The sequence below is a fragment of the Amycolatopsis ultiminotia genome (assembly GCF_039536925.1).
GTDB classification, from domain to species: Bacteria; Actinomycetota; Actinomycetes; order Mycobacteriales; family Pseudonocardiaceae; genus Amycolatopsis; species Amycolatopsis ultiminotia.
This window is the reverse complement of record NZ_BAAAZN010000012.1, coordinates 112,618-169,701: the sequence shown is the minus strand read 5'-3', so window position 1 is coordinate 169,701 and position 57,084 is coordinate 112,618. Positions and strand designations below refer to the sequence as shown.

51 protein-coding genes, 1 tRNA gene and 2 pseudogenes (2 of these 54 cut by a window edge) are annotated in these 57,084 nt (G+C 70.7%); 26 read left to right on the top strand and 28 right to left on the bottom strand.

Translation table 11 applies throughout. The features are described 5' to 3' along the window. Positions 1-557: the 3' portion of a hypothetical protein gene (locus tag ABD793_RS26275; RefSeq protein ID WP_344864582.1), read on the top strand. 46 nt of this gene lie to the left of the window's left edge; only the last 557 of its 603 coding nucleotides appear in the window; its start codon lies off the left edge, out of view; it ends in the stop codon at positions 555-557. Continuing rightward, positions 554-757 carry a DUF6186 family protein gene (locus tag ABD793_RS26270; protein WP_344864580.1) on the top strand — a complete coding sequence of 68 codons (204 nt, stop codon included), beginning with the start codon at positions 554-556 and terminating at the stop codon, positions 755-757. The genes ABD793_RS26275 and ABD793_RS26270 overlap by 4 nt, the downstream gene beginning before the upstream one ends. A 54-nt stretch (positions 758-811) precedes the next feature. Here the strand turns inward: ABD793_RS26270 and ABD793_RS26265 are convergent, their stop codons facing one another. The 5 genes from ABD793_RS26265 to ABD793_RS26245 form a co-directional block, all read right to left on the bottom strand. Then, positions 812-1,588: an SDR family oxidoreductase gene (locus ABD793_RS26265; RefSeq protein WP_344864578.1), complete on the bottom strand. Its 777-nt coding sequence runs from the start codon at positions 1,586-1,588 to the stop codon at positions 812-814. Positions 1,589-1,626: 38 nt separating this feature from the next. After that, on the bottom strand, positions 1,627-1,980 hold the full coding sequence (locus ABD793_RS26260) for a hypothetical protein (protein WP_344864576.1): 354 nt from the start codon (positions 1,978-1,980) through the stop codon (positions 1,627-1,629). Positions 1,981-2,044: 64 nt separating this feature from the next. Further along, a complete protein-coding gene (gene ligD / locus ABD793_RS26255; protein ID WP_344864574.1) occupies positions 2,045-2,986 on the bottom strand; it encodes a non-homologous end-joining DNA ligase in 942 nt (313 codons plus the stop codon). A gap of 39 nt (positions 2,987-3,025) precedes the next feature. After that, complete coding sequence (locus tag ABD793_RS26250; protein WP_344864572.1) at positions 3,026-4,597, bottom strand: glycosyltransferase family protein; 1,572 nt, start codon at positions 4,595-4,597, stop codon at positions 3,026-3,028. Between the two features lie 220 nt (positions 4,598-4,817). After that, positions 4,818-6,866 carry an MDR family MFS transporter gene (locus ABD793_RS26245; RefSeq protein WP_344864570.1) on the bottom strand — a complete coding sequence of 683 codons (2,049 nt, stop codon included), beginning with the start codon at positions 6,864-6,866 and terminating at the stop codon, positions 4,818-4,820. Between the two features lie 137 nt (positions 6,867-7,003). On the opposite strand from ABD793_RS26245, the gene ABD793_RS26240 reads away from it, so the two are divergent. From ABD793_RS26240 to ABD793_RS26225, 3 genes and pseudogenes are all read left to right on the top strand, one after another. Further along, positions 7,004-7,294, top strand: coding sequence for a hypothetical protein (locus ABD793_RS26240; protein ID WP_344864568.1), 291 nt, complete (start codon positions 7,004-7,006; stop codon positions 7,292-7,294). A gap of 105 nt (positions 7,295-7,399) precedes the next feature. After that, positions 7,400-7,935: pseudogene (locus ABD793_RS26230) on the top strand (pyridoxal-phosphate dependent enzyme); the annotation flags it as partial. Positions 7,936-8,240: 305 nt separating this feature from the next. Then, positions 8,241-9,629 (top strand): amino acid permease, encoded by a 1,389-nt coding sequence (locus ABD793_RS26225; RefSeq protein WP_344864566.1) that lies wholly within the window; start codon positions 8,241-8,243, stop codon positions 9,627-9,629. A gap of 296 nt (positions 9,630-9,925) precedes the next feature. On the opposite strand, the gene ABD793_RS26220 is transcribed toward ABD793_RS26225, so the two are convergent. Further along, entirely contained in the window at positions 9,926-12,208 is a 2,283-nt protein-coding gene (locus ABD793_RS26220; protein WP_344864832.1) for a glycoside hydrolase family 15 protein, read from the bottom strand. A gap of 319 nt (positions 12,209-12,527) precedes the next feature. Between ABD793_RS26220 and ABD793_RS26215 the strand changes: the two genes are divergently transcribed. Both ABD793_RS26215 and ABD793_RS26210 read left to right on the top strand, forming a co-directional pair. Continuing rightward, positions 12,528-12,980 carry a single-stranded DNA-binding protein gene (locus tag ABD793_RS26215; protein ID WP_344864564.1) on the top strand — a complete coding sequence of 151 codons (453 nt, stop codon included), beginning with the start codon at positions 12,528-12,530 and terminating at the stop codon, positions 12,978-12,980. A gap of 1,256 nt (positions 12,981-14,236) precedes the next feature. After that, on the top strand, positions 14,237-14,866 hold the full coding sequence (locus ABD793_RS26210; protein ID WP_344864563.1) for a hypothetical protein: 630 nt from the start codon (positions 14,237-14,239) through the stop codon (positions 14,864-14,866). Between the two features lie 22 nt (positions 14,867-14,888). On the opposite strand, the gene ABD793_RS26205 is transcribed toward ABD793_RS26210, so the two are convergent. Together ABD793_RS26205 and cmtR are read right to left on the bottom strand one after the other, a co-directional pair. Next, complete coding sequence (locus ABD793_RS26205) at positions 14,889-15,527, bottom strand: cation efflux transmembrane domain-containing protein (RefSeq protein WP_344864562.1); 639 nt, start codon at positions 15,525-15,527, stop codon at positions 14,889-14,891. Next, entirely contained in the window at positions 15,524-15,859 is a 336-nt protein-coding gene (cmtR, locus tag ABD793_RS26200) for a Cd(II)/Pb(II)-sensing metalloregulatory transcriptional regulator CmtR (protein ID WP_344864561.1), read from the bottom strand. Before cmtR ends, ABD793_RS26205 begins: the two co-directional genes overlap by 4 nt. 1,525 nt (positions 15,860-17,384) lie before the next feature. On the opposite strand from cmtR, the gene ABD793_RS26195 reads away from it, so the two are divergent. The 12 genes from ABD793_RS26195 to ABD793_RS26140 all read left to right on the top strand — a co-directional run bounded on the left by ABD793_RS26195 (position 17,385) and on the right by ABD793_RS26140 (position 27,911). Continuing rightward, on the top strand, positions 17,385-17,843 hold the full coding sequence (locus tag ABD793_RS26195; protein WP_344864560.1) for a Na+/H+ antiporter subunit E: 459 nt from the start codon (positions 17,385-17,387) through the stop codon (positions 17,841-17,843). Then, complete coding sequence (locus tag ABD793_RS26190) at positions 17,840-18,091, top strand: monovalent cation/H+ antiporter complex subunit F (RefSeq protein ID WP_344864559.1); 252 nt, start codon at positions 17,840-17,842, stop codon at positions 18,089-18,091. Before ABD793_RS26195 ends, ABD793_RS26190 begins: the two co-directional genes overlap by 4 nt. Continuing rightward, complete coding sequence (locus ABD793_RS26185) at positions 18,088-18,387, top strand: cation:proton antiporter (protein ID WP_344864558.1); 300 nt, start codon at positions 18,088-18,090, stop codon at positions 18,385-18,387. The genes ABD793_RS26190 and ABD793_RS26185 overlap by 4 nt, the downstream gene beginning before the upstream one ends. After that, positions 18,384-18,620 (top strand): Na(+)/H(+) antiporter subunit B, encoded by a 237-nt coding sequence (locus ABD793_RS26180; protein WP_344864556.1) that lies wholly within the window; start codon positions 18,384-18,386, stop codon positions 18,618-18,620. The genes ABD793_RS26185 and ABD793_RS26180 overlap by 4 nt, the downstream gene beginning before the upstream one ends. Then, positions 18,617-19,333, top strand: coding sequence for a hydrogen gas-evolving membrane-bound hydrogenase subunit E (gene mbhE, locus ABD793_RS26175; protein WP_344864554.1), 717 nt, complete (start codon positions 18,617-18,619; stop codon positions 19,331-19,333). The genes ABD793_RS26180 and mbhE overlap by 4 nt, the downstream gene beginning before the upstream one ends. Further along, positions 19,330-19,680 carry a sodium:proton antiporter gene (locus ABD793_RS26170; protein ID WP_344864552.1) on the top strand — a complete coding sequence of 117 codons (351 nt, stop codon included), beginning with the start codon at positions 19,330-19,332 and terminating at the stop codon, positions 19,678-19,680. The genes mbhE and ABD793_RS26170 overlap by 4 nt, the downstream gene beginning before the upstream one ends. Then, positions 19,677-21,434: a complex I subunit 5 family protein gene (locus tag ABD793_RS26165; protein WP_344864550.1), complete on the top strand. Its 1,758-nt coding sequence runs from the start codon at positions 19,677-19,679 to the stop codon at positions 21,432-21,434. Before ABD793_RS26170 ends, ABD793_RS26165 begins: the two co-directional genes overlap by 4 nt. 65 nt (positions 21,435-21,499) lie before the next feature. After that, positions 21,500-22,690, top strand: coding sequence for a zinc-dependent alcohol dehydrogenase (locus tag ABD793_RS26160; RefSeq protein ID WP_344864548.1), 1,191 nt, complete (start codon positions 21,500-21,502; stop codon positions 22,688-22,690). Beyond that, entirely contained in the window at positions 22,687-23,955 is a 1,269-nt protein-coding gene (locus ABD793_RS26155) for a cytochrome P450 (protein ID WP_344864546.1), read from the top strand. Before ABD793_RS26160 ends, ABD793_RS26155 begins: the two co-directional genes overlap by 4 nt. 163 nt (positions 23,956-24,118) lie before the next feature. Next, positions 24,119-24,499, top strand: coding sequence for an STAS domain-containing protein (locus ABD793_RS26150; RefSeq protein WP_344864544.1), 381 nt, complete (start codon positions 24,119-24,121; stop codon positions 24,497-24,499). 50 nt (positions 24,500-24,549) lie between these two features. Beyond that, complete coding sequence (locus tag ABD793_RS26145) at positions 24,550-26,850, top strand: phosphoketolase family protein (protein ID WP_344864542.1); 2,301 nt, start codon at positions 24,550-24,552, stop codon at positions 26,848-26,850. Continuing rightward, complete coding sequence (locus tag ABD793_RS26140; protein WP_344864540.1) at positions 26,847-27,911, top strand: acetate/propionate family kinase; 1,065 nt, start codon at positions 26,847-26,849, stop codon at positions 27,909-27,911. Before ABD793_RS26145 ends, ABD793_RS26140 begins: the two co-directional genes overlap by 4 nt. A 5-nt stretch (positions 27,912-27,916) precedes the next feature. Here ABD793_RS26140 and nrfD read toward each other — a convergent pair whose 3' ends face one another. From nrfD to ABD793_RS26110, 6 genes are all read right to left on the bottom strand, one after another. Next, entirely contained in the window at positions 27,917-28,813 is an 897-nt protein-coding gene (gene nrfD / locus ABD793_RS26135; protein ID WP_344864538.1) for an NrfD/PsrC family molybdoenzyme membrane anchor subunit, read from the bottom strand. 20 nt (positions 28,814-28,833) lie between these two features. Further along, positions 28,834-29,655 (bottom strand): 4Fe-4S dicluster domain-containing protein, encoded by an 822-nt coding sequence (locus tag ABD793_RS26130; RefSeq protein WP_344864536.1) that lies wholly within the window; start codon positions 29,653-29,655, stop codon positions 28,834-28,836. After that, positions 29,648-32,866 (bottom strand): formate dehydrogenase, encoded by a 3,219-nt coding sequence (fdh, locus tag ABD793_RS26125; protein ID WP_344864534.1) that lies wholly within the window; start codon positions 32,864-32,866, stop codon positions 29,648-29,650. Before fdh ends, ABD793_RS26130 begins: the two co-directional genes overlap by 8 nt. Positions 32,867-32,903: 37 nt before the next feature. After that, on the bottom strand, positions 32,904-34,622 hold the full coding sequence (gene selB, locus ABD793_RS26120) for a selenocysteine-specific translation elongation factor (protein WP_344864532.1): 1,719 nt from the start codon (positions 34,620-34,622) through the stop codon (positions 32,904-32,906). Beyond that, a complete protein-coding gene (gene selA, locus ABD793_RS26115; protein WP_344864530.1) occupies positions 34,613-35,902 on the bottom strand; it encodes an L-seryl-tRNA(Sec) selenium transferase in 1,290 nt (429 codons plus the stop codon). The genes selB and selA overlap by 10 nt, the downstream gene beginning before the upstream one ends. Positions 35,903-35,914: 12 nt before the next feature. Continuing rightward, positions 35,915-36,009 (bottom strand) — tRNA-Sec (locus tag ABD793_RS26110). A gap of 62 nt (positions 36,010-36,071) precedes the next feature. On the opposite strand from ABD793_RS26110, the gene selD reads away from it, so the two are divergent. After that, entirely contained in the window at positions 36,072-37,064 is a 993-nt protein-coding gene (selD, locus tag ABD793_RS26105; RefSeq protein WP_344864528.1) for a selenide, water dikinase SelD, read from the top strand. A 286-nt stretch (positions 37,065-37,350) separates the two neighbouring features. On the opposite strand, the gene betA is transcribed toward selD, so the two are convergent. Continuing rightward, entirely contained in the window at positions 37,351-39,009 is a 1,659-nt protein-coding gene (gene betA, locus ABD793_RS26100; protein ID WP_344864526.1) for a choline dehydrogenase, read from the bottom strand. A gap of 266 nt (positions 39,010-39,275) precedes the next feature. Between betA and ABD793_RS26095 the strand changes: the two genes are divergently transcribed. Next, complete coding sequence (locus tag ABD793_RS26095) at positions 39,276-39,857, top strand: TetR/AcrR family transcriptional regulator (RefSeq protein WP_344864524.1); 582 nt, start codon at positions 39,276-39,278, stop codon at positions 39,855-39,857. A gap of 356 nt (positions 39,858-40,213) precedes the next feature. Here ABD793_RS26095 and ABD793_RS26090 read toward each other — a convergent pair whose 3' ends face one another. From ABD793_RS26090 to ABD793_RS26080, 3 genes are all read right to left on the bottom strand, one after another. After that, entirely contained in the window at positions 40,214-41,356 is a 1,143-nt protein-coding gene (locus ABD793_RS26090; RefSeq protein WP_344864522.1) for an aromatic ring-hydroxylating oxygenase subunit alpha, read from the bottom strand. Between the two features lie 78 nt (positions 41,357-41,434). Continuing rightward, on the bottom strand, positions 41,435-42,613 hold the full coding sequence (locus tag ABD793_RS26085) for an NAD(P)/FAD-dependent oxidoreductase (RefSeq protein ID WP_344864520.1): 1,179 nt from the start codon (positions 42,611-42,613) through the stop codon (positions 41,435-41,437). After that, complete coding sequence (locus ABD793_RS26080) at positions 42,610-42,960, bottom strand: bifunctional 3-phenylpropionate/cinnamic acid dioxygenase ferredoxin subunit (RefSeq protein ID WP_344864518.1); 351 nt, start codon at positions 42,958-42,960, stop codon at positions 42,610-42,612. The genes ABD793_RS26085 and ABD793_RS26080 overlap by 4 nt, the downstream gene beginning before the upstream one ends. Before the next feature lie 120 nt (positions 42,961-43,080). Here ABD793_RS26080 and ABD793_RS26075 point away from each other — a divergent pair, with 120 nt between their 5' ends. Then, on the top strand, positions 43,081-43,884 hold the full coding sequence (locus tag ABD793_RS26075) for an IclR family transcriptional regulator (protein WP_344864516.1): 804 nt from the start codon (positions 43,081-43,083) through the stop codon (positions 43,882-43,884). A gap of 137 nt (positions 43,885-44,021) precedes the next feature. Continuing rightward, positions 44,022-45,467, top strand: coding sequence for an MFS transporter (locus ABD793_RS26070; protein ID WP_344864514.1), 1,446 nt, complete (start codon positions 44,022-44,024; stop codon positions 45,465-45,467). A 22-nt stretch (positions 45,468-45,489) separates the two neighbouring features. Here the strand turns inward: ABD793_RS26070 and ABD793_RS26065 are convergent, their stop codons facing one another. Beyond that, positions 45,490-45,927, bottom strand: a complete 438-nt coding sequence (locus ABD793_RS26065; protein WP_344864512.1) for a pyridoxamine 5'-phosphate oxidase family protein — start codon at positions 45,925-45,927, stop codon at positions 45,490-45,492. 82 nt (positions 45,928-46,009) lie between these two features. Between ABD793_RS26065 and ABD793_RS26060 the strand changes: the two genes are divergently transcribed. Then, positions 46,010-46,993 carry an AraC family transcriptional regulator gene (locus ABD793_RS26060; RefSeq protein ID WP_344864510.1) on the top strand — a complete coding sequence of 328 codons (984 nt, stop codon included), beginning with the start codon at positions 46,010-46,012 and terminating at the stop codon, positions 46,991-46,993. A gap of 10 nt (positions 46,994-47,003) precedes the next feature. Here ABD793_RS26060 and ABD793_RS26055 read toward each other — a convergent pair whose 3' ends face one another. Continuing rightward, positions 47,004-47,636: an MBL fold metallo-hydrolase gene (locus ABD793_RS26055; RefSeq protein ID WP_344864508.1), complete on the bottom strand. Its 633-nt coding sequence runs from the start codon at positions 47,634-47,636 to the stop codon at positions 47,004-47,006. Continuing rightward, positions 47,633-48,718, bottom strand: a complete 1,086-nt coding sequence (locus ABD793_RS26050; protein ID WP_344864506.1) for an S-(hydroxymethyl)mycothiol dehydrogenase — start codon at positions 48,716-48,718, stop codon at positions 47,633-47,635. Before ABD793_RS26050 ends, ABD793_RS26055 begins: the two co-directional genes overlap by 4 nt. Positions 48,719-48,892: 174 nt before the next feature. Here ABD793_RS26050 and ABD793_RS26045 point away from each other — a divergent pair, with 174 nt between their 5' ends. Continuing rightward, the gene (locus ABD793_RS26045; protein WP_344864504.1) at positions 48,893-50,137 is read left to right on the top strand and encodes a helix-turn-helix transcriptional regulator; all 1,245 of its coding nucleotides are present in this window, start codon (positions 48,893-48,895) and stop codon (positions 50,135-50,137) included. On the opposite strand, the gene pabB is transcribed toward ABD793_RS26045, so the two are convergent. From pabB to ABD793_RS26030, 3 genes and pseudogenes are all read right to left on the bottom strand, one after another. Then, positions 50,127-51,287 (bottom strand): aminodeoxychorismate synthase component I, encoded by a 1,161-nt coding sequence (gene pabB, locus ABD793_RS26040; protein WP_344864502.1) that lies wholly within the window; start codon positions 51,285-51,287, stop codon positions 50,127-50,129. The two genes, ABD793_RS26045 and pabB, sit on opposite strands and share 11 nt — an antisense overlap. Then, positions 51,284-51,663: pseudogene (locus ABD793_RS26035) on the bottom strand (formyltransferase family protein). The gene pabB and the pseudogene ABD793_RS26035 overlap by 4 nt, the downstream one beginning before the upstream one ends. A gap of 58 nt (positions 51,664-51,721) precedes the next feature. Beyond that, positions 51,722-53,095 (bottom strand): L-serine ammonia-lyase, encoded by a 1,374-nt coding sequence (locus ABD793_RS26030; protein ID WP_344864500.1) that lies wholly within the window; start codon positions 53,093-53,095, stop codon positions 51,722-51,724. Between the two features lie 120 nt (positions 53,096-53,215). Here ABD793_RS26030 and ABD793_RS26025 point away from each other — a divergent pair, with 120 nt between their 5' ends. After that, the gene (locus tag ABD793_RS26025; RefSeq protein WP_344864498.1) at positions 53,216-53,881 is read left to right on the top strand and encodes a GntR family transcriptional regulator; all 666 of its coding nucleotides are present in this window, start codon (positions 53,216-53,218) and stop codon (positions 53,879-53,881) included. Here the strand turns inward: ABD793_RS26025 and folP are convergent. The 4 genes in view from folP to ABD793_RS26005 are tightly spaced (at most 25 nt apart) and all read right to left on the bottom strand, a layout consistent with a single transcriptional unit that may run on beyond the window. Continuing rightward, the gene (gene folP, locus ABD793_RS26020; RefSeq protein WP_344864496.1) at positions 53,839-54,729 is read right to left on the bottom strand and encodes a dihydropteroate synthase; all 891 of its coding nucleotides are present in this window, start codon (positions 54,727-54,729) and stop codon (positions 53,839-53,841) included. The genes ABD793_RS26025 and folP overlap by 43 nt on opposite strands. Next, positions 54,726-55,577: a bifunctional 5,10-methylenetetrahydrofolate dehydrogenase/5,10-methenyltetrahydrofolate cyclohydrolase gene (locus tag ABD793_RS26015; protein WP_344864493.1), complete on the bottom strand. Its 852-nt coding sequence runs from the start codon at positions 55,575-55,577 to the stop codon at positions 54,726-54,728. The genes folP and ABD793_RS26015 overlap by 4 nt, the downstream gene beginning before the upstream one ends. Continuing rightward, positions 55,574-56,194: a cyclodeaminase/cyclohydrolase family protein gene (locus ABD793_RS26010; protein WP_344864491.1), complete on the bottom strand. Its 621-nt coding sequence runs from the start codon at positions 56,192-56,194 to the stop codon at positions 55,574-55,576. The genes ABD793_RS26015 and ABD793_RS26010 overlap by 4 nt, the downstream gene beginning before the upstream one ends. Before the next feature lie 25 nt (positions 56,195-56,219). Next, positions 56,220-57,084 carry the end of a GcvT family protein gene (locus ABD793_RS26005; RefSeq protein ID WP_344864489.1) on the bottom strand. The gene runs 1,604 nt beyond the window's last position, so 865 of the gene's 2,469 nt are visible here — the last part of the coding sequence; the start codon falls outside the window, past its right edge — the gene reads right to left on this strand; its stop codon occupies positions 56,220-56,222.

Here is a 57,084-nt window from a genome sequence, read left to right as displayed (position 1 = left end):
GCCGGCTCGCCGTCGATCTGCCGGTGGCCGGGCTGGTGATCGCCGCATTCGCGCACGGCATCCGCGGCGCCCCGGCGGACGCGGTGATCTTCTTCGCCGCGGCCGTGCTGCTGCTGGTCACCGAACGGCACGGGCACGCGCCGGACGATCCGCTCGGCGCACCCGCCCGGCTGCCCGCGCTGCCGCTCATCGCCGTGGTCGTCCTGGTCGCGCTCGTGTTCGGCAGGCAGACCGTGCCGATGCTGCTCACCGTGTCCGCGATCGGGATCGGCGCACTGGCCGTGGAATGGCGTGAGCCTTCCCTGCCGCCGGCCCGGCGCGGCCCGGCCCGCGGGTGGGTGTGGGTCGCGCTCGCCCTCGCGTGGTGTGTCTGGGAACTGGTCGCGTTCATCTACGAGCAGGCGGCCGGCGGGCTGTCGATGACCCATCCGACGATGAGCGACCTGGTCGACCCGATGCTCGGCAACCGCGTGGTCCAGGCGCTCGCACTCGCCGTCTGGATGGCCGCGGGGCTGGCGATGCTGCGTGCGGCCGCGGCGGCGAGGAGGTCGGCGTGAGCAGCCGGCTGATCACCGAAATCGGGTTCGGCGTGATCGTGTTCTCCGCGGTGGCCCTGTGGGTGGCCAGCCACCTGGCCCCGCGGAAGGTGCCACCGCTGCCCCGGGTGCTGTCGGTGCTGATGCGCAAGCGGTCCACCCGGATCGCGCTCGTGCTCGCCTGGTGGTGGGTCGGCTGGCACTTCTTCGTGCAGAGCTGATCCGGGATGCCCGCGGCCGCGCCGTCCTCGACTGCGCACCCGGCCGGCACCGGTTCAGCGGTACCGCAGCGCTCCCGCGTCGCCTCGTTCGGCCAGGTACTGCTCGAACGTGATCACGCCGTCCGCGTGCTCGACCGCGAGGTTGCCGCCGTCGGCGTACGCGCGGTAGGTCCGGCCGGGCAGCCAGACCGGGACCACCCGTTTCGTCCGTCCGGACGCCGCGAGCACCGCCCGCACGAGATCCGCCGCCGAATGCACTTCCGGTCCGCCGAGATCGGCCACCCGTCCTTGCGGTTCGCCCACCGCCAGCTCGGCCAGCCGCGCTGCCACGTCCCGCACGTCCACCGGCTGGAACCGCCAGCGTGGCACCGGCACCACCGGCAACCGCGCCACCGCGGCCAGCCCCGCCCGCACGAGTGCGTGGAACTGGGTGGCCCGCAGGATGGTGCACGGCAGCCCCGAACCGGCCAGCACCTGCTCGGCTTCGAGCTTCGCCCGGTAGTACCCGAGCGGTACCCGGTCCACCCCGGCGATCGAAACGTAGATCACGTGCGGTGCCTGCCCGCCCCAGCGCGCGGCCTCGACGAGCTGCCGCAGCACCTCGACCTCGTGCCGGAAATCCGTGGCGCAGTGCACGATCACGTCGACGCCGGCGACCGCCACGTCAAGGCCGCGGCCGCTGCGCAGGTCCCCGACCGTCCACTGCGCACCCGCGCCGGACCGTGGACGGCGGCTCAGCGCCCGCACCTGTTCCCCGGCCGCCACCAGCCGTTGCACCACCACCCGCCCGAGCTGACCGGTCCCGCCGGTCACCAGAATCCGTTCCGGCACGTCGTCCTCCCGTCTTCAGCGCCATCCTGGCACGCGGGTCACCGAGACGGGTACCAGCGGACGGTCGGCTCGTTCGCCGCCGCGCCGCGGCGCGGAAGGTCCCGCCGCAGCAGCACGGACAGCCGGCCGTGCGCGGTGATCAGCTCCGAGGTCGTCTCGTCGGAGCGGCCCGCCCGCGCGTGCGCGAATGCCTGCCGCAACGCCGCCAGCGTGGCCGGCTCCGCGGTGGCGAGCAACCCGGCCGCGCGATCCGTGGTCTCGGCGAGGCCGGCGAGCATCGAGGCCGCCTCCGGCGAATCCGGCGCGACGGTCAACACCGGCGACAGCACCCGCAACTGGTGGTGCAGCCGGTAGAGCACCGCCAGCGGATCAGCACCGGGCTCGCCGTTCACTCCTGGTTCCTCCTGTCGCAGAGTCGCCGGGGAGACGCGCACACGGCCCGGTCATGACGCCGGTTCAGCTCTTCTCGTCTTCCAGGCCGTCGCGATCGGCCCATTCCAGCAGCGGCTCCAGCGAGTAGGCGATGTCGTCGATGCCGGCGTGCAGGTCGCCGAGTTCGGCGAACCGCGCGGGCACCGTCGCGATGGTGCACTCCCGTGGCTCGACGTCGTCGATCTCGTCCCAGCGGATCGGGGTGGACACGGTGCCCTCCGGCACCCCACGCACCGAGTACGCGCTCGCAATGGTGTGGTCCCTGGCGTTCTGGTTGTAGTCCACGAACAGCTTCGCCGGGTCCCGGTCCTTGCGCCACCACGTGGTCGTCACCTCGTCCGGGGCGCGCCGCTCCACCTCGCGGGCGAAGGCGAGTGCCGCACGGCGCACGTCGGCGAACCCCCACCGCGGTTCGATCCGCACGTAGATGTGCAGCCCGCTGCCGCCCGAGGTCTTGGGCCAGCCGCGGACGCCCAGCTCGTCGAGCACCTCGTGCGCCAGGTGCGCCACCCTGCGCACGGTCGAGAACGGACAGTCCGGCATCGGGTCGAGGTCGATCCGCCATTCGTCCGGCCGCTCGGTGTCCGCCCGGCGCGAGTTCCACGGATGAAATTCCACAGTGGACATCTGGACCGCCCACGCGACGTGCGCCGGTTCGGTGACGCACAGCTCGTCGGCGTAACGGTGGTAGCGCGGAAAGTGCACCCGCACCGTCTCCAGCCACGGCGGTGCACCGTTCGGCACCCGCTTCTGGTGCACCTTCTCCCCCGCCACGCCGGACGGGAACCGGTGCAGCATGCACGGCCGCTCCCGCAGCGCCCGCACGATCCCGTCACCGACCGAGAGGTAGTAGCGGACGAGATCCAGCTTCGTCTCGCCACGGACGGGGAAGTACACCCGGTCCGGATTCGAGACGCGCACCGTCCGGCCCCCGACCTCCAGTTCGACCGCCGCGTCCTTCGCCATGCGAGTGACGGTAGCCGCAAACCGCACGGCGCGCGGTGCTCAGCCCTCCGGCGCCAGGGTGAAGTGCCCGACGCCCTTGGCCGCCGAGGTCACCGTCCACGAGTCCGGTCCGGACGCCGGCCCCTTGCCGTAGAGCAGCCGGTAGTCCACCCGCCGCTTCGGCTGGGTCCGGTCGAACCACTGGTAGTTCACCCGCAGCGCGAGTGCCTCGGCCGCGGACGCCCCGGCGATCCGCCGCTGCACGATCGGCGCGACCTGGCTGCGGTCGGAGAACACGTCGAGAATCTGGCAGTCGCAGTAGTAGGCGAGCGTGCCGATCTCCCCTGGGCCCGCCACGGACTTGCCCTGCAACCGGGCGCCGAGCTCCCGGCCCACCCTCGCGTAGTCGGTCGAGCTCGCCCAGTTGCCGAAGACGACCGGCGACGGCCAGGGCACGCCCTGCGCGACGTCCACCGCCACGTTCCCGGCCGCGACCACTGTGGCCAGGCCGAGCGCGACCAGCGGCGCGCGCCGGCGCAACACCGGCCGCTGCCCCGACTCGGCGAGCCACACCGCGGCCATCAGCACGGCGAACATCGCGGTGCTGACCACCGGCGTCACGTAGTACCAGTGGTAGGGACCGACACCGAGCGTCGAGTACACGACGTAGTACAGCACGCCGCCCGCACCGAGCCCGACCACCGGCGCGAGCGGCGGGAAGCCCTCCCACCGGCGCGCGAAGCGGACGCCGAGCCACGCCACCAGGAACACCACGCCGACGAGTGCGGAGACGAACGTGACGATCACCGTGACCGGCTGGAACATGAAGTACATCATCGGCCCGGTGAAGTAGCCCCAGGTGCCGAAGAGCCCTTCCTGGTTCTGCTTGATCACCAGCGTGTCCGGGATGAACGAGCCGAGCGCGAACCAGCTGACCAGGAACCACGGCGCGGCCACCGCCACCGCGGTGCCGAACGCCCGCCAGAAGTGCCGGCGGATCGCCGCCGTGGCGAACGTGATGACCAGGACGAACACGATCAGGTCCAGCCGGGTCAGCACGGTCAGCGCGGCCGCGACGCCGAACCACACCGGCCGTCCTTCCACCGCGAAGACCACGAGCCACAGCAGGATCGCGGGTACGAGCAGCACCTCGAGCCCGGTGGCCGACAGCAGGAACGGGTTGGCCACCACGAGCAGCACGCCCAGCAGCGCGGCCCACGGCGCGAGCCGGAACCGGCGGGTCAGCCGCAGCCACGCCCAGCCGAGTGCACCGCTGCTGAGCACGGTGAGCGCGCCGAGCGCGAGCACCGGGTGGGCCGCACCGCTGATCCGCGTCACGAACGTGAGCAGGCCGAGCAGCAGCACGTCGAGCGGTGACGTCGCGGAGTTCGCGATGTTGCCCGGGGCCAGCGCCCACTCGCCGTGCAGGGCGAGGTTCTTCGCGTAGGCGAGGGTGATGTAGCCGTCGTCGGTGAGGCTGCCGCGCACGAGCAGGAACGACAGCAGGCCGAGCAGGGCCGCTGCCCACGGCAGCCATCCGGCGCGCACGGAGGGTGACTGCTGGGCAAGACCGGTCCCGGTCCCGGCGCGACGGTCCGCGTCGTCCGGGATCGCGACCACTGATTCATCCACCGACATGATCCCGAGACAGTAGAGGGTTCGCGTTCCGTCGATGTTAACGCCCGGTCATAACCGGGCGGGTTTCGACCACGCGCAGCGCACGACGCCGGCCGCTGCACGCAGCTCGGGCCCACCTGTCCCGCGTCTCTCCGTGCGGCGAGTCGCACCAGCGCCCCGCCGGAACGCCGGGCCGGCCCGCGGCACCGGTACGGTGCGGACCGATTTCTCGCGGTCAGACCAGGGCGTGCCGTCCGGATCGGGCGGATTCCTCGCTCTCGTCCAGGATCCGCCGGGCCACCCGGATCATCGCGGCGTCCAGCTCGCTCCGGTCCGCGCCGCCCCAGTCGCCGAGCCGCTCGGCGATCCAGTCCCGCCACGCGTGCACCAGCTTGACGCATTCCTCCCGGCCACTGCCGGTGAGCGCGAACCGGCCGTGCCGGTAGGCCAGGTGCCCGGTGAGTTCCAGCCGCGCGAACGCCGGCTCGAACACCTGCGGCGGCACGCCGTAGTGCGCGCCGATCGCGGTGAGCGTGGCCGGCCTGCCGGTCCGTTCCCGCAGGTGCACCTGGACCAGGCACCACAGGCCGCCGTGATCGAGTTCCGAACCTGCGCGGGCCGCGATCGCCGGGGCGGCCTTGCGCCGCTCGCGGAAGAACAGCGTCGCGATGGCGCGTTCGAGTTCCCGGTCGTGTTCACGGGCTTCCGGCATGGCGAACCCGTCGCCGAGGTCCGGCGCGGCCGCACGGGAGGTGTCGCGCAACGGGACCTCTTTGAGGAACAGCGCGAGCACGAACGCCAGCAGCCCCACCGGCGCGGCGTACAGGAACACCACGTGCAGCGACGCGCTGTAGGCCTCGATCACCGGCGCGGAGACCTGCTCCGGCAGCTGGTGCAGCGCGCCCGGCACCTGGATCACGTGCGGGTCGACCCCGGCGGGCAGCGGGTGCCCGGCAACCGCACCGGCGAGGTTCGGGGCGAGCTGGTTGGCATAGATCGTGCCGAAAATGGCCGCGCCGAACGAGCTGCCGATCGAGCGCAGGAAGGTGGCCCCGGAGGTCGCCACGCCGAGATCGCGGTAGTCGGCGGTGTTCTGCACCGCGATGACCAGCACCTGCATGCTGAGCCCGATGCCGAGGCCGAGCACCGCCATGTAGCCCGACGCCTCCCAGAACCCGGTGTGCGGACCGAGCCGGGACAGCAGGTACAGCCCGACCGTCATCAGCGCCGTGCCGACCAGCGGGAAGATCTTGTACCGGCCGGTGCGGCTGACCAGGTTGCCGGACAGGATCGAGGCGAACAGCAGCGCGATCACCATCGGCAGCAGCCGGACCCCGGACGTGGTCGCCGAGGTGCCCTGCACGTACTGCATGTAGGTCGGCAGGTAGGACAGTGCGCCGAGCATCGCGAACCCGACCACGAAACTCATGATGCCGCTGACCGTGAACACCGGGTTCCGGAACAGCCGCATCGGCAGCATCGGCTCCTTCGCCCGCAGCTCCGCGAACACGAACGCGGCGAGCAGCACGATCGAGCCGGCGGCCATCCCGATGATCGTCGGCGAACCCCACGGATACGTGGTCCCGCCCCAGCTCGTGACGAGGGTGAGCCCGGTCGCGGCCAGGCCGATCAGCAGGATTCCCAGGTAGTCGATGACCGGTTTCGCCATGGTCCGCACCCGCGGCATCGCGGCCGCGGCGACGATCAGCACCAGCACGACGAGCGGGATGTTCACGTAGAACGCCCACCGCCAGGACAGGTGGTCCACGAACAGTCCGCCGAGCATCGGCCCGGCGACGGTGACCACGCCGAACACGGAACCGAGCGCGCCCTGGTACTTGCCGCGTTCGCGCAGCGGCACGACGTCCGCGATCAGTGCGGTGGAGGTGACCATCAGCCCGCCGCCGCCGAGGCCCTGCACCGCCCGCCAGACGATCAGCCACACCATGCTGTCGGCGAACCCGCAGAAGAACGAGCCGACGCCGAAGACCACCACGGACAGCTGGAACATCAGCTTCCGGCCGAACAGGTCGCCCAGCTTGCCGATGACCACCGTCATGATCGTCTCGGCCAGCAGGTACGCGGTCACCACCCAGGACAGGTGCCCGGCGCCGCCGAGGTCGCCGACGATGGTGGGCAGCGCGGTGCCGACGATCGTCTGGTCCAGCGCGGCCAGCAGTATGCCCAGCAGCACGGCGGCGAACACCGCGTTGATCTGCCGTCTCGGCAGCGCGGTCCGTTCGGGTGCCGGTTCGTCCCTGGCGACCTCTGCCGTGGCCGTCATCGGCCCCTCCTCCCGCACGCACCGGGCCGGCCCCGGCCCGTCCACGGTAGCCACGTCCGTCCACAGTAGATAGCCACTCGTTCCGGTGATGCGACGCGCGTTGACCGGGCCTGCGAGCCGGACGAAACGCCCCGATCGTGGAGTACTCCGACGAACGTTCCGGCCGGCGCTACCCGGCCGCCCCGCTGCGCTGGCGGGGCGACGACGGGGCGCCGCTCACCGTCGCACCGCTGCCCGGCATCACCCGCGGCGACGTCGAGAACGGTGCGCGTTCGCTGTGGCGTTACCGTGCCGCACTGCCAGGGGATCTTCGTCCGGTATCACTGGACGAACGGCGGTTCGTCCGTTTCCGCGTACGCCGCCGCAGCCGGCATCAAAGCGACGATCCTGGCACCGGAGTCGACTTCGCCCGCGAAGATCCTCCATAGCCGCGCGTACGGAGCCACCGTCGATCTCGTGTCGGCACTCGGGACGACACTGCGGCGGAAGCCCTTCACCGGTCTGCGGAAACCACCTACGCCAGCCACAACTGGCATCCGTTCTTCCTGCAGGGCACCAAGACCCTCACGTACGAGCTGTGGGAGGACCTCGGCTTCACTGCTTCGGACAACGTCGTCACGGTCGCCGGTGCAGGCAGCATCGTGCTCGGCTGCGATCTCGGCTTCGGCGAACTGCTGGCATCCGGTGCGATCACCCGGCGGCCGCGACTGCTCGTCGCCCAACCGGCCAACTGCGGCCTGATCGACGCCGCGTTCCGGGGCGTACCGGCGGAATTCGCGCCGACCATCGCCGAGGGCACCGCGATCCGCCAGCCGGTGCGGCTGCCCGAGGTACTGTCCGCCGCTCCGCCGGGGCCACGGTGCCGATCGAGGAGCACGAGATCGCCCGCGCCATCCGGGACCTCGCCCGAATCGGCCGGTACGCCGAGCCGACGAGCGCCACCGCGGCCGCCGCCGTCGACGTCTTGCGCACCAGCGGCGTGATCGCCCCCGGCGAACGCACTGTCGTCGTGCTCACCGGCTCGGACCTCAAGGCGGCCACCACGATCAGCACGCTGCTCTGCCCCTGACCGGCCGACCGCCACCGGCGCGGCCGCGGAACACCGGGAAGACGCAGCGGAGAGCCGGCGTTTCGCCCGGCATGTCGCCAGCGTGACGATCATCGCACGACGCTCGGACCGCCCTTCCCGTCCGGCCATCGCGGCCTTCCTGAAGGTACCTGCCACCGGCGTAGCCGACTGCTCCGATCAGGCGATCTTGATGTCAAGCCGGAATGCACTCTTCGTCCGGTTTTCTCTCCGTGATCTGACGCACACCTTAAGTCTTGCTAGGTGTGCTTGGTCACTCCACCCGTGCCCGCTAACGTCTCGCAACCATGGATTCCACAGTCGTCACCGAGAAGGGTGACAACTACACCAAAGCACTGGGCAATCGCCAGGTGCAGATGATCGCGATCGGCGGGGCGATCGGAGTCGGGCTGTTCCTCGGCGCAGGAGGAAAGCTCCACACGGCCGGCCCGTCGCTCGTGCTCTCGTACGCGCTGTGCGGCATCGCCGCGTACTTCGTGATGCGGGCGCTCGGCGAACTGGTCCTGCACCAGCCCAGCTCCGGCAGCTTCGTGACCTACGCACGGAAGTTCATCGGACCGTGGGCCGGGTTCGTCTCCGGCTGGATGTACTGGCTCAACTGGGCGATGACCGGCATCGCGGAGATCACCGCGGTCGCGATCTACGTGCACAAGTGGCTGCCCGACGTCCCGCAGTGGATCACCGCGCTCGTCGCGCTCGGCGTGCTGATGGGGGTCAACCTGGTCAGCGTCAAGCTCTTCGGCGAGCTCGAATTCTGGTTCTCCGTGGTCAAGGTGCTCGCGATCGTCGTGTTCCTGGTGACCGCGGTCGGGCTCGTGCTCACCAGCGCCGACATCGGCGGCACGAACGCCGGCGTGCAGAACCTGACCAGCCACGGCGGGTTCTTCCCCGCCGGTGTCGGCATCGCACTGATGACGCTGCAGGCGGTCGTCTTCGCCTACTCCGCGATCGAGGTCGTCGGTATCGCGGCCGGCGAGACGAAGAACGCCCGCAAGGTGCTGCCGAAGGCGATCAACGGTGTGGTGTGGCGGATCGGCGTATTCTACGTCGGTTCGGTGCTGCTGCTGGCAATGCTGCTGCCGTGGCCGTTCTACAACGGCGACGAGAGCCCGTTCGTCACGGTGTTCTCGAGGCTGGGCATCGGCGGCATCGGCGATGTGATGAACGCGGTCGTGCTCACCGCGGCACTCTCGTCGTGCAACTCGGGCCTGTACTCCACCGGCCGCATCCTGCGCGCGCTCGCCGAACAGGGCGAGGCGCCGAAGTTCGTCGGCAAGATGAACAGCAGGCACGTGCCCTACGGCGGCATCATGTTCACCTCGGTCGCCTACGTGCTCGGCGTGGTGCTGAACTACATCGTGCCGAAGGAAGCCTTCGACATCGCCACCGCCATCGCGTCCCTCGGCGTGGTCGCCACCTGGGCCACGCTGGTGTTCTCGCAACTGCGGTTGCGCCAGGCCGCCTTGCGCGGTGAACTCGAACGGCCGAGCTACCGAATGCCCGGTGCGCCTTACACCAACTGGGCAACACTCGGGTTCCTCGTGCTGGTCATCGTCCTGATGGGCTTCTCCGACGGTGCCGAGAAGATCGCCTTCTACTCGATCCCGGTCATCGTCGTCGTCCTCGCGGGCGGCTGGTGGCTGGTCTCCCGCCGCCGGGCAAACACCGGCCTCTGACCCCCTTCGGCGGCCGGCCCTTCGTTCCGGGGTCGGCCGCCGATCCGTTTGTCCCGCCGGCTCCGCCGTCCGCTGTTTGACCTTCGCGAGGTCCCGAACCACGTGTGCGCCTTCCTTACTGCGTGGTCGTCGACGGGAACGGCCAGCGTCTGCTACTCCGTGATGATCAGTCTCCGGATCGGTCCATCACCACGGAGACATCTGGGAGTTGACAGCATCATGGGAAAGCCCTTCGGGTCCGGTCGACGGATTCAGCCGTACCCCGCGCGCTGTTCCGACCTGGGGACAGCCCGGCCTCACCCGCCGTATCGCTGGCGCACCACCGACGGCGTCTCCAGGTTCTGCCCCGCGGCCATGTTCTGCGCCAGCCGTAGGTACTGCCCCTCCGCCCACATCAGCGGCGCCGCACTGCCGGTCGGCCTGCCGAGCCCGAAACAAGGGACGTCCGTGCGATCCCACACCTGCTCGGGGATGAAGTACCCGTCGTTCGCCGCGTCCGCCATGGATTTCAGGTAGACCGCTGCGCTCCGGCCGTTGGCCAGCTCGTATTCACCGCGCTCGCCGGACAGCACCGGCCACAGCCGGCCGGACCGCTGCGGCCCGTTCGCCGGCCAGCCCGAGCAGTCCGTGCTCTCCCCGTAGCTGTCGTGCGGATAACGGTGGAAATACACGTCGCCGTTCGGCAGCGTGACCTGCATCGGCGAGTTCGCGTCGGCCGCCGCCGCGGTGGGCGCCAGCGATCCCGCGATCGTCGGGTCGCCCGGATCGCGCAACCCGAGCCGGACCAGGTCGAGGAAGCCGAAGTCGACCACGTCGCGTTCGTGGAAACATCCGTCGTCGAAACAGATCTGGCCGTCATCGTCCGGGTTCGTGCCGCCGTCCAGCCGCTCGTAGTAGGTGTGGCCGCCCCAGTAACCGGTTTTCGTGACGGTCCACGAGTCCAGTGAGGCACGCCAGGAGTCCGCTGTGGACTCCCAAGCCGCCGCGCTCGCCTCGTCGCCGTTGGCACGGGCGATCGCCCCGGCCGTGACGAGTCCGGCGATCTCCGCCGCGATCGAGGACGGCGAGTTTCCGTGCTGTTCTTCCCACCGTTCGGTCGTCGCGGGACCGCTCGCGCGGATATGGTCCGCGGTCACCTTGATCCTGGCGTAGGTCGCCGCGTCGGTCAGCCCGGTGAGCCAGGCGAGCATGATCGCGTCCGCATCCTGGTCGAGCTGTTCGCAGCACCCGAGCTGCTGGGCGGTCGCGCCGGACACCCCGCTCACCGGGCTGTAACGGGGAAAGGCGCCGGCGGGGTAGGTCGTTCCGTCGCCCGCGGTCGGTGCCGGGATCCACTGTGCCTCCCACAGGAACCTGGCCATCCGTTTCGCCTGCTCCGCGTCGCCTGCGGCGAGGAGACCGGTCGCCTGCTGGTAGAGGTCGCGCCCCCAGACCCGGTGATAACCGTCGTTGAGGTCGTCCCCGTTCACGACGTCGCCCCACGGCGTCGCGAGCCCTGCCACGCTCGCCCCGCGATGGGTCTTGTCCTCCGCCGCGTGCAACGCCATTGCCGCCACGTAGTACGTCCGGCGCCGTTGGGTATCCCCGGAAACCGGGGCCGGTGCGGGCTTCAGGCCACCGACGTAGGCGTTCCAGCCGCTGCGGTAGCTGTCTTCCGACGCCGCGAAACCACTGCCCAGTGACCCGTCCGCAGCTGTCGTCGCCTCCGCAGTCGTGGCTCCGTAGCCTAGCGCGACCGTGAACGTCGTGTCCCCGCCGACCGGTATCTGTCCACACTGGACGACGTTGCCCGCGTCCGTCGTGTCGTTCTGGTTGTCCAGCTTCCCATCGGCCTTGAGATCGACGAGACAGTCGCTGTCCGAGCCGGAATAACCGTTGTCGTGCGCGACGAATCCGGTCGAGGTCCGCAGCGCGGAAGCCACCGTGGTGCTCGCGCCGAACAGGTTCTCCGTGCCGGCGGCGACCAGGCCGGTGCCATCCCACGAGGCCGTGTCGTTCGCCGCACCGCCGGCCATCGACGGGTTGGCCAGTAAGTACAGCCGGTAGTCCCCGCCGTCGAGCGACTCGAACCGGGTCCGGGTGACGAGCGTGGCTCGCGCCGGATCGGTGACGTAGGTGGTGGTGATGCGATAACGGCCGCTCTTGGCGGTGTTCGTGACGGTGTACTCGAGCGCCTTTTCGTCGGGCATCGTGACCACGTGCGTGGTCGCGTCGCGCTCGAGATCCACAATGGACGACCCGTCGGTGACGACGTACTGCATGTCCTGCATTTCGGGCACGTCCACCCGTGGGTAGAAGACTTCCGAGGCGACCCCGTCCGCCACCGTGAACCACAACGGGCTCCCGGTCCCGGCCGACGTCCCGAGCGCGGCTTTGTCCCCGGTGGTCCAGGAAGAGGGACCACCACAGCAGTCGCGCGCCGCCGGCCCGGTCCGATCCGCCGCCACGCGCCCGCCGGACGCGGCTGGGCCGGGCGTTCCGGCCCCGGCCGAGCCGGGAGCTCCGGACGCGGCGGGGCCGCCCGGTCCGGCTGCGGCTGGGCCCGGCGGCCCCGCCGCTGACGCGACGCCGGTCACCATGCTCGCCGCAACCACGACGGCCCCGAGCACCGTCAGCCGAGCCCTCCGCAGACACGCCACCATCCGCCCCCACTTCCGCGTCTTCTCCCGGATTCGCGTCCGGTTGCGCCGCTTCGCCCGAACCGCTCGTCGCGCACTTCGCCGGCCATGCTCCCTCCCCACGTACCGGCCGGGCAACAGCCGAACGGCGGGAACCGGACACTTCCGTTCCACCCGATGGGGTGACCGCAACCCCGCCGAAACTGTCGTACCCGGATGGTCTGCTGAATCCCGGAAGCGGCCCCGCCCGAGGAGCCGCCGGGAACCGAGGAGAGCACCCATGGCAGGCGACACCGTGATCACCGTGATCGGAAACCTCACGTCCGACCCGGAACTCCGGTTCACCCCGACCGGAGCGGCCGTCGCGAGCTTCACCGTGGCGTCCACCCCGCGCACGCTGGACCGCCAGACCGGCGAGTGGAAAGACGGCGAGGCGCTGTTCCTGCGCTGCAGCCTGTGGCGCCAGCAAGCGGAAAATGCCGCCGAATCCCTGACCCGCGGCACCCGCGTCGTCGTACAGGGCAGGCTCGTGCAGCGATCCTTCGAAACCAAGGAGGGCGAGAGACGGACGGTCGTCGAACTGCAGGTCGACGAAATCGCCCCGTCCCTGCGCTACGCCACCGCGAAGCTCACCAAGACCACCCGCACCGCCCCCGACCGCAACGCCTCCCCCGACGAGAGCTGGGCGACCAGCCCGGCCCCGGCCACCGCAGGAGGAGCCCCACCCTTCTGACCCGACACGTTCCGGCGTCCGGCCCTACCCCCTGACCCTTTCCCCGGTCCTGGCCGGCGCCACCGACGGCCCGGCCGTCCGGCACCCCGGATCCCGACGCCCTGGCCCTTCCCCCGGGTCCCGGTCCTTCCCACGCTCCGGCCCTTCTCCGGTCGTGGCCCTTCCCACGCTCCGGCCCTTCTCCGGTCGTGGCCCTTTCCTCGGGCCTGGCCGTCGCCCCGGCGCCGTCGCCGTCCGGCACCCGGCCCCGAACAACCCGCCCCGTCGGAACCGCACGCCCCGGTGCTGCGCATCCTGGCCAAGCATGGTGCAACCGCCCCGACGCTGACGTCCACAATGGAGGAATGACGATCAACAGAGACTCGAGCACTACCGGTTCCCGCTGGCGCCCCCGCTACGGTCGTGCCTGACGAAGTACCCGAACGCCCTCGTCCGCCCACCCAGACGCGCACCCCGTGCCCGCACCCTCGCCCAAACAGTCACACACCCGTCAACGTGCACCCGCCCAAACGGTCGCATACCCGTATCCGCACATCCGTGTCCGCGTGCCTCCGAGAAGACTTCCACCGCCCCAGAATCCGGTGGCACGGACCGGTGGCTGGTCGTTTCTGGAAGCGATGTGCGGCAGTACCGTGCGGCGGTGGGGCCAGACGGATCCGTTCGCCGGGGGCACGTTCGCGCGCCGCACACAGCTTGGCTGCCCGTGCTCAGGGTGTTGACGAGATGCCGGGTCAAGCGGTCGTGGGGTTGTGGGCCACCGTCCGGAAGTTGGCGAGGTTCGGCACGCTGGACTTCTCGGCCGATGCCCGCGAACACCATTCCGGCCGAGTCGGGCTCGACCGCGCTTGGCACGCGGTACCGCAGACACGGCGGAAACCGGACTCAGCGTGCAGCGTGGGCCATGCAGCGAAACCCCGGCCCGGCGCGCGTTGCAGGAGGGTCCAGCGAAACCCGGGCACGGCGCGGAGAGGCCCAGCGCAACCGGACCCAACGCGCGACGGGGGCGGTGCAGCGCAATCCGGACTCGACGTGCGGCGCGGGGGCCCAGCGCAACCCAGGCCCGACACGCGGTCCGGATGCAACCGAACCCAGGCTCGGTGCGGATGCAACGGAACCGAGGTCCGGCGCGCGGTGCCGATGCAACGGAACCCACGCCCGGCGCGCAGCGCGGCAGGCGCAGCGGGATTGGGCCGTGCTGCTGGAAAGCCGACGGAAGGCCCTGACCGTCGGTTCTCGGCCGTGGTAGCTTCCGCGGAATGTGGGTATTCCGTGGGCGGACGAACGGTTTTCAGGCTCTCGCTGCGTTCTCCGCAATCCTGCTGGTCAGTGTGCTCGGGCCGGCTGCTCCTGCGGCCGGCGGCACCCCGTCCTGGCCGCGAGGCGAATGTGCGACCCCGTCCATCGACCGGTTGCAGCAGTGGCTGGCCAGCGGCGAGGGCACCACCGTCCCGCCCACCGGGAACCTCCTTGTCCGCCAAGGCAACCGTTACGCGGCCAAGGTCGTCTTCGAGAAGGCCGAATGGCATGTGGTCACCGTGTGGCTCGGCAACCAGTTCGATACCCAGGCGGACCTTTCCGGATCGGCCGGTTTCTGGCTGACCTACCGCGCCTCCGACGACTTCTACGTCCAGCTCCGCCCGGCGTCCCACTGGAGCGGCGGCGACAAGTGGCTGACCCCGGTGCCGTCGACGAACGGGAAGCTGGTGCGGAAGTTCTTCTCCTTCGCCCCGAGTGCGTGGACGAGCCTGCCCGAACTGGGCACGCCGCCTTACTCGTTCGAGTCGGCGTTGCGCGAAGCACGCGGGCTGGTCTTCGTCGGAAAAACCCCGAACACACTGGATTTCCGCGGACTGCGCATCGACGGATACCAACCGCCCTGCCTTTGAACAGCGACAACCGACAGCGCGTTCAGCAGCAGTGTTCGCCTCGCCAGGCTTCGCGGCCTTCGCGGACCGCTACGACAGCGATCACGAGCGCGGCCACCGGATCCGCCCAATACCAGCCGAACAACGTGTTCAGCAGCAGGCCCCCGAGCAACACACCCGACAGGTAGGTGCACAGCAACGTCTGCTTGGAGTCGGCGACCGCACTCACCGAACCCAGTTCACGGCCGGCGCGGCGTTGTGCGCCGGACAGCACCGGCATCACCGCCAGTGAGACGCCCGCAAGCACGATCCCGGCCGTCGAATGCTCCGGGGCGGTGCCCTGGAGCAGCGACCACACCGCGTCGCCGGTGACGTAAGCGGCGAGCAGGAAGAACGACACCCCGATCAGCCGGAGCGCGACCCGTTCCCGCCGTTCCGGGTCGGCTGCGGCGAACTGCCACGCCACCGCGACGGCCGAGAGCACCTCGGCAACCGAGTCGAGCCCGAACGCCACCAGCGCCGCCGACGAAGCCACCGACCCCGCAGCGATGGCGACCACAGCCTCGACGACGTTGTAACTGATCGTCCCGGCGACGAGCCAGCGCACCCGCCGGCTCAGGACCGCCCGGCGTGCCACGTCCGGTCCCGGGCGCGCGCACGACGCGCAGCAGTCCGCACTCATCGCGCGACGACCCGGTCTTCCTCGGCGCAGGCATCCGTCGGCGCCACCGCGAGGACCACCCGGGTGAGCTCGGCCAAAGCACGCTCGAGGTGCGGATCCGCAAGCGCGTAACGGACCTGGCGGCCCTCGTAGGTCGCCACGACCAGCCCGCAGCCGCGTAAGCAGGCGAGGTGGTTCGAGACGTTCGAGCGGCTGAGCCCGAGATGCCCGGCGAGCCGCGCCGGGTACACGACCCCGTCCAGCAACGCCACCAGAATCCGGCACCGCGTCGGGTCCGCCAACGCCCGCCCGAGCCGGGAGAGCGCAGATTCCCGTGTCTCACAGATCAGCACAGGGACAACTATACAGTATTGAGTGAACCATCGCTAGCAACCTGGCCGCGAAGAACGGCGCGGACAAACGCTCGACGAATCGCGTCGGATCACCGGCTCCCGGCCACAACGCCCCCGTCGTCAGAGCACGACCACACAACAACCGTCAACCGCAACGGCACGACCGGGCCAGATGCAACCGGGCCGGGCCGGTTGGTCCGGGCCGGGCCGGTTGGTCCGGGCCGGGCCGGTCAAGTCAGGCTGGGTCGGTTGGGCCAGGCCAATTAGGTCAGGTTGGGTCCGTTGGGCCGAGCCGGTTGAGTTGCGTCGGTTGAGCTCCGTCGGTTGGGCCAGGTTGGGTCCGTTGGGCCAAGCCGGTTGAGTTGGGTCGGTTGGGCTGCGTCGGTTAGGACCAGGAAAGTTGGTCTCGGGCCGGATAAGCCCCGCCCGGTTGTATCTGGCGCGGTCATGCCGAGCCGGGGCTGGGTGCGGCGGACGGTTCGGGGAAAGCGTTCGCCACACGGCCCAGGTCGCCGCCGCGCGGCGGATCACGCAGGCACCGTCGCGGGAGGTTGCCCGGAGCTTGCGCGGTGCGCGCCAGCCGGAGTAGAGGGGTCCAGCTCGAAGCAGGTCAAGAAGACCATGAAGTGGCCCGGTACGAAAAGTCCCTGGCGGCCAACGGGTTCCGTCGCCCGGCGCCGGGCGACGTACTGCGCGCTGAGCGCCGTGCTGGGTACGTGGGTGCCGTGGCTGCATACTCTTTGTACGCCGAGAGTGCTTGGGTACCGTGGCTGCGGGCTGGGTGGCGTGGCGGTTCGGGATGCCGCGCCAGGTGCCCGTGGGAGGTGCCGGGTGATGTGTCAGAGGCCTATACCGGTGCCAGTGCCAGCCGCCTACGCCGGATGGCCGGGTGCCGGATAGCCGCGCGCCGGGTGGCAGGTACCGGGTGGCGGATCGCGACTAGGCGCTCTACGTGGGAAAACCGTTGGCTGGCGGACGTTCCTGCGTTTCGGCGGGAGGGAGCCTGCCGCGGGGAGTGACGTGTCGCTGCGGTCGGGTTGTCCGGCGCGGTGTTCCCGGCCTTGCCCGCCTGTGCGGATCCGGGGACGGCGGCTCACGCAGAAGCGGCTCGGCGGGCTCATGGGCTGGACCGTCATCCGGCTGGCCGACCGGTGATCGAGAATGCAGAAGCGGGGTTTCGTCGGCCGTAGCTGCCGGTCGCGGCCACGCCATCACCGGGCGGCGTACCTACGAATCCGGCGCTGCCGGCGCACGCGTGTTCGGTCGTACGCACTTCCTCCGGCGTTTCGACGAATCGTCCGGCGAGGTGTTCGGGTGGTCGCTCCGGGAATGACGCCCCGCCGGGCCACGTGATTGGACCCGGCGGGACCTAGAGCCGCACCTCTGCATGCCGGGACGCGCCCCCGCAGTGCAGATTCCCGTTGTACGCCGGGTCAAACCTCTGCCCGGACATCCGTGCTGGGTTCCTGCGCGCAGTTTCGCCGGCCCGCGTTTGCCGCGCGAGCGGGGCGGGAACGCGGTCGGCATGCGAGCGGCACTCGAGATCGGCGCGTGGTGGTGCGGTTTGTGCGGCCTCTGGCTGCTCACCTTGTCGACGCCGAGTCCGCCCGAGTTGATCGCAGGCGCGATTGCCGCGCTCGTCGCCGCGTCCGCTGCCCGTGCCGCTCGACGCGCGCTGCACGGCGGGTGGCGGATCCGGCTCGGCTGGCTTCGCTGGATCGGATTCCTGGCGGTCGCAGCGGTCCGGGAGTCGGTTCTCGCGCTTTCGACGGTCTTCCGGCATCCGGCTGCCGGCGCGTTCGAGGAGGTCGAGCTGCCCGACGAGGCACGGCGAGTGCACGACGGCCGGCTCGCCGCGGCGGCGTTCGTCCTCGGCTGCACACCCGGCACGATGGTCGTGGCCGGCGCACCCGGCACCGGGCGGCTGGTCGTGCACCGCCTGCCCGGCAGTGGCGAGCGGACGCTGCGGCAGGTACAGCGATGACGTGGCTCTTGTTCGCGGCGCTGCTGCTCCTCGCCGGCGGGCTGGCTCCGGCGTTGTTGCTGTCGGCGAAGGGACGTCCGGCCGATCGGCTCGCCGGGGTGCAACAGGCGTCCGCGGTCACCGTGCTCGTGCTTCTCGTGCTCGCCCAGGTCTACGGCCCGTCCAGCGCGGTCATCCTGCCATTGGCGCTGGTCGTACTGGCGTTTTCCGGCACCCTGGTGTTCGTCCGGCTGCTGAGTGCCCGATGAGCGTCGTCGCGCAAGTACTCGTGTTCGCCGGGGTGGCGGTGGTCGCGCTGTCCTCGGCGGGGTTGCTGCGAGCACGTGACCTCCTGACCCGGCTGCACCTGCTGTCGCCGGTCACCACACTCGGCGCACCCCTGATCGGTGCAGGGCTGGTGCTGGTCAACGGCTGGCACCTCGGCTCCGGCGCGATCGTGGCCACAGTCTTGCTGCTGGTACTCACCGGACCGGTCACGCAGGCCGCGACCGCACGGTTCGAGGCGGCCCGGCGCGGCGCGGTGGACGAGGACCTGCCGTCGTGAACACCGCGCTTCTCCTGATGACGCTGCTGCTGGTCGCAGTCGCCGCGCTGGTGGTCGTCACCACGCACGATCCCCGGCGGCAAGCGGCACCGCTGTCGGTCTTTTCCTTGTGCCTGACGGTGTTGTTCGTGGTCTTCCAGGCCCCGGATGTCGCGTTGTCCGAGCTGGCTGTCGGCGCCGCCGTGGTACCGCTGCTGGTTTTGCTGACCGTCCGCAAGGTGGGCCGCCGATGAGGACCCGTGACGGTCTCGCACTCGTCGGTGGCACCGGCGTCGCTGCCTTGCTCGTGGCCGCGTTCCTGCGGATGCCCGCCGTGGGCGAGCACGCCCACGTCTACCGCGACCTGGTGCTTCCCGCCGCGCTGCGGGCGAACACACCGAATCTGGTGTCGTCGGTGAACTTCGATCTGCGTGCGTTCGACACGCTCGGAGAAGAGACGATCGTCGCCGCCGCGGTGGTCGGGGTGCTGGCATTGCTGCAGCCGCCGGATCGGCGTGCCACTCCCCCGCAACGCGGCTACGTGCTGCCCGCGGTGCGGTTCTCCGGCTACCTGCTACTGCCCGTCGCGGTGGTGCTCGGCCTGGATGTCGTGCTCCACGGCCATCTCACCCCCGGCGGCGGATTCCAGGGTGGCGTCGTCCTCGCGACCGGCTGGCACCTGCTTTATCTCTCCGGGAGCTACTCCGCGCTGCAGCGGCTCCGTCCGCTCGCCTGGCTGGAACACGCCGAGGCAGTGGCCACCGGACTGTACGTCGCCACCGGACTCACCGGGCTCGTCGTGACCGGCGGCTTCCTGGCGAACTTCCTTCCGCTGGGCCGATTCGGATCACTGCTGTCGGCGGGCACGGTGCCGTTGCTGAGCGTGCTGGTGGGGCTGGAGGTCGCCGCGGGTGTGATCGTGCTGCTGTCGCGTTTCCTCGCGCACGGGCTCGGGCACGCGCGATGACGCTCGTCTCCGGTGCCTGTTACGGCGTGGCCGGGTGGCTCCTGCTGCTCGGGTGCGCGGGGATCGTGCGGAGCCGGCACCTGGTGCACACCGTGGTCTCGTTGTCTGTCGCGCAATCCGGAACCTACGTGCTGCTGCTCGCGATCGGTTACCAGAGCGGCGCCGGTGCCCCGATCGTCGTCAAGGGTCAGCAGCTCCCGGTGGTCGACCCGACGGTGCAGGCGCTGACGCTCACCGACATCGTGGTGTCCGCGACGATCACCGCGCTGCTCCTCGCGCTCACCATCCAGATCGCCCGCCGCCACGGCACGGTCGACCCCGACGAGCTGCGCGCGTTGCGAGGGTGACTGTGCTGCCCGTGCTGCTGGTGGCGGTCCCGCTCGTGGCGGCATGCCTGCTGCTCGGCTTCGGTCCCGTTCTGCCGCGCGTCGCAGCCGACGCGTTCGCCACCGGAGCAGGCGTCGTGATCACCGTCCTGGCCGCGACACTGGTCGCCCAGACCCGCCACGAGCGGGTCCTCACCTGGCTCGGCAACCACCACCCGGACGGCACCCGATCCACCGGAATCGTGCTCGCCGCCGACTCGCTCAACGCCACACTCGCCATGCTGGCCGCGTTGCTGACGGTGTGCGCGCTGGTGTACAGCTGGCGCTACTTCGAGGCGGTCGAGGCCCGCTACCACGCAATGGTCCTGCTGTTCCTGACCGGCATGCTCGGCTTTCTCCTGACCGGCGACCTGTTCACGATGTTCGTCTTCTTCGAGTTGATGGGCGGCGTGGCCTACGCGCTCACCGGGTACCGCGTGGAGGAAGCCGACTCGGTGCAGGGTGCGTTCAACTTCGGCGTGGTGAACTCCCTCGGCGCCTACTTCACGCTGATGGGGATCGGCCTGCTCTACGCCCGCACCGGGCAGCTCGGGCTGGCACAGCTCGGCGTCGCACTCGACGGGCAGTCCGACGCCCTCACCACCGGGGCGTTCGTGCTCATCTGCACCGGGCTGCTGGTCAAGGCCGCCGCGGTGCCGTTCCACTTCTGGCTCGCCGACGCGCACGCGGTCGCCCCGGCTCCGGTGTGCGTGCTGTTTTCCGGGGTGATGGTGGAACTCGGCTTGTACGGGGTGCTCCGGGTCCGGTCGATCGTGTTCCCCTCGGCACCGGACCGGGTGCTGCTCGTGCTCGGTGTGGTCACTGCGGTGCTCGGCGCAGTGCTGTGCCTGACGCAGCGCCACCTCAAACGGATGCTGGCGTATTCGACCATCGCGCACACCGGGCTGTTCCTCTGCGGGCTCACCGCTCCCGGCGCGCAGGCCGGCGCGGGGTTCGTGCTGTCGGTGCTCGGGCACGCCGGGGCGAAATGCGCGCTGTTCCTGCTCGTCGGCGTGCTGCTCAACCGATGGGGCAGCGTCGACGAACGCGAGCTCGCCGGCCGCGGTTCCCGGTTGGAGGGCGCAGTGTTCACAGTCGCCGCGCTCGGGCTGGCGGGGTTGCCGCCGTTCGGATCGACGCTCGGGCAGGACGTCGCGGACGACTCTTCGCCGGAGTGGCACGCCGTCCTCGCGGTGCTCGTCTCGGCGGTGACCGCGGGCGCGGTGCTGCGGGCGGGTCTGCGGGTCCACTTCGGACTCGGCAGGACGCCGCACCCCGACCGGGATGACAAGTCCACCGGGCGCGGTGAAGAACCCGAGACTGCACAACGCATCCAGCGCACTCCGGCGACCATGCTGACCGCAGCGGGACTGCTGCTGGCGCTCGCGCTGGCGACCGGGACCGTGCCATGGCTGCGGGACGCGGCGGCGGTGGCGGGTGCACAGGCGGTCGATCGACTGGGTTATCTGCACGCGGTGTTGCCGGTGGCCCCGGCCGGACCCGTCCCCTCGATCGCCGAAGTCGAGTGGACCGGCGCCGGCCTCCTGCACGCCATCGTGACCGTTGTGCTCGCGCTCGCGGTGGCAGCCGCGGGATTGTGGCCTCCGCGCCATACGTCGCCGATCGTCCGGGCCGGGGTGCATGCCTTGCACCGCGCACATTCCGGGCACGTCGGGGATTACGTGGCCTGGCTGCTGGTCGGCGTCACGGTGCTGGCCGGGCTCGCCTGGACGTGACGTTTCCGCGCGCGGCCACCGGGTAACCCGGACCGCAACCGAGTACCGCACGAAGGAAGGGCCCCATGAAGGCAGTGACCTGGCACGGTAAGCGGGACGTCCGGGTGGACACCGTTGCGGATCCGAAGCTGGAGGAACCGACGGACGCGATCGTGCGGGTCACCTCCACCGGCATCTGCGGATCGGACCTGCACCTCTACGAGGTCCTCGGTCCGTTCCTGACCGAAGGGGACGTCCTCGGGCACGAACCGATGGGGATCGTCGAGGAAGTCGGCGAAGGCGTGCGTGCGCTGAGCCCTGGCGACCGCGTGGTGATCCCGTTCACCATCTCCTGCGGCCACTGCTGGATGTGCGAGCGCGGGCTGCAGTCGCAGTGCGAGACGACGCAGGTGACCGAACACGGGAAGGGCGCGTCCCTCTTCGGCTACACGAAGCTGTACGGCCAGGTGCCGGGCGGACAGGCGGAATATCTGCGCGTCCCCCAAGCGCAGTACGGCCCGATCAAGGTGCCGGACGGCCCGCCGGACGAGCGCTTCGTCTATCTGTCGGACGTGCTTCCGACTGCCTGGCAGGCAGTGCAGTACGCGGACGTCACCGAAAGCGGATCGGTCGTGGTGTTCGGGCTCGGACCGATCGGGCAGATGGCCGCCAGGGTCGCACTGCACCTGGGCGCGGACAAGGTGATCGGCGTCGACCTGGTGCCCGAGCGGCTCGCCAGGGCCCGCGCGGACGGGGTGACCACGCTGGATCTCCGCGACCACCCCAGCATCGGTGCCGCGATCCGTGAGCTGACCGGCGGCCGTGGCGCGGATTCGGTGATCGACGCGGTCGGCATGGAGGCGCACGGCGCACCGGCGGGCAGGCTCGCGCACGGACTGGTCGGGCTGCTGCCGCAGCCGCTGGCCCAGAAGGTGACGGAGAAGGCCGGGGTCGACCGGCTGAGCGTGCTCTACGCGGCGATCGACAGTGTCCGCCGCGGCGGCACGATCTCCTTGTCCGGGGTCTACGGCGGGATGCTCGACCCGCTCCCGATGATGGAGCTGTTCGACAAGCAGATCCGGCTCCACATGGGACAGGCCAACGTGCGCCGGTGGCTCGACGACATCCTGCCGGTGCTCACCGCGGACGGAGACCCGTTGGGGGCCGAAGGATTCGCGACGCACAAGCTGCCGCTGGCCGAGGCGCCACGTGCCTACGACATGTTCCAGAAGAAACTCGACGGAGTGCAGAAGATCCTGTTGGAGCCGCAGCGATGAGCACCGCATCAGTCGCCGAGACGGCCAAGGTCGCCGCCGGCGTGGTCCTGCCGAGCATTGCCGAAGGCGTGATCAAGCGCCGTCCCACGGTCCTGCGGGCAGCCCAGCTGCTCCAGCTCGACCGGCCCTCCGTGCGCATGATGGAACGCCTGCGGGACAAGCACGGCGGACGGCCGCTGCGGCTGCAGGTGCCAGGACGGTCGGTCACACTGGCGCTCACGGCCGAGGACGTCGCAACCGTGCTGGCGGGCGCACCGGTGCCGTTCAGTCCGTCCACTGTGGAGAAGGACGCTGCACTCGGCCACTTCCAGCCGCACGGGGTGCTCATCTCCGATCCCGCCCGGCGCGCCGGGCGGCGGAGGTTCAACGAGGAAGTGCTGGAACCGGGGAAAGCGCTGCACCAGCTCGCGGCACCGTTGCGCGAGGTGATCGTGGACGAGGCCGCGGCGTTGCGGCGCTCGCCGACGCTGAGCTGGGACACCTTCGCCCAAGGCTGGTGGCGCCTCGTGCGCCGTGTCGTGTTCGGCAAGGCCGCGCAGGACGACCACACCGTCACCGATCTGCTCGCCCGGTTGCGGCTCGACGCGAACTGGGCGTACCTGCACCGCAGGCGCGACGGACTACGGGAGGAGTTCACGCGGCGGCTGAACGAGCACCTCGCCCGAGCCGAACCGGGCAGTCTCGCCGAAGTCATCGCCGAGGTCGACGGGGAAACCCCGGCGGCCGACCAGGTGGCCCACTGGCTGTTCGCCTTCGACGCTGCGGCGATGGTCGCGTTCCGGACGCTCGCGTTGCTGGCAAGCCATCCGGAAGCGGCACGCACCGCGGCGGGCGACGCTTCACCGGAGCTGGCCTACCTCCGCGCATGCGCCCTCGAATCGGTACGGCTCTGGCCCACCACGCCGATGTTGCTGCGAGAGACCACACACGACACCGCGTGGGGCCCGGCGGGGACCACCATCCTGGTGTTCACGCCGTTCTTCCATCGGGACCGCGCCCGCCTTTCCTATGCGGACAACTTCACCCCGGCCATCTGGCTCGACGGACGGGCCGCCGCGGAGCCCGCGCTGGTCCCGTTCTCCGCGGGCCCGGCGATCTGCCCCGGCCGGGATCTCGTGCTGTTCACCGTGAGCACCCTGCTGTCCGAGCTCCTGCGCGAACGCGAGTACCGCGACCCGGCGGCGACCCTCTCGCCCGCCGATCCGCTCCCGGCGACGCTCGATCCGTTCCACCTCAAGTTCACCGCGCACCGTGCCGGGGAATGACCGGACCGGCCGACCTGATCCGGTGACGTGCCTTTCTGCCGGGGCAGCTGTAGTGTCGGGGAACGCGGTTCAGAGCGCAGCCGCCCGTACCCAACCTGTCACGGGCCGGTGCGGGACCGTCGTGCAGCCACGGCTCGTCCTCGCACCCCGCTGGAGGCGAGCCATGATCACCCCCCTTCGTCCGTCGAGAACCGCCGCGGACACCCGCATCGAAGTGACCACCACCGCGGACGCCACCGTGGTCTGCGTGCACGGCGAGGTCGACCTGAGCATCACCGATCGGCTCGCCGCACAGCTCGAGATCGAAACCGACCTCCGTCCGCGCGCGCTGCTGGTCGACTTCGACGACGTCACTTTCTGTTCCGCACGCGGCTTCGCCACGCTGCTCGAAGCGTGTGCCCACGCGCATGAATCTGGGGTGCCGTTCGCTGCGGTTTCGGCACAGCGCACCGTGCTGCGGCCGTTCCACCAGCTCTCCCTCGGGCGGGTGCTGCACCTGCTGCCCACGCACGAGGATGCCACGCGCTGGCTGAAAGAGGTGTAACCCGGTGCGGGGCGGGTAACCGGCACAGCGAGCCGACGAAAGGAGCTCCTGTGGCCGGCCGACCGGACGTCGGAACGCTGCGCCGCTACCGGCGTGCCTGCGACTACCTCGCCGCGGCAATGATCCACCTCCAGGACAACGTGCTGCTCACCGAGCCGCTGCGGCCCGAGCACCTGAAGCCGAGACCGCTCGGCCACTGGGGCACGTGTCCCGGCCTCACCCTCGTCTACTCCGCACTCGACCGGCTCGTCGCGGATACCGGACAGCGCACGCTGCTGGTTACCGGCCCCGGGCACGGCGCACCGGCCATCCATGCCAACCTCTGGCTGGAAGGCACGCACGCCGAGTACGACCCGGAGTTGTCCCGCGACGGCCGCGGCCTTGCCGAGCTGGTCCGCCGGTTCTCCTGGCCCGGCGGTTTCCCGAGCCATCTCTCCCCCGAAGTACCGGGCGTGATCCACGAGGGCGGCGAACTGGGATACGCGCTGGCCACCGCGTTCGGCGCCGCCTTCGACGATCCCGGCCTGCTGGTCGCGTGCGTGGTCGGCGACGGCGAAGCCGAGACCGGTCCCACGGCCGCAGCGTGGCACAGTCCGAAATTCACCGGCCCCGGCGACGGCCGGGTGCTGCCGATCCTGCACCTCAACGGCTACAAGATCTCGTCGCCGACCCTCTACGAGGGGATGAGCGACACCGAGCTGGACCAGTACTTCTCCGGCTGCGGCTGGACTCCGCGGGTGATCGACGTCCGCGGCGCCGCCGACCCCGACACGCTGCTCGGCGATGCGCTGGCGCGAGCACACGCGCACACCACCGGGCCGCCGCCGATGATCGTGCTACGCAGTGAAAAGGGCTTCGGTCTGCCCGACACCGCGCCGGACGGCACCCCGCCCGCCGGCACCTTCCACGCGCACCAGGTCCCGTTCGCCGGCGCCGGCGAGGATCCGGACCAGCTCACGGCGCTGGAGAACTGGCTCCGTTCGTACCGGCCGGACGAGCTGTTCGGCACCGGCGGTGCACCGGAAGCGGATCTGCTGACCGTGCCGCCGCCCGCTTCGCTGCAGCTCGGCCGGGTACCCCAGGCCAACGGCGGACGGCTGCGCAAGGATCTGCCGCTCCCGGCCACCGGGACGTTCGCCGTCGACGTCGACCGGCCCGGCGGCACCGACGCGAGTGCACCCGAAGTGCTCGGCTCCTGGGTGGCCGAGCTGATCCGCGAGGCCCCCGAGGTGTTCCGCGTGGTGTGCCCGGACGAGCTGGAATCGAACAAGCTCGGCGCGCTGCTGGCGGTCACGGCTCGCCAGTTCGACCGCGAGGTGCCCGGTCACACCGAGCACCTCGACCGCCGGGGCCGGGTGCTGGAAGTGCTGTCCGAGCACCTCTGCCAGGGCTGGCTGCAGGGCTATCTGCTCACCGGCAGGCACGGCCTGTTTCCCTGCTACGAGGCCTTCGTGTCGATTGTGGACAGCATGGTGAACCAGTACGCCAAGTTCCTCAAGATGTCCGGCGAAGTGCCGTGGCGTGCCCCGGTGGCGAGCCTGAACTACCTGCTCAGCAGCGACGGCTGGCGCCAGGACCACAACGGCTACAGCCACCAGGGTCCCGGCTTCCTCAACCAGATGCTCACCAAGAAGGCCGACACCGCGCGCATCTACCTGCCCCCGGACGCGAACACTCTGCTGCACACCATGCACCGGTGCCTGTCCTCCACCGACCTCATCAACGTCGTCGTCGCGGGCAAGCAAAACGGCCCGCAGTGGCTTTCCCACGACGAAGCCGAAGCACACTGCCGCGCCGGCACCGCGGTGTGGCCCTGGGCGAGCAACGAGGACGGTGCGCCGGACGTGGTACTCGCCTGCGCGGGGACCACGCCGACGATCGAAACCCTCGCTGCCGTGACCCTGCTCCGCGAACGGACACCGGAGCTGCGGGTGCGCGTGGTGAATGTCGTGGATCTGCTTTCGTTGTGCCCGGCGGATCGTCACCCGCACGGTCTCCCTGACGAAGGGTTCGCCGAGTGCTTCGCCGAAGACGTGCCGGTGGTGTTCGCCTTCCACGGGTATCCCTCGGCGGTGCACGAAGTCCTGCACGGCCGCCCCGGCTCCGACCGCTTCCACGTGCACGGCTACCTCGAGGAAGGCACCACGACCACCCCGTTCGATCTGCTCGCGAGCAACCGGATGAGCCGGCACGACCTCGCCGCGGACGCCGTGCGCCGGGCCCGTGGATGGGCTTCGGCAGGCGGCGAGCTGTCCCGCACGCTGGTCCGGGAACGCGACGATCTGCTCGCACTGTCCTACCGCGACGGTCGCGACCCGGACGAGATCACCGGCTGGCGGTGGAGCGCGTGAAGGTCCTCACCGTCAATCCCGGTTCCGCCAGCCTGCGCCTCCACCTCGTCGAGGACGACCGGGTCCTCGATTCGCTCGAAACCGGCCCGCACTCCGAACGCGAGATCAACTCGTTCCTGCACAGGACGGACGGAATCGACGTCGTGGCGCACCGCCTGGTGCACGGCGGCTCGCACCTGGTCACGCCCACCGAGGTGACCCGGCAGGTCCGGGAGACGATCGCCGGGTGCCGTTCCCTCGCGCCGGAGCACGTACCCGGCACCGAGGCACTGCTGGATCTGCTCACCGACCTGCTGCCGGACGCGCGGCACGTGGTCTGTCCGGACACCGCGTTCCACCGCGGCCTGCCGGAGGTCTCCCGCACCTACGCGCTGCCCGAGCAGTGGCGCGCACGCTGGGACCTGCGCCGCTACGGATTCCACGGGCTGTCCTACGCCTGGGCGCTGCGGCGAGCCGCCGAACTGCTCGACCGGCCTGCCGGCGAGCTGAACCTGCTCATCGCGCACCTGTCCGGCGGCTGCTCGGTCGCCGCGGTCGCGCACGGCCGCAGCGTCGACACTTCGATGGGGTTCACGCCGTTGGAAGGTTCGGTGATGGCCAGGCGCTCCGGCACCGTCGATCCCGGGATGCTGCTGTGGCTGCTGCGTGAGGGCCACCTGACCGTCGAGGAACTGGAAGACGGCCTGTACCACCGCTCCGGGCTGCTCGGCCTGTCCGCCACCTCCGACGACACCCGCGATCTGGTGCGCGACGCGAACGCCGGGGACGTCAAGGCCCGGTTCACGCTGGCCGTCTTCGAGCACAGTGTGCGGCGGGAACTGGCCGCGGTCGCCGCCGGCCTCCCGCGCATCGACGCGCTCGTGTTCACCGGGGACATCGGCTGGGACCAGCCGGAGGTCGCGGAATCGGTAGCCGGCGGCCTGCCGGTGCTCGGTATCCGCGGTGGTCTTTCCCGGGCTCGCGAGCGCGACGGGGTGCTCAGCGAACCCGGCGCCGCGGTGCCGGTGCTGGCGATCCAATCGCGTGAAGAGCTTTCCCTCGCCCGTGCGGCGACCGCCTGACCTTCTCACGCCTCCCGAGCGGCCTTGTGGGCTTTCTGCGGTACCACCACGTACTTCGGATCCTGCGCCGACGCGACCCCGGCCTGGTATACGCCGAACCGCGTGCACAGCCCGGCCGCCAGGTACGCCGCACCGCTCGCGGCCGCGGCCACCTTGCTGCGGGTGGCACCCAGCGACAGTGCGGCACCCGCCGCGGTCAGCCCGCGCGCCGCCTTGAGCAGTTTCCCGGCCCGGCCGGTGCGATACGGCTCGGACACCAGGCCCAGCCCGTGCTCCACCTCGTGCGTCACCACCAGCTCGGCCGCCGCACCGAACAGCCCGGCGCGCACCACCGGTCCGACCTCGTCCTTCGGCGCGGCCAGCAACGCCAGCCCGACACCACTCGTCACTGCACTCCCGGCGAACAGAAAGGGCAGGTGCCGCCGCGCCTCGTGCCACGACGGTGTCGCAGTGTCGGCCAGCAGAACCGCGGTGTAGGTGCACATCGCCGGGCCGAGCACACCGGCCACGGCGCCCGCGAGCTTCCCGGCCGGCCGCAGCAACCCGGTCTCCGCGGAACCGGCCGACACCGCGGCCAGCCCGGAGAACGGCGCAAGGATCCACGAACCGACCGACAACGGGGACGTCGGTTTCAGGACCCGGAGCATGTGCAGGAACCGCTCCGGCCGGCCGAGATCGTGGATCAACGCCAGCACGCTCGCGCTCGCCCCGCCCACCGCGCCCAGCCGGGCGACCCTGGCCAGCCCCGGCCGCGCGGTCCGGCCGGCGAGGCTCGCGATCGTGGCCGACGAGCCCGCCATCCCGCCGAGGAACAGGTACAACGGCACGTCCGGCTGTTTCCACGCCGGTTCCTTGAGGATCGGCCGGCCGTAGTAGGAGGTGAACTCGGCGGGCTCGACCATCGTCGGTTCCCGCTTCGGACTCATCGCCGCCGCCCCAGGAACGAGACGACGAGCGTGCCTGCCACGCCGGCCGCAGCGGCCGCCGCGCGCTTCCACATCTGTGGCAGGTGCTTCGTCGGCACCTGCGGATCGGGCGGGAAGCCGTACACCTCGGGTTCGTCCAGCAACAGGAAGAACGCGCCGTCGCCGCCCACTCCGTCGGAGGGATCGTCGCCGTACAGGCGCGCCTGCGACACGCCGGCCTCGTGCAGTGCGTCGACCCGTCCGGCAGCGCGCTCCCGCAGCTCGTCCAGCTCGCCGAACTGGATCGAGTCCGTCGGACACGCCTTGGCACACGCCGGTTCGAGACCCTCGCCGAGGCGGTCGTAACAGAAGGTGCACTTGAACGCACGCCCGTCGCTCTCCCGCTTCTCGATCACGCCGTACGGGCAAGCGGGCACGCAGTACCCGCAGCCGTTGCAGATGTCCTCCTGCACCACGACCGTGCCGAATTCGGTGCGGAACAACGAGCCGGTCGGGCACACGTCCAGGCATCCGGCGTGCGTGCAGTGCTTGCACACGTCGCTCGACATCAGCCAGCGCATCCCGGACTCGCCCTGCTGCTCGGGTGCGCCCACCGACGGCATCCCCAGCTCGACCGCGGGCTGTTCCACGAAGGCCACGTGCCGCCAGGCGTCCGCACCGAGGTCGCCGGTGTTGTCGTAGGAAGTGCCGAGCAGGTCCAGCTCCCGACCGGGCACGCCGTTCCACTCCTTGCACGCCACCTCGCACGCCTTGCAGCCGATGCACACCGAGGTGTCGGTGAAGAAGCCCATCCGGGGCTGGGTGCCGTAGTCAGCCATCCGCCCTCCTTCGGTAGTCCTCGACCAGGGCCAGCAGGTCCCGGCCGCGCGGTCGGCGGCCCGGCACGATGTCGCAGGTCGCCGCCTTCGCCTCTTGGATGTGCACGTTCGGGTCCATCACCACCGACAGCAGATCGTTCGCCGCGTCACCGCGGGACAGGCCGTTGGTGCCCCAGTGGTAGGGCAGCCCGACCTGGTGGACGACGCGGCCACGGACCTGGAGCGGCTTCATCCGCGAGGTCACCAGCACGCGTGCCTCGATCGCGGTGCGTGCCGAGATGACGGTGGCCCAGCCGCGGTTCTCCAGTCCGCGCTCGGCGGCCAGCTCCGGGGAAACCTCACAGAAGAACTCCGGCTGCAGTTCGGCCAGGTAGGGCAGAGTGCGGCTCATCCCGCCGGCGGTGTGGTGCTCGGTGAGCCGGTAAGTGGTGAACACGTACGGGAAGACCGCACTTCGGGCCGGGTGGTACGGGTTCGAGGCGGTCGACAGCGTCTGCCGCGCCGGGTTGGCCTGCTGACTGTAGAGCGCGTTGTCCACCGGCGACTCGAACGGCTCGTAGTGCGTCGGCAGCGGGCCGTCGGCCAGCCCGGCCGGCACGTACAGCCAGGCCCGGCCGTCGGTCTGCATGATGAACGGCTCCGCGCCGCCGATCGCGTCCTGTGCCCTCGCCCCCTCCGGCGGAACGTAGTCCGGACGCTTCGTGGCTTCGAAGTCCGGTACGTCGGCACCGGTCCAACGGTCGTTTTCCTCGTCCCAGTAGACCAGGTTCTTGCGCTCGCTCCACGGTTTCCCGTCCGGGTCGGCGGACGCGCGGTTGTAGAGGATGCGCCGGTTCGCCGGCCACGCCCAGGCCCACTTCGCGGCAACCCAGTCCTGCTCCGAGCCCGGTGTCCGGTCGGCGGCGTGGTTGTGGCCGTCGGCGCGCACGCCGCAGTAGATCCAGCAGCCGCAGGACGTGGAGCCGTCGTCCGTTAGCTGCGTGTACGCCGCCAGCGGGCCGGACGGGCCGTGGCCGTTGATCTCCGCGAGCACGGACTCCGCCGAGGGATCCGCGGTCGGCCCCTCCGTCGGGTAGCTCCAGGTCAGCTCCTGCACCGGCAGGTCGCGCGGCTCGGTGCTGTCTGCCAGCTTCTCCCGGATGATGCGGCCGAGGTGGTAGTAGAACCACAGATCGCTGCGCGCGTCGCCGGGCGGCTCGACAGCCTGGTGGTGCCACTGCAGCAGCCGCTGGGTGTTGGTGAAACTGCCGGCCTTCTCGGTGTGCGCCGCGGCGGGCAGGAAGAACACCTCAGTGCCGATCTCGCTGCCGGCCAGTTCGCCCGTCTCGATTTCCGGGCCGTCCTGCCAGAACGTCGCGGACTCGATCATCTGCAGGTCGCGCACCACCAGCCAGTCGAGGTTCGCCAGGCCGAGCCGTTGCATCTTCCCGTTGGCCGAGCCGACCGCCGGGTTCTCCCCGACCAGGAAGTAGCCCCGGCACTCGCCTTCCAGCTGCGCCTTCACCGTGGCGTAGGTGCCGTGGTCGCCGGTGAGCCGCGGCAGGTGGTCGAACCGGAAGTCGTTGTGCGGCTGGGCGTGCTCACCCCAGTACGCCTTGAGCAGGCTCACCGCATACGAGCGCATATTGCCCCAGAACCCGGTGGAGCCCGCGTCGGTGGTCACGTACTCGTCCAGGCCGAAGTGCTGGTGCGCGTGCGGCATCGGCAGGTATCCGGGCAGCAGGTTGAACAACGTCGGGATGTCGGTCGAACCCTGGATGCTGGCGTGCCCGCGCAGGGCGAGGATCCCGCCGCCGGGACGGCCGATGTTGCCCAGCAGCGTCTGCAGGATCGACGCGGTCCGGATGTACTGCGCGCCGACGGTGTGGTGCGTCCACCCGACCGAGTAGACCCAGGCTGTGGTGCGTTCCCGTCCCGAGTTCGCGGTGACCGCCTCGGCGATCTCCCGGAACTGGCCGACCGGGATACCGCAGACATCGGCGACCACCTCGGGTGTGTACCGGGAGAAGTGCCGTTTGAGCACCTGGTAGACGCACCGCGGGTGCTGCAGCGTCTCGTCGATCCGCGGTTTGCCGCCAACGGAAGCGCCGCCACTGCCGTACGACTCGGCGCGGGCGGTGCTCTGATGGCCTTCGCCGCTGTGCTGCTCGCCCGGCAGCTCGGCCTCGCCGCTGCCTGCGGGCGGCAGCGCCTCGGCGTCCTCGTAGGCCCAGGTGGACACGTCGTACTGGTGGTGTTCCGGGTCGTAACCGGAGAACAGGCCGTCGAGGTCCTCGGTGTCGCGGAAGTCCTCGCGCAGGACCGCACCGGCGTTGGTGTAGGCGAGCACGTACTCGCGGAAGTCCAGCTCATTCGCCAGCACGTGGTTGACCAGACCGCCGAGGAACGCGATATCCGATCCCGCGCGCAGCGCCGCGTGCGTGTGCGCCAGCGCGCTGGTACGGGTGAACCGCGGATCGACGTGGATGATCTTCGCGCCGCGTGCCTTCGCCTCCATCACCCACTGGAACCCGACCGGGTGGGCCTCGGCCATGTTCGAGCCCTGGATCACGATGCAGTCGGCGTTGGCAAGATCCTGCTGGAACGTCGTGGCGCCACCACGACCGAAGGAGGTCCCCAGACCGGGAACCGTGGCGGAGTGTCAAATCCGCGCCTGGTTCTCGATCTGGATCGCGCCGAGCGCGGTGTAGAGCTTCTTCATCAGGTAGTTCTCTTCGTTGTCCAGCGTCGCACCGCCCAGGCTGGCGAAGCCGAGCGTGCGGTTCAGCCGGACCCCGTTTTCGTCGCAGTCCTGCCAGGTCTGCTCGCGGGTGGCGAGCACCCGGTCGGCGATCATGTGCATTGCCTGTTCGAGCGGGATGGTCTCCCATTCGGTGCCGTACGGACGGCGGTAGCGCACCTCGGTGACCCGGCTGGGGCTGGTGACCAGCTGCTTGCTGGCCGAGCCCTTCGGGCAGAGCCGTCCGCGGGAGATCGGCGAGTCCGGATCGCCTTCGATCTGCGTGACGCGACCGTCCTTCACGTACACGTTCTGGCCACAGCCGACCGCACAGAACGGACAGACGGACTTCACGACCTTGTCGGCATCGCGGGTCCGGGCGTGCCACTGCTCGGAGCCTGCCGACTTCGCGGCGGCACCGCGGGCCGTGCGGTCGGGACCGGCGAGCTGCCGGTACACCGGCCAGCCTTCGATCCACCGCCGGACACCCATACCCGAAACGGTAACCCCGCCGGTGGTGCTCCGCAGGTCAGGTGGTCACGCGCGTGCCATCGCCGAGGGGTTCGGTGTGCCCGGCGGCGTCGAGGTGTTCCAGGAGCGGGACCAGCACGCGGCGGGTGCTGTCGAGCGCACGCCGCGCCGAAGAAACGGTGAACGGCTGGTCGATGCTGCGCAGCACCGCCACCGCACGGTCTTCCGCGTCCGGTCCCAGCACGACGCCGTCGTCGATGACGGTCACCCTGCCCAGCCGCGCCGCTGCCGCCAGTTCTCGTTTGCCCAGGCCCAGTGTGCGCCGTTGCTCCGCCTCCGGCGCACGGAACGGGTGCTGCGCCCACTGCTCGTCCAGCACCGCGAGCGCGGCCTCGGTCCGTGCGTCCAGACCTGCCCCGCGTTCGCTGACCACCCCGCCGGACACCGTCAGGTCGCCGAGCACCGCAGGCAGGAGTTCGGCCGAAGGAAGCCGCAGTCCACGGCGGAGTTCCTCGGTCGGCATTCCGGCGGCCACCGGATGCGCTCGCCGCCAGGCGGCGAGCCGCTCCGGGACCTCGGCGCGGATCTCCGCCAGCCGCCCGGGGTCGGCCAGCCAGCCGCCGATCCGCTCCCCCGTGCGGGGCAGCCCCATCGTCTCGAACTCGCGGTCCCGGACGAAACCCCGTCGCCGCAGCTGGACCGCGGCGGGGTCCGGCGCGTCGAGGTCCCGCGCCCTGGCCTGCGCCGCACCACGACGGGTGAGGGCGGGCGGATCGACGTCCAGCACGGTGATCCCGGCAGCGACACGTCGTTCGCCCGGGTCGCGCAGCAGACCGCGGTCGGCCACCCGCAGCGGCAACGGACTGCGGAGGGTGAGCCGGGCGGTGTCCGTCCCGAGTGGACGGACCCGCACCGGGATCGCCGCGGTGCCGAGGTGGAGCACGGCTTCCCGGTGCAGCTCCGCTGCCTTGGGTAGCCGGACATCGACGACATCCGTGACGTGCCACGCATCCGGCTGCACCAGCGTCGCGCCTCGGGCAGCCGCGTCCCGGGATATCCCGCGCAGATTCACCGCAACGCGTGCCACCCCGCTGACCCGCTCCCGCGGCTCGCCGAGCGCGTGCAGCCCGCGGACACCGACGACCGTGTCCCCGAGCCTCAATTCGTCACCGACCGCGATCGTGCCCGCCCCGAGCGTTCCGGTCACGACGGTCCCGGCGCCCGGCACGGTGAACGCCCGGTCCAGCCACAGCCGGACGTCCGCCTCCGGGTCCGGCACGGGCAGCCCGGCTGCCAGGTCCGCGAGCGCGGTGCGCACCTCGTCGAGGCCCTCGCCGGTCACCCCGCTCACCGCGACCGCCGGCACCCGGCCCAGCGACGTCTGCGCGATCTCGGCGAGCGCGGCCTCGCCGGCCGCCGCCGGATCGGCACGGTCGGCCTTCGTGACCACCAGCAGACCGTGCCGGACCCCGAACGCGTCCAGCGCGGCGAGGTGTTCGGCGGACTGCGGCATCCACCCCTCGTCCGCGGCCACCACGAACGCCACTGCGGGCACCGGCCCGGTGCCGGCGAGCATGTTCGGGACGAACCGCTCGTGCCCGGGAACGTCGACGAACGCGACCTGCTCGTCGCCGAGCCGCGTCCAGGCGAACCCGAGATCGATGGTCAGACCACGGCGGCGTTCCTCGGCCCAGCGGTCCGGCTCCATCCCGGTGAGCCGCCGCACGAGCGTCGACTTCCCGTGGTCGACGTGCCCGGCGGTCGCGATCACCCGCACCGGCGCACCGCTTCCACGACCAGCTCGTCCTGCTGCGGACCGACGGTCCGCAGATCGAGCAGGCACCGCTCCCGCACGACCCGCCCCACCACCGCGGGATCGCCCAGCCGCAACGCCGCCGCGTACGACGCCGGCAAGCTGACCGCGGCACTGGCCAGCTCCACGCCCGGCGCTCCGCCGCCGCCGACCGCCGCGACCGACTCCGCTACCTCGGCGTCGATCCCCTTGCCCCGCAAGGTTTCGCACAGCACACCGGCCCGGCGGACGAGCTCGTCGAGTTCCGCCTCCAGCGCGGCACGGACCGGCGGCAGCGGACCGCGCAGCGTCGCTTCCAGCGCGGCCAACGTCAGCTTGTCCACCCGCAACGCCCGCGCGGCCGGATGCCGACGCAGCCGTTCGACGAGTGCGGCATCCCCCAGCAGCAGCCCGGCCTGCGGACCGCCGAGAAGCTTGTCGCCGCTGGCCGTCACCAGATCGGCACCGTCTCGCAGCGCCGTTGCCGCGTCCGGTTCTTCCGGCAGCGACGGATGCGGGCTCAGCAGCCCGGAACCGATGTCGACGACCAGCGGGACGTCCAGCTCCGCCAGTTCGGCGACCGTCGCCTCCGCGGTGAATCCGGTGACCCGGTAGTTCGACGGGTGCACCTTCAGCACGAATCCGGTCTCCGGCCGAACCGCCGCCGCATAGTCGGTCACCCGGGTGCGGTTTGTGGTGCCTACCTCGCGCACCCGCGCACCGGTCGACGCGAGCAGCTCCGGGATGCGGAACCCGTCGCCGATCTCCACCAGCTCACCGCGGCTCACCACGATCTCCCGGCCGGGGGCGAGCGCCAGCGCGCACAGCAGCAGCGCGGCCGCGTTGTTGTTGACCACGTGCACCGCGCTCGCCGCGGGAGCGGCAGCGGCCAGAGCCGTCAGTGCTCCCCGTCCGCGCCGTGCCCTGGTGCCGTCCCGCAAGTCGAACTCGACGTCCGTGGTGCCGCCCGCCGCGACGACCGCCTCCAACGCCGCGGCCGACAATGGCGCACGGCCGAGGTTCGTGTGGACGACGACGCCGGTCGCGTTCACCACCGGCCGCAACGAGGAAGCGCCGCCGGGCAAGCCGGCCAGTACCTCGTCGAGCACCTCGGTGGGCGCGATCTTCCCGGCCCGCGCCCGTTCCTGTGCTGCCGACACCACGTCCTTCACCAGCGCACGCCCGAGCTTCGCCACGGCCCCGGCCACGCGCGGATCGGCCAGCACCGCGTCGGTGCGGGGAATCGCGCGCCGCGGATCGTTCACCGCCGGGTCCCGTGGCGGAGGCGGACGGGAATCGAACCCGCCAGTGGCAGTTCCTGCCGCTCGACGGTTTTGAAGACCGCGCCGGCCACCAGGCCGGATACGCCTCCCTGGGACATCCCGCCATCCTGCCAAGCTCGCGCGCCGCCCGCACCACGAGGAGGATGCCGGGATGAGCTACCGGCTGACCCAGTACGCCCACGGCGGCGGCTGCGCGTGCAAGATCCCGCCCGGCGAGCTGGAGGAGGTGGTGCGCGGCCTCGCCGGGCGCGTCCCCGAGAACCCGCTGGGCGAGCTGCTGGTCGGACTCGACGACGGCGACGACGCGGCCGCGGTCCGGATCGCCGGCGGTACCGCGCTCATCGTCACCACCGACTTTTTCACCCCGGTCGTCGACGACGCCTACGACTGGGGCCGCATCGCCGCCGCCAACGCGCTTTCCGATGTCTACGCAATGGGCGGCACCCCGGTCGTCGCGGTCAACCTCCTCGGCTGGCCCCGCGACGTGCTCCCGTTCGAGCTCGCCGCCGAGACCCTGCGCGGCGGCCTCGACGTGTGCGGTACGGCAGGCTGTCACCTCTCGGGCGGTCACAGCGTGGACGACCCCGAGCCGAAGTACGGTCTGGCCGTCACCGGTGTCGGTGATCCGGATCGGTTGCTGCGCAACGATTCCGCCCGCGCGGGCAGACCACTCACCCTGACCAAGCCGCTCGGCATCGGAGTGCTGAACTCCCGGCACAAGGCCACCGGCGAGCGATTCGACCACGCGGTCGAGGCGATGACCACGCTCAACGCGGCCGCCTCCGTGGCAGCACTCGCCGCGGGTGCGCGCTGTGCCACCGACGTAACCGGCTTCGGGCTGCTCGGCCACCTCCACAAGCTCGCTCGGGCCAGCGGTGTCACCGCCCGGCTCGACCCGTCGGCCGTGCCGTACCTCGACGGCGCCCGAGACGCTCTCGCCGCCGGCTACGTGAGCGGCGGGACGCGCCGCAACCTCGACTGGGTACGCCCGCACACCGACCTCGAGCGCATTACCGAAAACGAAGCCCTGCTCCTCGCGGACGCCCAGACCTCCGGCGGCCTGCTGGTGGCCGGTGAAGTGCCCGGCTACCCGGTGATCGGCGAACTGCTGCCCCGTTCGGAACACACCATCGTGGTCGGCTGACCTCGGCATCGACGGCCCCGGCCGGTCGTCGGGCGTGGCGTTCAGCGGATATTTCGCCATCGACACGGTGGTGAGCGCGATCATCAGTGGTGAAGCAACCACGAGTGCCCACGAAACCGTCTGCCACGCACCGAGTTCCCTGGCGCGCAGAACCACCCTCCGCGTAGGCGCGCGACAACCGCACCGCGCCGCCCGGCGCCCCGCGTCGCGCAGTATGCCTCGCCGCGCGGCTGTCCGGACGCGGGATCAACACACTCCCGCTCCCGCGGCCGGTGCCGGTCAGGGGTCAGCTTGCCTGATGCCGGTAGAACGGTTCCCTGATCGGCTCCAGCGGGGTGTTGCCCAGGATCAAGTCGGCCGCTTTCTCCGCGGTCATCATCACCGGCGCGTAGATGTTGCCGTTCGGGATGTAGGGCATCACCGACGCGTCGACCACGCGCAGCCCCTCGGTTCCGTGTACCCGCAGGGAGCCCGGGTCCACCACGGACATCGCGTCGACACCCATCTTCGCCGTGCAGGACGGGTGGAGTGCGGTTTCCGCGTCCTTGGCGACCCAGTCGAGGATCTGCTCGTCGGTCTCCACCTCCGGTCCCGGGGAGATTTCACCGCCGTTGAAGGCGTCCATCGCGGGCTGGTTCAGGATCTTGCGTGCCACCCGCACCGCCTCGACCCATTCGCGGCGGTCATCCGCCGTGGACAGGTAGTTGAACCGCAGCGCCGGGTGCCGGCGCGGATCGGTCGAGGTGATCTTCACGGTGCCGCGCGTATCGGCGTACATCGGGCCCACGTGGACCTGATAACCGTGCCCGCCTGCCGGGACCGAACCGTCGTAGCGGATCGCGACCGGGAGGAAGTGGAACATCAGGTTGGGGTAGCCGACCTCGTCGTTGCTGCGGACGAATCCGCCGCCCTCGAAGTGGTTCGTGGCCGCAGGGCCCGAACGCAGGAACAGCCATTGCGCACCGATCGAGGGCCGCTTCCACTTCGCCAGCGAGGGCTGCATCGAAACCGGCTGCTTGCACGCGTACTGGATGTAGACCTCCAGGTGGTCCTGCAGGTTCTCCCCCACGCCGGGCAGATCGCGCACCACGTCCACCCCGAGCCGCTCCAGCTCGGCAGCGTTGCCGATGCCCGACAGCTGCAGCAGCTGGGGCGAGTTGACCGCGCCGCCGCAGAGGACGATCTCCTTGCCGTACACCTCGCCCGGCGCCGAACGCCCCTGCGCGTACTCGACGCCGATCGCGCGGGTGCCCTCGAACAGGATCTGCGAGACGAAGGCGTTCGTCTTCACCGTGAGGTTGGGCCGATGCAGCACCGGGTGCAGATACGCGCGGGCCGCCGACAACCGCCGTCCCTTCCGGACGTTGCGGTCGAACGGTGCGAAACCCTCCTGCCGGTAGCCGTTCACGTCGTCCGTGCGCGGGTAGCCCGCCTGTTCGGCCGCGGAGAAGAACGCTTCGAACAACGGGTTCGTCGCCGGGCCGCGCTCCAGTTCCAGCGGTCCGGAGTGCCCGCGCCACGTGCCGTCCGGCGCGTCGGCGAGGCAGTTCTCCATCCGCCGGAAGTACGGCAGGCAGTGCGCGTAGTCCCATTCGGACATTCCCTCGTCGCCCGCCCAGCGCTCGTAGTCCATCGGGTTCCCGCGCTGGAAGATCATCCCGTTGATGCTGCTGGAACCACCGAGCACCTTGCCGCGCGCGTGGTAGACCCGGCGGCGGTGCAGGAACGGCTCCGGCTCGCTGCGGTAGCCCCAGTCGTAGAAGCGGCTCCCGATCGGGAAGGTCAGCGCCGCGGGCATGTGGATGAACACGTCCCACTTCGCGTCGGTGCGACCTGCCTCCAGCACCAGCACCTTGGTCCGCGGATCCGCGGACAGCCGGTTGGCCAGCGCGCAGCCCGCCGAACCACCGCCGACGATGACGAAGTCGTAGTTCTCGTTGCTCACAGCCTTCTCCTCCTGACGATGCGCGGGCAGGCTCAGCCACCGCCCGCTCGCCGCACCGGGACGCGTCGACCCGCGATCCACCCGCCGCCCCGGAACAGGTCCGTCATCACTTCCACCAGCTGGTTCGCCCTACCGCACGCTCGGGTGACGGCCACCACACGTAGTGCGTACATTTGTACATGAGTATGTGTACAGATGTCCACACCGAGTCGGTAGGATCCTCCGCAACACGGTCGCCGGACCAGGTCAGCGAGGGGGAATTCGCGATGACGACGCCACGGTCTCCTCGTTCCAGGAAGCAGCGCCCGAACGATCCCGCACGGCGCACGCGGATTGCGCAGGCGGCGATCGAAGTCGTCGGCGCGCACGGCATCGACGGGCTCACGCACCGCGCGGTGGCCGCCGCGGCGGGCGTGCCACTCGGCTCGACCACCTATCATTTCGCCACACTCGACGACCTGCTCGAGGTCGCACTGGAACAGGCCGCCGCGGACAACGTCGAGCGGCTGCGGGCCTGGGCCGGATCGATCCCGCCGGACGAAGACTTCGCGGTCGCATTGGCGGCCCTGGTGATGACCTACCTCCACGAAGAGCGCACCAGCAACGTGGTCGAGTACGACCTCTACGTGGCCGCACTGCACCGGCCCAGGCTGCGCGCGGCGAGCGCAGCCTGGGACGAGGCACTGGTGGAACTGTTCGGCTCACGCACCGACCCGCTCACCGGCCGGATGCTCGCCGGGCTCTTCTGCGGAACACTGATCCAGACCGCACTCGCCGATCCACCACCGTCGGCCGACGAGGTCGAAGCACTCTTCCGCCGCGCGGTGCACGGACCTCCCCCACCCTGACCGGACGCCGCGGCACCGGCAGGTGACCTCGGGGCACTCCATCCCGGTTGACGTCCAATTAATATATCAGGGACGACCGGAGGGAGTCCCCGATGAACGACCCCGCACGGCGGCCGCTGCGCGTTGCCCGCGCCACCGGTCCAGGCAGCCGAGATGGTCTCGACGACCGCGGTGGTCCGGATCAGCCAGGCAGCCGCGGTCGTCCGGGCGAGCCAGGCAGATCAGGTGGCCGAGGTGACCCGGGTCAGTCCGGCGGGCCAGGCACCCGCGGTAGTCCGGATGAGCCAGGCGGGCCAGGCACCCGCGGTGGTCCGGATGAGCCAGGCGGGCCACGCAGCCGCGGCGGTCCGGCCGGTTCAGTCGGCGATGGCGGTGACGACCCAGTCGCGGAACTCGCCGATGTGGTGCTCGCTGGGCACCAGCACCCCGCCCGCGGCGTAGGCCCTCGACGACATCGCCGGCTGGCACCGTTCGCACGCGTCGAAGTCCTGCAGGTTGACCCGGTGGAACAGGTCCACCGAACGGGTCAGGTCGGCGCCGCTGTCGAGCACCTCCTGCGGGTAGAGCCAGTCGCACTCGACGACCGTGCGGTCGACCGCCAGCGGGTACATCCGGTGGAAGATGACGTGGTCCGGCACGAGGTTGACGAACACCTGCGGGTTGACCGTGATCGCGTAGTAGCGGCGGTCGTGGCTCCCGTCGACACCGGAGAGGGTGCCGAACCCGGCGCTGCCGTCCACGGTGAACCCGCTGATCTCCTCGCCGAACTCCGCGCCGTGCCCCACGAAGTACTGCGCGGCGTAACCCTCGGCGAACTCCGGCAGCACCTCGGTCAGCTCGGGATGGATCGTCGCGCAGTGGTAGCACTCCATGAAGTTCTCGACGATCAGCTTCCAGTTCGCCTTGACGTCGTAGGTGATCCGCTTGCCGACGGCGAGGGTGTCGATGTCCCAGCCGTCGATCACGTCGGTACCGCCGAGCCGCGCCGCGACCGCGCCCTGCACCGTCTCGGCAAACGAGGGCGGTTCGTCGGCGAGGCACACCCACACCGTGCCGAGCCATTCCTGCAGCGCGACGTCGATCAGGCCGTACTCCTTGCGGTCGACGTCCGCCATCGAGGCGAGGTTCGGCGCCGCGACCAGACTGCCGTCGAGGCCGTAAGTCCAAGCGTGGTAAGGACATTGCAGGTTCCGCCGGACGGTGCCGGACCCCGCCACGCACAGCCGGGCGCCACGGTGGCGGCACACGTTGAGGAACGCGCGCAGTGCGCCGTCGCGGCCACGGACGATGAGCACACTTTCACCGCCGACCTCGACATTGCGGAAGTCCCCCGCGGCGGGCAGGTCACTGCTGCGCGCCGAGGCGAACCAGCGGCGCTGGAAGATCCGCTGCTGTTCGAGCTCGAACACGGCCGGATCGGTGTAGTGCGTGCCGGGCAGGGTCGGGATCAGGCTGGTAGTGGGTTCCGGCCGCTCGGTGCGGACTTCGACGGAGCTCACGATGGTCCTTTCTGCTGCGGGACAGGAAGATCCGGCACCGTCCGGGCAACGACGCCGGGGCACGGGAAGCGCGGCGGCTCAGGCCTGCGGAAGCAGCGAAGCGGCCAGCCGGCGGCGCCAGCGCCCGAACGCGCGGGTACGGCCGAAGGCCAGCACAGCGGTCACCTGCCCGTCGCCGTCGCGGTAGAGAGCGAGAAAATCCAGCGCGTCGACGTCACCTTCGGCGATCTCGACCGACGCGTCCACGGTGCGATAACCGGTGAACTGGATCCGGTGGCCGTAGTGGTCGGACCAGAAATAGGGCACCTCGTGGTGCGCGGGCGGCGCGTAATTCCCGCCGAGGAGCGCGGAAACCGCGAGTGGTGGCTGCTGCACGGCGTTGGTCCAGTGCTCGGCACGGCGCAGCTCGCCCAGGTAGCGACGGTGGCTGTTCGCGCAATCGCCGACAGCCACCACCTCAGGCACCGCGGTGACCCCCCTGGCATCGGTCACCACGCCGTTGTCGAGCTTCACCCCCGAACCGGCCAGCCACTCCACGCACGGCTCCGCCCCGATGCCGAGCACCACCACGTCTGCAGGCAGCTCGCGGCCATCGGTCAGGCGGACCGCGCTGACCCGCCCGCCACCGAGCAGCTCCGCCGGCCCGGCGCCACCGTGCAAACGCACGCCGCGCGAGGCATGCAGACGTGCGCAGAGCGCGCCCATCTCGGTGCCGAGCGCCTTGCCGAGCAGACTCGACGACGCTTGCACGAGGTCGACTTCCAGCCCCAGTTCGACCGCGGTGGCAGCGACCTCCGCGCCGATGAATCCGGCGCCGATCACCACCAGCCGCGCGCCGGGTACGAGGTCGGCGCGCAACGCACGGGCGTCGTCGAGCGTCCGCAGGGCGTGCACGCCCGCCGGAACCGCACCGGGCAGCCGCCGTGCACGGGCGCCGGTCGCGAGCACGACGGCGTCGGACACGATCCGTGTTCGGTCATCCAGAACCACCGAACGGGCCGTGGCGTCGAGCGCAGTGGCGCAGCGGCCGAGGCGGAACTCGGCCGCCAGCGCCTCGTCCTCCGGCGTCGACAGCAACAGGTCCGCTTCGGCCACCGTGCCGGCGAGGAATTCCTTCGACAGCGGCGGCCGGTCGTAGGGTGCGTGCGGTTCGTCGCCGACCACCACGATCCGGCCGTCGAAACCCTGGTCCCGCAGAGCGCGGACCGCGGTCAGCCCGGCCAGCGACGCGCCGACCACCGTGACCGCGCGGGTCACCAGCCCTCCCCCGCGACCGCCATGCCGGGGGCGACCGGCTCGGCACCGGCCGGATCGTGCAGGTACACCTGGCCGTCGATCACCGAGACCTGGTGGGTACGCACCGGCCGGCGAGCGGGCGGACCGCTCGGCCGGCCGGTTCGGAGGTCGAAACACGCTGCGTGCAAAGGACATTCGACTGCACAGCCCTCGAGCCAGCCGTCCGAGAGCGAGGCGTCCTGATGAGTGCAGGTGTCGTCGATGGCGTAGAACACGCCATCCGCGTTGAAGACCGCGACCATGACGTCGGCCTGTACGCGTACCGCTTCGCCGACCGGAATGTCCGAGACTGCGCCAACTGAGATCATCCGTCACTCCTGTTGCTCATCGCGGAACAGCAACCGCTATCCGCAACAGTTTGCGGATAGCCGAACCCAACCGTCAATCCGCCGGACGCGAAAAATCCGGACCAGACCGGGAGTTGCAGCATGTACAACACCGAAGGGGCAGCAGGGGATCCGGAGATGCGGTCGCCGAGCCAGGCGGTCGACCGGGCACTGTCGATCCTCGATCTGCTGGCGCGGCACGGCCCGTCCGGGGTGACCGAACTGGCCCGCGAAATCGGCGTGCACAAGTCCACCGCGTCGCGCATGATGTCCGCGCTCGAAAAGCACCGGATGGTCGAACAGGACGGCCACCGCGGGAAATACCGGCTCGGCTTCGGGATCGTGCGGCTGGCCGGTGCGACGGCCGCACAGCTGGACATCGCCAAGGAAAGCAAGCCGGTCTGCGCCCGGCTGGCCACCGAACTGCACGGCGCGATCAGTGTGAGCGTGCTCGAAGGCACCAGCGTCACCACCATCGTGCAGGAACCGGCGACCGAGCGGAACTGGATCGGGCTGCGGGCGCCGTTGCACGCCACGGCGAGCGGCAAAGTACTCCTGGCCGGCTTCGGATTCGCCGAACTCGAAGAGGTGCTGGAGCAATCCTTGACCCGCTTCACCGCGCACACGGTCACCTCCCGTGGGGCGCTGCGTGCCGACCTGTGCCGCGTCCGCGACCGGAACTGGGGCGCGACCGGCGGCGAACTCGAGCCCGACCTCAACTCCGTCGCGGTGCCGGTGCGCAGCCCCGGCGGGCGCATTGCCGGCGCACTCAGCGCGTCCGCACCGGCCGCACACCTCAGACCCGCGGATTTCCCCGACGTGGCAAGGGTCCTGACCACCGCGGCGGAGGAGATCCTCGGCAGGCTGCACCGCCTGGCCGGCTTCGAAGCGACCGCGAACCCTTGACCGACTCTGACACATCTATTACGTTAAATAGATATATCAGCAGTCACGTGCGTTGAGGACGATCATGAATCCACCCTTGCCCCGCCCGTCTTCCGGTGCCCGGCGAACCGGGTCGGCGGGGTGAGCGGGACGGCGGGGTGAGCGGGACGGTCGAGGAGCCGCGGGCCGTGGCCGCACGGGTGGCCGTCGAGCAGGAGCGCACGATCCGCCGCGCGGTCACCGCGGCGACGATCGGGAACGTCGCGGAATGGTACGACTTCGGCATTTACTCCTATCTCGCGGCCATCGCACTGGACCGGGTGTTCTTTCCCGACGCGGGTGCGTGGGCACCGGTGTTCACCCTCGGCACCTTCGCCGCGGCGTTCCTGGTCCGCCCGCTGGGCGGCTTCCTCCTCGGACCACTCGGCGACCGCATCGGCCGCACGAAGGTGCTCGCCGCGACGGTACTGCTCATGGCGGGCGCGACCGTCCTGCTCGGCCTCGTGCCCGGCTACGGTTCGATCGGCATCGCCGCTCCGCTGCTCGTGCTGGTCATCCGGATGCTGCAAGGGTTTTCCGCGGGCGGCGAGTACACCGGCGCACTGACCCTTGTCGCCGAGTACGCGCCCGACCGGCGGCGCGGGTTCTTCGGCAGCTGGCTGGAGTTCGGCACGCTCATCGGCTACACGCTCGGTGCGGGCAGCTGCGCGATCCTCGTCGCGGTGCTGCCGCAGGACCGGCTGGTGTCGTGGGGCTGGCGGCTGCCGTTCCTGCTCGCGCTGCCGATCGGCCTGACCGGCATCTACCTGCGGATGAAACTGGAGGAAACCCCGGCGTTCCGGCAGCTCATGCAGCGCTCCCCCGCGATGGCCACGATGGCGCTGCGCCGGGCGTTCCGGATCCTGGTCACCAAACACCGCACCCAGGCACTCATCGGCGGCGGGCTCGTGGTGGCCTGGAACGTGACCAACTACGTGCTCACGAACTACGTGCCGACCTATCTGACCGGAACACTTGCCCAGCACGGCGAAAGCGGGACCGGCGAGACCCTTTCCACCACGATGCAGGTCGGCGTCATGCTCGCGATGCTGACGGTGATCCTCTTCGTCGGGAGGCTGAGCGACCGGATCGGCCGCAAACCGATCCTGTTCACCGGCAGCAGCTGCCTGGTGGTGCTGGGCCTTCCGTCGGTGTGGCTGCTGCGGCACGGGGTCCCCGGGCAGCTGCTCGGCCTCGCGATCATGGGCTTCACGCTGCTGTGCTTCGCCGCGGTGACCCCGTCCACGCTGCCTGCGCTGTTCCCCACCTTCCTCCGCTACGGCAGTCTTGCCATCATCTTCAACGTCTTCGTGTCCGCCTTCGCCGGTACCGCGCCGACGGTGATCGGCGTCGCGGTCACCGCGAGCGGCAACCTCGACTGGCCGGGCTACTACCTCATCGGCGCGGGCGTGATCGGGTTGGTGAGCACGGCGTTGCTCAAGGAGTCTGCCGGGCGTCCCCTGACCGGCGCCGCGCCACTCACCTCCAGCGCCGATCTCCCACCGCCGCCGCTGTCGGCCGGCGGGATCCCCTTGGAGCACCCGGTGTCCGAAGAGGACCGTTGAGCCGAAACGGGCCGTCGCGGGATCACATCAGGTAGCGGTGCACGGTCTCCGCGCGGATCACCAGCCGGACCAGCTCGTCGGCCACCATCTCGGCAAGTTCGCCGGCACGGACCGGGTCGCCGAGATCCCAGTACCGGGCACCGAGGCGGGCGGCCAGATCGTGTGCTCCATCGGGCTCGATCGTGGCCGGGCCGGCGACCGACACCCAGCGCTCGCGTTCACCCACCGGACTGGCGACGACGATCGAAGCACGGGGATCCCGGCGCAGGTGCCGCACCTTGGGCGCGCCGGGCGCGGTGAACAGCTGGATCGAACCCTCGTCGGTGGCCTCGAACCACACCGGCCTCGGCTGGGGCGGGAGCGGGCTCCCCGCGATGGACAGGAACCCGTGCAGGGGGCGCCGGAGGAACTCGAGGTCCTCGGTGGTCAGGGAATGCGTGTCGGTGCCGGCGTTGCTCATGGCACCCAGTGAACACGGCGGATTCGGACGTGCCCATAGCTCAGAAGCCGGATCGCCTGGGTATTCGTCTAAGCTCGCCGAGGTGGACATGTTCAGCGACCTGATCCGCGGGGTGCGGGCGCACGGCTGCCTGTTCGGCAGTTCGACTCTGTTCCCGCCGTGGGCACTGCACTTCGTGGACGGCGCGCCGCTGACCCTGTGCACGGCGCTCACCGGGGGCGGCTGGATCGTGTCGGAGAACCATCCGCCCGAGCCGCTCCGCGCCCGCGAAACGATCCTCGTGCGCGGTCCCGGGACGTTCACGTTCGTCGACGAACTCGGCACCGCGGCCGAGCGGGTCGAATGCGGCGAGGACTGCGCGACACCGGACCAGGGCGGAGCCCGGCACCGGCTGGGCTGGAACGACAGTGCGGACAACGGGAACGGCGACCACGGCGGGACGACGCTGATCGTCGGCGCCTATCCGGTGCACGGGGAGATCAGCCGCCGTCTGCTGGACGCGCTGCCCGTGGTGCTGCGCGCCGAGGACGACACCAGTGGCACGGCCGACGCCGTGCTGGACCACCTCGCCACCGAGGTCGCCGTCGACGCACCGGGCCAGCAGGTGGTACTCGACCGGCTGCTGGACTGGATGCTGGTCTGCACGCTGCGCGAGTGGTTCGACCGGCCCGGCGGCGAACCCCCGCCCTGGTGGGCCGCGCAGCGGGACCCGGTGGTCGGCGGCGCACTGCGCCTGCTGCACGCCGAACCGGCGGCACCGTGGACGGTCGCCCTGCTGGCCGAGCGCAGCGGGGTCTCGCGCTCGACGCTGGCCAAGCGGTTCGCCGAGCTGACCGGCGAACCGCCGCTGACCTACCTCACCCGCTGGCGGATGACCCTCGCCGCCGATCTCCTCGTCGAGCGGGAGGACACCACGATCGCGGAGATCGCCCGTACCGTCGGCTACGCCGACCCGTTCGGGTTCAGCGCGGCGTTCAAACGGGTGCGAGGCGCCAGCCCCAGCGAGTTCCGGCGGATCGCGACCGTGGCCTCCCCGGTGGCCGAACCGCAGCCCGCCCGCCGCTGACCGGTGCGGGTCAGTGCCCGCGGGCGAGCCATTCCGCCAGATGCGGTGCCTCGGTGCCGATCGTCGTGCCGTCGCCGTGTCCGGTGTGCACGCGGGTGTCCTCCGGCAACGCGAACAGCCGGTCCCGGATCGAGGCGATGATCGTCGGGAAGTCGGAGAACGAACGGCCGGTCGCGCCGGGGCCGCCGGAGAAGAGCGTGTCCCCGGAGAACAGCGCCTTCGCCTCCGGCAGGTGCAGGCACACCGAACCGGGTGAGTGGCCCGGCGTGTGGATGGCCTCCAGGACGGTGCCGGCGACCGCGATCCGTCCCCCGTCCTCCACCGGCCAGAACTTCACGCCGGGGTGGGTCATCTCCCACAGGGCCTGGTCGCCGGGGTGCAGCAGGACCGGGGCATGCAGGTTCGCCCCGAGCTGCGGGGCGACGGTGACGTGGTCGTTGTGGCCGTGCGTGCACACCACGCCGACCACGTCGCGGCCGCCGACCGCTTCGGTGATGGTCTTCTCGTCGTGGGCCGCATCGACGATCACGACCTCGTCGTCGTCGCCGACCAGCCAGACATTGTTGTCGACCTCCCACGTTCCGCCGTCCAGCTGGAAGACGCCGGACGTGACGACGCGGTCGATCCGCAGTTCCCCGCTCACCGGACCACCACCGAACGCAGCACGTCGCCGGCGTGCATGGTGTGGAACGCCTTTTCGACGTCGTCCAGCGAAATCCGCTCGGTGACGAACTTCTCCAGCGGCAGCCTGCCCTGCAGGTGCAGATCGACGAGCATCGGGAAGTCCCGCTCCGGCAGGCAATCGCCGTACCAGGACGATTTCAGCGAGCCGCCGCGGGAGAAGAAGTCCAGCAGCGGCATGTCCAGGCGCAGGTCCGGCGTCGGCACCCCGACGAGCACCACGGTGCCCGCCAGATCCCGGCCGTAGAACGCCTGCTTCCAGGTCTCCGGACGACCGACCGCGTCGATCACCACGTCCGCGCCGAACCCGCCGGTGAGGCCGGTGATCGCCTCGACCGCGTCCGCTTCGGTGGCGTTGACGGTGTGCGTCGCACCCAGATCACGCGCCCACTCCAGCTTCTTCTCGTCGCGGTCCAGCGCAATGATCGTCGTGGCGCCGGCCAGCCGCGCACCGGCGATGGCCGCGTTGCCCACTCCCCCGCAGCCGATCACCGCGACCGAGTCCCCACGGCCGACCGCGCCGGTGTTGACCGCGGCGCCGAGCCCCGCCATCACGCCGCAGCCGAGCAGCCCGGCGACCGCGGGATCGACCGCAGGGTCGACCTTCGTGCACTGTCCGGCGTGGACGAGCGTCTTCTCCGCGAACGCACCGATGCCCAGCGCCGGAGTCAGCTCGGTGCCGTCGGTCAGGGTCATCCGCTGGCCGGCGTTGAACGTGTCGAAGCAGTACTGCGGGCGGCCGCGCTTACAGGCCCGGCATTCCCCGCACACCGCACGCCAGTTGAGGATGACGAAGTCCCCCGGCTGCACCGATTCGACGCCGGCGCCGACGGTCTCCACGGTGCCCGCCGCCTCGTGGCCGAGCAGGAACGGGAACTCGTCGTTGATCCCGCCCTCGCGGTAGGTCAGGTCGGTGTGGCAGACCCCGCACGCGGCCACCGAAACCACGACCTCACCGGGACCGGGGTCGGGCAGCACGATGTCCGTGAGCTCCACCGGAGCTCCTTGCGAACGGGCGATCACACCGCGTACCTGCTGTGGCATACGACTGGTTCCTTTGCTCTGAACGGCTCTGCTTCGAACGGGCATCAGTCATGCGTGTGCACGCATGGGCCCGCGCGCGTGACGTTAGCTCCGGCGAAGGACAACCGTGACCTGATCGTCGGGACAGCAACACCTGGACTTCCGGACAGGTCCTCCTCCCGTTACGCTTGCCGCGTGAACCTGACCGCGCTGCGAGAAGTCGTCGAAGGCCCGTTGCACGGCATCGCAGGCCGGTTCTCGCGGTTCCTCGCCGAATGCTGGCCGCACACGGCACTCGTCATCTTCACCCGCGAGTGCACCGGCCGTCCGCGCAAGGTGTCCGGTCCGGTGCAGACGGTCGACCGGATCACCATCGCCGAGCTGGAAGCGCTCAAGGCCGCCACCGCACCCGGGCACCCGCTGAGCGACACCGTCACGATCGGCGGCACCGCCCGCGCGGTCTGGGCCGTGCACGACCACACCGGCACGCTGCTGGTGCTCATCGTGCGTTCCGCGAAACACGTTCCCGAACCCGCGCTGCTGGCCGAGGTGTTCGGCATCGTGGCGACGTCCATCCGGCAGCAAGTCACCCAGGCCAGTCCCGACTACCTCGCCGAATCCCGGGCGGCCTCGGCCGAACGCGCGCGCACCATCGCGGAAATGGCGGCGGAACACGAATCCGCGCTCGTCACCATTCTCACCACGCTGCGCTCCCGCGGTCTCGAAGACCGGCAGGCGCGGCTCACCGCGACCGACTCCGCCGCGGCCGCGCTGGTCGCGCTCCGCTCCGCGCGCAAGTCCGACCTCGCAGTGTCCGAAGAGCCGCCGCTCAGCGCGTTCACCAAGCTGCGCAAGGAGATCCGGCAGACCCTGCGGCACCACGACGCGGAGCTGGAGTTCTCCGCACCGCCGCGGTCCGGGCCACCGCTGCCCGGTGAGATCGCGCACGCCGCCCGCGCGCTGACCCGCACCTCGGTGCTCGCCTTCATCGCGCAGCCCGAACTGGCCAGGCTGCGCGTCGCGTGGAGCTGCGACGGCACGACCCTGCGGATCGACGTGCGCGACCACGAGTCCGGCCGGCTCGACGTGCCCGCCCTGCGCGATCAGCTCGACGGCAGGGCACGGGCGCTGGGCGGCACCGTGGAGCTCGACGCCGTGGCGGACTGGGGCAGCCGCGCGAGCATCACGCTCCCGCTGCAGCTCGTCCCGGACAGCTCTGCGGAAGACGCGCTGTCCGGGCTGAACCGGCGTGAGCTGCAGGTGCTCAGCTTGGTCGCACAGGGCAAGCGCAACAAGACGATCGCCGACGAGCTGGGCATCACCGAGAGCACCGTCAAGTTCCATGTGACCGGCGTGCTGAAGAAGCTCGAAGCCGGCACACGCGGCGAGGCGGCGGCGCTGGCGCTGGCTGCCGGGATCGGCGACCGCGTCAGGGAGTGACCGGCACCCGGCCGATCGTCGAGGAAGTGCGCTCGAGGACCGCGGCTTTCAACAAGACCTCACGGTGTTCGGCCGCCGGGTCCGAGGACCAGGTGATGCCGCCGCCGGTGCCGTATTCGGCGATGCCGGCGGCGCGGTTGACGACCGCGGTGCGGATCGCCACCGAGAACCGCGCGCGGGTCGGCGAAGCCGGGGGCGCGATCCAGCCGATTGCTCCACAGTAGACACCGCGCGGGCTGTCCTCGACCTCGCGGATCAGCCGCATCGTGCTGGCCTTCGGGGCACCGGTGATGGACCCGCACGGGAACAGCGCGGCGAAGACGTCTGCCGGTCCGGTCCCCGGCCGCAGGTCCGCGGTCACCTCGGAGGTGAGCTGCCGGACGGTGGGATAGCTCTCCAGGGCGAGCAACGAGGGCACCGCCACCGTTCCGGGCACTGCGATCCGGGAGACGTCGTTGCGCATCAGATCGACGATCATGATGTTCTCCGCGCGTTCCTTGACGCTGGTGCGCAGCAGCTCGGCCAGTACCCGGTCCTCCTCGCGGGTGCGGCCCCTGGCGACGGTGCCCTTCATCGGCCGCAGCCGGATGGTGTCCCCGCGCAGTTCGAAGAACAGCTCCGGGCTGGCCGAAGCGATGACGACATCACCGAGATCGAGCTTGGCGTGGTACCCGCCGCGTTGTGCGAGCGCGAGGTCGCGATAGAGCCCGGCCGGGTCACCGGTGAAGCTGCCGCGCAGCCGGACGGTCAGGTTGGCCTGGTAGGTCTCGCCTTCCGCGATCCGCTCCCGCACGCGGCGCACGCGCGCGAGGTAGTCCGGTTCGGTCCAGTCCCGCTCCCAGCGGACTTCGTAACTGCCCGCGGGATCGAACGCGGTGGCCCGCCGGGGTGGCCCGGTCAGGCCGAACCAGGCGTAGGGCACTCCGTCCGGCGGACGAGGGTGGGTGAGGAGAGCGGGATCGACCCCGGACGCGGCTTCGTAGGCCACGAACCCGAAAGCCCAGCAGCCCGCGGTGGTAGCACGCTCGACCTCGTCGAGCACCGGAAGCACGTCCTCCGGGGTGTCCGCGATGAGGACCCGCGCGGGCGGCGAGAACCGCACGCGGTTGCCGGACCGCAGATCGTCGAAGCAAGCGCCGCCACCGGTCACGGGAAGACGACCGTGCGGTGCCCGTTGAGCAGGACGCGCCGCCCGCAGTGCCGGCGCCCGGCACGCGAGAGGGCGAGCGCCTCGACGTCGCGGCCGACGGTCTGCAGTGCACGCGGATCGTGGGTGTGGTCGATGCGGATGACCTCCTGCTCGATGATCGGCCCCTCGTCCAGGTCCGGGGTCACGTGGTACACGGTCGCACCGACCAGTTTGACACCCCGTGCGAACGCCTGGTGATAGGGCTCGGCCCTGTTGCCCCCGGCAGGAACGAGTGGTGGATGTCGATCGTGCGGGCGTGCAGCGCCTTGCCCGTGGTGCCGGACAGGATCTGCATGTAGCGAGCCAGTACGACCGGGTCCGCTTCGTAGCCGTCCACAAGGTCCAGCGGCCCGCGGTTTCGCCGGGTGCGGAACGTGGTGTGCACAAGGCACTCCTCAGCATTCCACGATGTTCAGTGCCAGCCCGCCACGGGCGGTTTCCTTGTACTTGACCGACATGTCCGCGCCGGTTTCCCGCATGGTCTTGATCGCCTTGTCCAGCGAGACGTGGTGCGCGCCGTCACCGCGCACCGCCATCCTGGCCGCGGTGATCGCCTGGACCGAGGCGACCGCGTTGCGCTCGATGCACGGGATCTGCACCAGCCCGCCGACCGGATCGCAGGTGAGCCCGAGGTTGTGCTCGATGCCGATCTCCGCGGCGTTCTCCACCTGTTCCGGGGTGCCGCCGAGCACCTCGGCCAGTCCGGCCGCGGCCATCGAACAGGCCGAACCGACCTCGCCCTGGCAGCCGACCTCGGCCCCGGAAATGGACGCATTTTCCTTGAACAGCAAACCGATCGCCGCGGCGGTGAGCAGGAACCGGACCACCTCGTCGTCGCCGAAGCCGGCCAGGAACCGTGCGCCGTAGTGCAGCACCGCGGGCACGATTCCGGCGGCGCCGTTGGTCGGCGCAGTGACCACGCGGCCACCGGCGGCGTTTTCCTCGTTCACCGCCAGCGCGAACAGCGTCACCCATTCCATCGCGTGCAACGCATCGGCTTCGTCCACCCCGGACTCCAGCCGCTCCCGCAACGCCGCCGCGCGACGACGGACCTTGAGGCCGCCGGGCAGTACTCCCCCGGTGTGCGTGCCCCGGCCGACGCACTCGCGCATCACCGCCCAGATGTGCAGCAGCCCGGCCCGGATCTCCTGTTCTCCCCGCCACGACAGTTCGTTGGCCAGCATGAGGTCGCTGATCCGCAGGCCGGTCCGCCGGGTGGTCGCGAGCAGCTCGTCGCCGGTCGCGAACGGGTGGCGCACCGGCGTGGGATCCTCGACGAGCACCGGCCGCCCGGCCTCGTCCTCGTCGAGCACGAATCCGCCGCCCACCGAGTAGTACTCGCGGCGAGCCAGCTCGGAGCCGTCCGCGCCGCGGGCGGTGAACACCATGCCGTTGCTGTGGAACGCCAGGCTTTCGCGCCGGTGCAGCACCACGTCCTCGTCGACGGCGAACGCGATTTCGTGCTTTCCGCCGAGACTGATCCGGCCCTCGGCGCGGACGGCGGCCACCAGCGGGTCCGCGGCCACCGGATCGACCAGATGCGGCTGCTCGCCGGCGAGGCCGAGTACGACCGCTTTCACGCTGCCGTGCCCGTGCCCGGTCGCGCCGAGCGAGCCGAACAGCTCGCACCGCACACGGGCAGTGCCGGCGAGCACTCCCGACTCCTGCAGCCGCGTGACGAACAGGTACGCCGCGCGCATCGGGCCGACCGTATGCGAGCTCGACGGGCCGATCCCCACCTTGAACAGGTCGAACACGGAGATGGTCATCGGGACGCTCCCCTGGTCGCGGCGTCGGCTGCGCAGTTAATATATCAGTTCAACGTCACTTATATCCAGAGTGCAACCGCAGGAAAGCGCGGGTGGTTTTCAGCGCGCTAGGATGCTGACGTGACCACCGCACCCACTGAACTGGACGGGCGTCCGCTCTCGCTGGCCGACCGCGCCTACACCGCGATCCAGGACCGGCTGATCATGCTGGACATCCCGCCGATGGCACCCATCGAGGACGGCGCGCTCTCCGAGGAGATCGGCATCGGCCGCACGCCGGTGCGCGAAGCACTGAAGCGGCTCGAGCTGGACCGGCTCGTGGTCTCCTATCCGCGCCGGGGCACCTTCGCGACCGCGGTGGACATCACCGATCTCGCCTACATCTCCGAGATCCGCGCCCAGCTGGAACCGCTGGCCGCGCGCCGCGCCGCGGTCACCGTCGGGCAGCCGGTCCGCACCGAACTGGCCGCGCTCGCGGACCGGATCGAGGCCGGCGACGTGCACGCGATGGACCGCCGTGAGCTGATGCAGTGGGATCTGCGGGTGCACCGCACGATGTACCGCGCGGCGGGCAACCCGCACCTCGAGGACACCCTGGTGCGCTACCACAACCTGGCCACCCGGATCTTCTGCCTGTTCCTCGAGCGCATGGCGCACTTCGACCGGCACGTCGGCGAGCACGTCGGCCTGTTGCGCGCGATCGCCGTGGGCAACGCCGACCGGGCCGAGGAACTCGCCCGGGTTCACGTGACCGGGTTCGAGAAGGCGGTGCGCGCGATCATCTGATCGCCGCCGCCGGCGCAAGTCCGCTCTCCTGCCGCGGCGAGCACGGTGAGCGCGTCTCTCGTCTCGGCCACGTCGTGCACCCGCAGCACCCGCACGCCTCGCTGCACCGCGAGCATCCCGGCGGCCACCGAGGCCACCATCCGTTCGTGCACCGGCCGTCCGGTGAGCCGGCCCAGCATCGCTTTGCGGGACAGGCCGGCCATCACCGGCGGGCCCAGTTCCCGGAAGGCGTCCACCGAGGACAGCAACGTGAGGTTGTGCTCCAGGGTCTTGCCGAAGCCGAACCCGGGGTCGATCACCAGCCGCTGCGCCGGGATACCGGTGCGGGCGCAGGCTTCGATCCGGTCGGCGAGGAATGCCGAAACCTCACCGACGACATCGTGGTAACCCGGCGAAAGCTGCATCAGGTGCGGCGGCGCGAGCATGTGCGAAAGGCAGACGACCGCACCGGTTTCCGCCGCTGTCGACAACGCACTCGGATAACGCAACGCGCGCACGTCGTTGATCATCGCTGCGCCCGCGTCGACCGCCGCGCGCATCACCTCCGGCCGCGAGGTGTCCACCGACAACGGCACTTCGGTGGCCGCCGAAAGACGCTCGAGCACCGGCACGACCCGGGCCAGCTCTTCCTCGACGGTCGGCGGGTGCGAGCCGGGTCTGGTCGATTCGCCGCCGATGTCGATCAGGTCCGCACCGTCCTCGACGAGCTGCCTGCCCCGCTCGACCGCGGCGTCCGCGATCCGGTAGCGGCCGCCGTCGGAGAACGAATCCGGAGTGACGTTGAGGATCCCGCAGATCAGCGGCCGCGGACCGGCCAGCGCCTCCGCCAGCCGGTCCCGGACGCTCACGGCGCGCCCCGCGACGCGGACCCGACGGTGTGGCTCAGCAGCAGCGCCGTGGTCACCGGGCCGACCCCGCCCGGGACCGGCGTGAGCGCGGAAGCCTTGCCGCGCACCGACTCCGCGTCCACATCACCCACCAGCCCGCCGTCTTCGCCGGGGTTGGTGCCGACGTCGACGACGACCGCGCCGGGACGCACGTGCTCGCCGGTGATCATCCGGCTGCGGCCGGCCGCGACCACCAGCACGTCGGCCGTGCGGGTCTGCTCCCCGAGATCCCGCGTGCGGCTGTGGCACACGGTCACGGTGGCGTTGCGGGCCAGCAACAGCTGCGCGGCCGGCTTGCCGACCACCGTGGAGCGGCCCACCACGACCGCGTGCCGCCCGGCCAGCGGAACCTCGTAGTAGTCGAGAACCGCCAGCACGGCGGCCGCGGTCGCCGGGGCGAACGCCGGAAGACCCGCGCTGATCCGGCCCAGTGAAAGGGGGCTGGCGCCGTCCACGTCCTTCTCCGGGGAGATCGACGCGGCGAGCTCCTCGGCCTTGGCATCCGGCGGTAGCGGGGTCTGCAGGATGATGCCGTGCACCGCCGGGTCCGCGCTGAGGGCTGCCAGCTTCGTCCGGATCTCCGCCGGCTCCGCGGTGGCGCCCAGGTCGACGACGTCGCAGTCGATCCCGGTCTTGGCGGCGGCCTTGGCCAGTGCGCGGACGTACCACGCACTGGACTCGTCCTCGGTCGCGACCACGACGGCCAGCCGCGGCGGAACACCGGCGGTGGTGAGCGCCGCCGCGGTCTCGGCCAGTTTCGCGCGCAGTTCCCGGGCCAGCACCGAACCGCTGAGCTCGACGGTGGTCATCGGGCGATCACCTCGCGCACCGCAGCGGTGACCTTGTCGGCGCGGGCAGCGAGGTCATCGACGCCGGCTATGGCGGCGGTCAGCCCGGCCCGCGCGGCGGTATCGGTGATCCCGGCGAGGTTGATCTCCACGTTGATCCGCGCGGTGGTCGCCGCGGCGCGGGCGGCGTCCGCGGCCGCCGCGACGTCGCTGATGACGTTGCGGTTGCCGATGGGCAGCAACCGCTCGGCCAGACCGAGCACCTGGTCGGCCACCCCGACCACCCGTGCCGGCACTTCACCGGCCTGCCCGAGCGCACCGGCGATCGCCGCGGACCGTGCCGTCTTCTCCTCCGGCGTCGAGCGCGGAAGCCGGTACGCGTCGGCGACCGCGCCGAACACCCGAGCGTCCTCTTCGGACAGACCGAGCGCGAGCTCGCGGAGCTCGTCGGCTTGCCCGCGCACCGCCGTCACGGTCTCCGCGTGCTCGGCGTACTTGTCTCCTTCGGTGTAGCGGGCGACCATCGCCACCAGAGCCGCGGCCTGCGCGGCGTGCAGTCCGGCGCTGGCGCCGCCGCCGGGCGCGGGCACCCGGTCGGCGAGCGAACGCAGGAATTCTTCGAGCGTGTCCGTGCGCATGTGTCGTCCTTCGTACCTGCCGCAGTCAGCGGCGGATGCGGGCCATCTCGGGGTCCACGAGCGGCTCGGCGGTGACCGTCGCCTTCACCTTCCGGTCGAAGTACTGGATCTCCACCGGGCTTCCGGGCGTCAGCGCGGCGGGCAGCCACGCGTACGCGATCGGCCTGCCGATGGTGTGGCCGAACGCGGCCGATGTTACATAGCCGGCCGGTGCACCGTCGACGAACACCGGCTCGCTGCCCAGCACCACGCTGCGGCCGTCGTCCACGGTCAGGCAGGTCAGCCGCCGGGACACGTCCTGCGCGGCGATCCCGGCGATCCGGTCGCACCCGACGAAGCCGGTCTTCTTCTTGTTGACCGCAAAACCGAGCCCGGCCTCGTACGGGTTGTGCTCAGTGGTCATGTCCGCGCCCCACGCCCGGTACCCCTTCTCCAGGCGGAGGCTGTTGAACGCGCCGCGCCCGGCCGCCACGACGCCGAGCGGCTGCCCGGCCTCCCACAGCAGATCCCACAGCCGCTGCCCGTATTCGGCGCTGGTGTAGAGCTCCCAGCCCAGCTCCCCGACGTAGGACAGCCGCATCGCGGTCACCGGGATCCCACCGAGCTGCGCGTGGCGCAGGCGGAAGAACTTCAGTCCCTCGTGGGAGAAGTCGTCGCCGGTCAACGGCTGCACCAGATCCCGCGCAAGCGGGCCCCACACGCCGATCCCGCAGGTACCGCCGGTGATGTCGCGCAGCCGCACGCTGCCGTCGGCGGGGGCTTGCCGGCGGAAGTAGTCCAGGTCGAGGTTGCCGTTCGCGCCGACCTGGAACACGTTCTCGGACAGCCGGGCCACGGTCAGATCCGAACGGATGCCGCCGGCCTCGTCGAGTGCGAGCGTGTAGGTGACC

Excerpts from the sequence above, each read along its gene's own strand:
- ABD793_RS26160 (WP_344864548.1), top strand. The coding sequence starts at position 21,500 with ATGAAGGCAGTGACCTGGCACGGTAAGCGGGACGTCCGGGTGGACACC.
- ABD793_RS26215 (WP_344864564.1), top strand. The coding sequence starts at position 12,528 with ATGGCAGGCGACACCGTGATCACCGTGATCGGAAACCTCACGTCCGAC.
- ABD793_RS26075 (WP_344864516.1), top strand. The coding sequence starts at position 43,081 with ATGTACAACACCGAAGGGGCAGCAGGGGATCCGGAGATGCGGTCGCCG.
- ABD793_RS26010 (WP_344864491.1), bottom strand. The coding sequence starts at position 56,194 with ATGCGCACGGACACGCTCGAAGAATTCCTGCGTTCGCTCGCCGACCGG.
- ABD793_RS26220 (WP_344864832.1), bottom strand. The coding sequence starts at position 12,208 with ATGGTGACCGGCGTCGCGTCAGCGGCGGGGCCGCCGGGCCCAGCCGCA.
- ABD793_RS26130 (WP_344864536.1), bottom strand. The coding sequence starts at position 29,655 with ATGGCTGACTACGGCACCCAGCCCCGGATGGGCTTCTTCACCGACACC.
- ABD793_RS26185 (WP_344864558.1), top strand. The coding sequence starts at position 18,088 with ATGAGCGTCGTCGCGCAAGTACTCGTGTTCGCCGGGGTGGCGGTGGTC.
- ABD793_RS26190 (WP_344864559.1), top strand. The coding sequence starts at position 17,840 with ATGACGTGGCTCTTGTTCGCGGCGCTGCTGCTCCTCGCCGGCGGGCTG.
- ABD793_RS26170 (WP_344864552.1), top strand. The coding sequence starts at position 19,330 with ATGACGCTCGTCTCCGGTGCCTGTTACGGCGTGGCCGGGTGGCTCCTG.
- ABD793_RS26195 (WP_344864560.1), top strand. The coding sequence starts at position 17,385 with ATGCGAGCGGCACTCGAGATCGGCGCGTGGTGGTGCGGTTTGTGCGGC.
- mbhE (WP_344864554.1), top strand. The coding sequence starts at position 18,617 with ATGAGGACCCGTGACGGTCTCGCACTCGTCGGTGGCACCGGCGTCGCT.
- ABD793_RS26065 (WP_344864512.1), bottom strand. The coding sequence starts at position 45,927 with ATGAGCAACGCCGGCACCGACACGCATTCCCTGACCACCGAGGACCTC.
- ligD (WP_344864574.1), bottom strand. The coding sequence starts at position 2,986 with ATGGCGAAGGACGCGGCGGTCGAACTGGAGGTCGGGGGCCGGACGGTG.
- ABD793_RS26210 (WP_344864563.1), top strand. The coding sequence starts at position 14,237 with ATGTGGGTATTCCGTGGGCGGACGAACGGTTTTCAGGCTCTCGCTGCG.
- ABD793_RS26095 (WP_344864524.1), top strand. The coding sequence starts at position 39,276 with ATGACGACGCCACGGTCTCCTCGTTCCAGGAAGCAGCGCCCGAACGAT.
- ABD793_RS26030 (WP_344864500.1), bottom strand. The coding sequence starts at position 53,095 with ATGACCATCTCCGTGTTCGACCTGTTCAAGGTGGGGATCGGCCCGTCG.
- ABD793_RS26225 (WP_344864566.1), top strand. The coding sequence starts at position 8,241 with ATGGATTCCACAGTCGTCACCGAGAAGGGTGACAACTACACCAAAGCA.
- ABD793_RS26205 (WP_344864562.1), bottom strand. The coding sequence starts at position 15,527 with ATGAGTGCGGACTGCTGCGCGTCGTGCGCGCGCCCGGGACCGGACGTG.
- ABD793_RS26155 (WP_344864546.1), top strand. The coding sequence starts at position 22,687 with ATGAGCACCGCATCAGTCGCCGAGACGGCCAAGGTCGCCGCCGGCGTG.
- ABD793_RS26245 (WP_344864570.1), bottom strand. The coding sequence starts at position 6,866 with ATGACGGCCACGGCAGAGGTCGCCAGGGACGAACCGGCACCCGAACGG.
- ABD793_RS26150 (WP_344864544.1), top strand. The coding sequence starts at position 24,119 with ATGATCACCCCCCTTCGTCCGTCGAGAACCGCCGCGGACACCCGCATC.
- nrfD (WP_344864538.1), bottom strand. The coding sequence starts at position 28,813 with ATGGTCGAGCCCGCCGAGTTCACCTCCTACTACGGCCGGCCGATCCTC.
- ABD793_RS26015 (WP_344864493.1), bottom strand. The coding sequence starts at position 55,577 with ATGACCACCGTCGAGCTCAGCGGTTCGGTGCTGGCCCGGGAACTGCGC.
- selD (WP_344864528.1), top strand. The coding sequence starts at position 36,072 with ATGAGCTACCGGCTGACCCAGTACGCCCACGGCGGCGGCTGCGCGTGC.
- ABD793_RS26050 (WP_344864506.1), bottom strand. The coding sequence starts at position 48,718 with ATGCCACAGCAGGTACGCGGTGTGATCGCCCGTTCGCAAGGAGCTCCG.
- ABD793_RS26080 (WP_344864518.1), bottom strand. The coding sequence starts at position 42,960 with ATGATCTCAGTTGGCGCAGTCTCGGACATTCCGGTCGGCGAAGCGGTA.